Below are 48,131 nucleotides of genomic sequence, written 5' to 3'. Positions count from 1 at the left end.
AATCCTGTGTATCCTTCCTAAACCTGAAAATACTTGGGCTAAGGATTCTATGTATAGATTCAGATAATCAATTCCTATACCTGTTTTTAGAGTGGGGTTTAAACCAAACCCCTTCCCAAAAGTCTTAAATTTTGTAACTTGTAAGCTTCAAGAGCAATCATCATCACATGAAAGAACTGCAGGATATCGTACGGGCGTATGAAGTGGCGCAGGTAGAGGGGAAGCAGGCAGCACTGGCGACGGTGGTGCAGGTGCAGGGTTCTTCGTACCGGAGGCCCGGTGCGCGTATGCTGGTGACGGAGGACGGGCAGCTGACCGGCGCGATCAGCGGGGGCTGCCTCGAGGGGGATGCCCTGCGCAAGGCCCGTCTGGTGATGCACGAGCAGAAGTCCTTGCTGGTGACCTATGATACCACCGATGAAGACGATGCGCAGCTGGGCGTAGGCCTGGGCTGCAATGGCATCATTCAGATCCTCATTGAACCCATTAATCCCGAAGATCCGGCAAATCCAATCGCATTCTTTCAAGCATTTCTGAGTAACCGGCAGTCGGCGGTGGTTGTGACGCTTTTTTCTTTGGAAAGCCGCACCGACTTGCAGCCGGGTACCTGCCTGTTTATACCTGAGAAAGGAAATTTTTCTGGAACATGCACTGATCCCATGCTGCATCGAGCTTTGCTCACCGATGCACAACAGGTGCTGGAACAGCGGGCATCGCTTACCAAAACCTACGTGACAGACGAAGGTGCACTCACCGGCTTTGTGGAGTTGCTGCAGCCTGCTGTGTCGCTGGTGGTGGTCGGAGCTGGTAATGATGCTATACCACTTGTGAACATGGCCGCTATACTGGGCTGGCAGGTAACGGTGGTTGACGGTCGTGCGAATCACGCCAAAGCGAGCCGGTTTACGATGGCGCAACAGGTGCTCGTGGTGAAGCCGGAACAGGTTTTGACGCAACTTATACCTGATGAGCAGACTGTCTTTGTGCTGATGACGCACAATTACAATTATGATATGGCCATGCTACGTCAGCTTTTGCCGCTGCCTATACCTTACATTGGCTCTCTGGGGCCTAAAAGGAAACTGGAGCGTATGCTAAACGAGCTGCAGGTCGAAGGGATGAAAATCACCGAAGACATGCGGCAGCGGGTATACGGTCCGACCGGGCTGGAGATTGGAGCAGAGACTTCCGAGGAAATCGCCCTGTCCATTCTGGCTGAGATAAAGGCAGTGCTGGCGAACAAGCCTGGCGGACTTTTGCGCGATAAGCCGGGTGCTATACATGATCGCGGAGAAGAGAACCTGGAATTGGGCAAACAGACGACCGTGTCCGGATGTTTTCTGTAAGCGGACTGGTTATACTGGCGGCAGGGGCTTCCACCCGTTTAGGTCAGCCGAAACAATTGTTGCGTTACCAGGGCAATAGCTTGCTGCAACGTGCAGCTCAGGTGGCTCTGGAAGCAGGTTTCTCGCCTGTTGTCGTGGTGCTTGGGGCGCATGCAGAGAAGCTTATACCTGAACTCAACGGCCTGCCTGTCACACAGGTGCAGAACCCGGACTGGCAGGAGGGGATGGCATCTTCTATCCGCACAGGGCTACAAGAACTTTTAAGGTTGAAGCCCGATCTGGCGGATGCGACCTTTATGGTCTGCGATCAGCCTTATGTGGATGCAAAAGTGTTACAGCGTCTGGTGCAGGCAAAACAGGACGGCCGAAGCGGTATTGTAGCCAGCGCCTACCAGGGAACACTGGGTACACCGGTGCTTTTCGACATGGTCTACTTTCCGGAGCTGCTGGCGCTGCAGGGGCAGGAGGGAGCCAAGAAGATCATCATGCAACACAGGTCTGCGGTTAGCTCCCTGCGTTTTGAGGCTGGCGCCACCGACATTGACACAGCGGCAGATTATGCAGCGCTTGTGCAGACAGATTTGCCGGATTAAATAAGACATAAAGCGGGGCTGCTTATTCCCCGCTCCATATATTTTTCTAACTTAGAGTTTAAAATTTTAAAAAGAACGATGGCAACATACAAGCTGCAAATCAACGGCCGAAGCTATGAGGTCGATGTAGAGCCGGATACCCCGCTGCTTTGGGTACTGCGCGACAACCTGGGACTGGTAGGCACCAAGTATGGCTGCGGCATCGCGCAGTGCGGTGCCTGTACGGTGCATGTAAACGGCAACGCCATGCGCTCCTGTGTATACCCGGTTTCGGCCGCTGCCGCAGCCAAGATTACCACAATCGAGGGACTGTCAGAAGCGGGTGACCATCCGGTGCAGCTGGCCTGGGACGAAGTGGATGTGGCGCAGTGCGGCTACTGCCAGGCCGGTCAGATCATGACGGCCACAGCGCTGCTCAACAAGAACCAGAAGCCTACTGCCGAAGAAATCGATAATGCCATGAACGTTAACATCTGCCGCTGCGGTACTTACCACCGCATTCGGGAAGCTGTTGCATTAGCCGCCACTAAACTCAAATAAGCCATGTCAGACGTAACACAGGAAAGCAGACGCAATTTCATGAAGCTGTTCGCCGTGGCGGGCGGCGGTCTTGTACTGGGTTTCAACTCGACCAGCTCAATTGCCTCGGGTCTGGGCCTGATTGACGGATCCAACCTGCCGGCAGCTGCCATCGATTTTAACAGCTACCTTTCTATTTCGCCGGATAACATCATTACCATCCTTTCGCCGAACCCTGAACTGGGACAGAACATCAAAACCTCTTTCCCGATGATCGTGGCTGAGGAACTGGATGCCGACTGGACCAAAGTGAAAGTGGTGCAGGCTCCGCTGGATACTAACAAATTCGAGCGCCAGGTAACAGGAGGCAGTGGTGCCGTGCCGCACTCCTGGGAGCGCCTGCGCAAGGCTGGAGCCACAGCCCGCCAGATGCTGATGGAGGCCGGGGCCAGGCGCTGGAACGTAGCGGCCAACTCGATCACCACAGAAAACGGCATGGTAGTGCACGCTGCCAGCGGCCGCAAGCTGAGCTATGGCGAACTGGCAACCGAGGCTTCCAAGCTGCCGGTGCCGACTGATGTGAAGCTGAAGGATAACAAGGACTTCAGGCTGATCGGCACGGCTGTTCGCAATGTCGACAACCATGAGATGATCACCGGCAAGCCGCTGTATGGGCTGGATGTGTACAAAGAGGGAATGCTCTTCGCCATGATCCAGCGTCCGGAAGCTTTTGGCATGAAATTGAAGTCAGTAGACGCCGCCAAAGCCAAGGCGATGCCGGGGATTGTAGATGTGGTAACCTTCAATAACAATGTGGCCGTGGTGGGTAAATCGACCTGGCAGGTAATGAAGGCCCGCAAAGAGCTGAAAATAGCCTATGAACCGGATGGCGCGCTGGAAAGCTCTGCTGACCACGACCGCCTGTTCAAGGAATTGCTCAACAGTCCAGAAGCTACCGTGCGGCGCAAAGACGGTGATGTGGAGGCGGCTTTTAAGAACGCAGCCAAAGTAATTAAGAGCGAATACCAGTGCCCGTTCCTGTCGCACAGTCCGATGGAGCCAATGAACTTCTTCGCGCATGTGCGTCCGGATGGCGTAGAGCTGGCTGGTCCAACTCAGACACCGCAGCGTGCCCGCGACATGGTGGCGAAGCTTTTAGATATAGCTCCTGAGAAAATCACGCTGGAGCTGACGCGACTGGGCGGTGGTTTCGGTCGCCGCCTCAGTGCCGACTATGTGCTGGAGGCCGCCGAACTTTCAAACATCATCAAGGCACCTGTGAAGGTGATCTGGAGCCGGGAAGATGATATGTCCGGCGGTACCTATCGTCCGGCCGTTCGCTACCGTTTCGAAGCAGCCCTGGATGCCAAAGGCAACATGATCGGCTATAGGCTGCGAGGCGTTGGCATCAACTCCGGCAATCCTACCCGTGAAGACAACTTTCCATCCGGTGCCGTAGCGAACCTGTTGATCGATTCGGTTGAGCACAAATCGCCGATCACAACCGGTCCGTGGCGTGCGCCGATCACGAACTTCCTGGCATTTGCAGAGCAGGCCTTCCTGGATGAGGTGGCGCAGGCCGCGAAAAAAGATCCGGTACAGTTCCGTCTGGAGTTGCTGGACAAGGCCAAAAAAGCACCGGTAGGGGAGATCAAATATGATATCGACCGCATGCGTGGCGTGATCGAACTCGCCGCTGAGAAATCAAACTGGGGCAAGAAAAAAGGCGTGCACCAGGGCTTTAGTGTTTACTTCTCGCACCGTTCCTATGTGGCGCAGGTGGCAGAGGTGAAGCTGGTGAAATCGGTGCCGGTAGTCGAGAAGGTATACGCTGCCGCTGACTGTGGCATTGTGGTGAACCTGAGCGGTGCCTACCAGCAGGTGCGCGGCGGTATCGTGGATGGTCTGGGACATGCCATGTACAGCAAACTCTCTTTCAAAGACGGAGCGGTAGAGCAGAAGAACTTCAACAACTACCGACTGATCCGCCTGAAGGAAGTGCCGGAGATTGACGTGCATTTTGTGAACAATGGCATTGACCCGACAGGCCTTGGCGAACCCGCGCTCCCACCAACCGGAGGCGCCGTAGCCAACGCCATTTTCAAGGCCACAGGCAAACGCCTCCGCAACCAGCCTTTTATGGAGCAGGTGGAGTTTAAGAGTGCGTAGCTAAGTTAGGTTTTTGATTGGCAGGGGGATGACAAGCACTTGCGATTAGCTACTGCAGTTGATCAGGCAAAGTGCTGACGAACCACCCCTGCCCCTCCTTAACCAAGGAGGGGAGCTTTTCCTACTACATCAATTTGGATGTATATAGTGAAGGAATTTAGTTAATGAAGAGTAACAGTAGCTATTATACTACTACAGACCAAACAGTAATATCAGGCTCCCCTCCTTGGTTAAGGAGGGGTTAGGGGTGGTTTGACCCGGTATTACAATCAAAACACCCGCAGCAGTTAACGAGTACAGATTAAACATGTTGGTAGACAGACACGGAAGGAAGATCAACTATTTGAGACTGGCGGTGACCGACAGGTGTAATCTGCGTTGCTTTTACTGCATGCCGGAGCAGGGGCTGGACTGGCTGTCGAGGAGCGAGCTAATGACCTACGAGGAAATGCTGCACATCAGTCAGGTGATGCTGCGCATGGGGGTAGACAAGATCCGGATCACGGGCGGCGAACCTTTCGTGCGCAAAGATTTCATGTCCTTCCTGACAAGCCTTTCCCAGCTGCAGGGGCTGCAGCAGCTAACCCTCACCACCAACGGTGTACTCACCGCTCCCTTCGTGCCGGAGCTCAAGAAGATAGGGATTCATTCCGTCAACCTGAGCCTCGATACCCTTGACCCGAATCGTTTTTTCACTATTACCCGACGCGATGTGCTTTCGGCCGTGCTGGAGACACTGGAGGCTTTGCTGCAGCACGGGATCGAAGTGAAGATCAATGCCGTAGTGATGGAAGGGAAAAATATTGAGGACATCCAATCGCTGGTGGCGCTGACGAGAGACAGTCCGGTGAGTGTACGCTTTATTGAAGAGATGCCTTTCAATGGTGGAGAGAGCCACTACACCACCCTTCACTGGGACCATTGGCGCATCCTGGAGAAGATCAAGGAGCAGTACCCGGACATCCGGAAATCCATCGATCCGCCGCACTCTACTTCTTATAACTACCAGATACCGGGGCACAAGGGCAGTGTCGGCATTATTGCCGCCTATACCCGCTCGTTTTGCGGCACCTGCAACCGCATCCGACTCACCCCGCAGGGTGAGCTCAAGACCTGTCTCTACGGTGACAGCGTGTTAAACGTAAAAGATATGATGCGCAGCGGTGCATCGGAACAGCAACTACAGGAAGCCCTCAGCCAAGCCATCAGCCAGAAGGAAAAAGATGGTTGGGAAGCAGAGAAAAACAGTCAGTCCCTGCACGCCTCCATGGCCCGGATCGGCGGCTAATACAACACAGAAACATGATACCAGTTCAGGAAGCGGAAGCCATCATACAGGCACAGGTAAGGGATTTTGGCACCGGGCAGCTGCCTTTTGAGCAGGCCCTGGGCCGGGTGCTGGCCGAGGACCTACGCACCGATCGCGACCTGCCACCCTTCAATCGGGTAGCCATGGACGGCATTGCCATCCGTTACGAAGCTTTTGCCGCAGGCACACGCACCTTCCGCATCAGAGGCACGCAGGCAGCAGGCGATCAGCCGATTGAGATTTCCTCTTCAGATGAATGCGTCGAGATCATGACCGGAGCGGCACTGCCTGCCTCTGTTGACACTGTGATCCGCTACGAAGACCTGGAGCTGCAGGACGGACAGGCAACGGTGAAAGTTGATGTGCTGCAGCAAGGGCAAAGTATCCATGACCAAGGGAAAGACCGAAAACAAGGTGAGATAGTAGCCACAGCTAATCAGGTAGTTACGGCTGCCTTAGTAGGTATGGCCGCAGCGGTGGGGGCGACGCAACTCACTGTCAAGAAACTACCCCGCACGGTCGTAATCTCCACCGGCGATGAACTGGTTGACGTAGAGGATACGCCTTTGCCTTTCCAGATCAGACGCTCGAACAGCTACATGGTAAAAGCAGCTTTAGAAAAGTACGGTCTTATACCTGATCTCCTGCACATACCTGATAACCAGACCGCAATACAGGCACAGCTGCAGGACTGTCTGCAGCGCTACGACGTGCTGATCCTGAGTGGTGGCATCTCCATGGGTAGGTTCGACTACGTGCCGCAGGTGCTGGAAGAGCTGGCGGTGGAGAAGCTGTTCCATAAAGTGCGGCAGCGACCAGGCAAACCATTCTGGTTCGGAGCACATGCCCGAGGTGCTGTAGTGTTTGCCTTGCCTGGTAATCCGGGCTCTACCTTCATGTGTTTGCACCGCTATTTTATACCTTGGTTGCAGGCTTGTTTAGGTATAGCCAAACCGGCAGGTATGCATGCGGTGTTGGCTACCGACTTTTCTTTTCACCCACCGCTTCAGTATTTCCTGCAGGTAAAGCTAAACATCAGCGAGCAAGGTCAACTATTGGCTACGCCTCTGGAAGGCAACGGCTCCGGTGACTTTTCAAATCTGGTAGAGGCGGACGCTTTTCTGGAGCTACCGGCGGAGCAGAGCGTGTTTGGAAAAGGGGAGGTTTTTAGGGTGTGGCCGTTTAGGGAGCCGTTTGTATAAGTAATAACGTTGCCCTCGCTTGCCTCTGGCGGGTGTGAGCTATCCCGTGGCGTCCCGCCACGTGTGCCGACAGGCATGAAAAAAGCACCTGGAGTCCGCATTATAACTCACACTCGCGGGATGCAAGCGATAGGAGACTTACTAACTACACAGTTTAAAGAAGCATGACCGATTTTTCACACTTAAACGATAAAGGCCAGGCGACCATGGTAGACGTGGGCGGCAAGCAGGCGACACACCGGACCGCTACGGCACGCAGCATTGTGTCGCTGCCGCCGGAGGTGCTGGAGAAGTTTGCGTCCGAAGACATTCAGACTAAAAAAGGATCGGTGTTTCAAACAGCGATCATTGCCGGTATCATGGCGGCCAAGAAGACGGGGGAGCTGATTCCGCTTTGTCACCCGATAGGGATGGACAACTGCCATATCACCATCCAGCTCAACGAACAGCAGGAAGTGGTGATTGACTGCACGGCCAGTATCACGGCCAAGACAGGTATAGAAATGGAGGCGCTGGTGGGGGCCTCGGTGGCAGCGCTCACCGTGTACGACATGTGCAAGGCGCTGAGTCACGACATCGTAATCAAGGAAACGAAGCTGATCGAAAAAACAGGAGGGAAGCGTGACTTCAAAAGAGCATAGTAAACACAGCAAAATTGCCCGTCCGGCTTATGGCAACTTCGGGCGCAACGAGTGGGCTATTGTGGGCGCACCTTGCGGCAAGATAAAAGCACTGGCGGATGATCTGATCAAAGGCTTATCGGCAGACTATAAATGCGCCTATGTGGATGCACAACATGCGAAGGCTGATGAAGAAGCGACCCTCCCAGGGCGTTTGGCTTCGGGCGCTGTGGCAGAGTATACCGACCAGATACACTACCACCAGCTTGACATGAAGCGGGAGCTGAACCAATTCAGTTTCCGACAGCTGTTTCAGGACACGGACCTGGTGCTGGTGAACGGCAATCACCAGCAGGCGAAGGCACAGGTGGTGATCATCGATGAAGCCAAAAGAGCATCGCTACAAAAAAGGCTACCGCAACTGACCAACGTGGTGCTGTTCCTTCTGGTTGAAGGTATGGAGGAGGTATACGATTTCCTGCAGGAGGCTATATCGGATTGGCAGGCTATACCTGTGCTGAAGCTGAGCGAAACTGATAAGATTGCCGCCTTCTTCCAGGAGCAGATGCGACAGGCCCGGCCGAAGCTGAAGGGACTTGTATTAGCAGGTGGACAAAGCCTGCGCATGGGACAGGACAAAGGCGCGATAGCCTGGCACGGAAAAGAGCAACGTTACCACATGGCGGATATGCTGCGCGAGCTTTGCCAGGAGGTGTACATTTCCTGTCGGCCGGAACAGCAGACGGAACTGGATGCCAACTACAACTCCCTGCCCGACACTTTCACCGGACTAGGACCTTACGGCGCCATCCTCTCTGCCTTCCGCGAAGATCCGGATGCGGCCTGGCTGGTTGTGGCCTGTGATCTGCCCTTGCTTGATGGAACTACACTGCAGCACTTGCTGGAGAACAGAAACACTTCTGCCATCGCGACTGCCTACGCTAATGCGCAGGATGGATTTCCGGAACCGCTGATCGCCATTTGGGAACCGAAGAGTTATCCGGTGCTTCTCTCGTTCCTGGCGCAGGGCTATACCTGTCCACGCAAAGTATTACGTAACAGCGAGATTCACCTGATCACCGCGCCCGATGCCGATGCGCTCCGCAATGTGAACACGCCGGAGGAACTGGAACAAGTGCAGGCTCTCCTCCAACAGAAAACTACTACCTGATGCAAGCTTCCGACTTATTGCGCTACAGTTGTCAGATCACCTTACCGGGTTTTGGCGAGGCGAGTCAGGAGCGCCTGCAGCAGGCGCGTGTGCTCGTGGTGGGCGCAGGCGGACTAGGCTGTCCCGCGGCGCAATACCTGGCGGCTGCAGGTATAGGCACACTAGGTATAGCCGACTTCGATACGGTGTCACTGGGCAACCTGCACCGGCAGGTGCTCTTCACGCCAGCCGAGGTGGGACAGAATAAAGCCCGCGTAGCTAGCGAAAAGCTGCAGCAGCAGAACCCAGGTATACAATTGGTGGCGCACGAAATGAAAGTAACCGCCGCCAATGTGTTGGACTTGCTGCAGCATTACGATATCGTGCTGGACGGCACGGATAATTTCGACACGAAGTACCTGCTCAATGATGCATGCGTACTAGCCGGAAAGCCGCTCGTGTATGGAGCTATCTACCAGTTCGAAGGGCAGGTGGCGGTGTGGAATGTGCCGGGCGAGGACGGTGCTCGTAGCCCGAACTATCGCGATGTTTTCCCGGAGGTAGATGCCTCGCAGGTTCCGGATTGTGCTGAGGGCGGCGTGATTCCGACACTGGCTGGTATGATCGGCTGCATGCAGGCCAACGAGGTGCTCAAGCTGATCACCGGTATCGGAGAGCCCTTGATAGGGAAATTACTTTTACTTGATGCCCTGTCGATGCAAAGCCGTATCATCAAGGTCGGTAAGGTCTCAAAGGTGACAATAGACAGGCTGCCGGAAACAGAGGAGGTACCGCTTATTTTGGTCGCAGAACTGAAACAAGGTATAGCCAACGGCCTTTACGAACTGGTGGATGTAAGGCGCTTCGAGGAACGGGAAGCCTTTCACATTGGCGGCAAGCATGTGCCACTCGACAGGCTGGGGGAGGAGATGGCCCGGCTGCAGACAAACAAGCCGCTGGTATTTTATTGTGCTTCAGGCAAGCGGAGCGGAGAGGCTGTAAAGACTATTCGGAAGCAACACCCGGACCTGCAGGTATATTCCCTTGAAGGGGGCATGAAAGCCTGGAAAGAACAGCAATAGCTAAGGGTGGGCCGCCACCCATACCTCTCCGTCCCCGAAAATTTCTTTCTTCCAGATCGGCACAGTTTCTTTCAGCGTGTCGATGATGTAGCGGCAGGCATCGAATGCGGCGGCACGGTGGGCAGCGGCTACGGCAATGATCACCGGCACTTCGCCTACCTGTAGCACGCCAGTGCGGTGGTGGAGCAGTATCTTCTCGATGGGCCACTGCGCCTGCGCCTGTTCCGCAATCTTTCGCATTTCTTTCAGTGCCATCTTGCCATATGCCTCAAACTCCAGCCGCAGCACCGCTTTGCCTTTGGTGGCATTGCGCACTGTGCCAATAAACACGTCAATGCCCCCGCAAGACGTCGACATTACCCAGTCGATGCAGGCCTGAATATCGAGCGGCTCCTCTGTTAGTTTTATGTCGATCATGTCCTTTGTGCTTAACCGCCGCTCACCGGTGGAATAATGGCCACTTCATCTTCCTGTACCAGTTCCTGACCGGCCTCGGCGTACTCGTCGTTCACAGCGATCATAAAGGAGGACAGCTGTTTCAGGCGGGGGTAAGCTGTTTCGAGTGCCGTCCGCAGCGCCTCTACGGTTGCTTCTCCTGAGAGCGCTACTTCTGTGGACGATTCTCCAAATATGTCTTTGGCGATCCCGAATGCCAGGACTTTTATTTTCATACCGATGAGACAATATAATGTTAGACAAAGGATAAGAGACTGTTTCTCAGGAGCTAATCGAGCGCTTCTATACCCTGTCTCTCAATTAAACAAAGGCAAATGCTTGTAGAGCACTTCTATACCTGCTACAAATATCAGCACGGCTGTCAGGCGGCGGATCACCAGTGGGTTGAACCTGGCGATGGCGATGCGCGAGCCCAGTTGTCCGCCAGCCAGCACGGCTATACCTAGCCAGAGTATACGGCTAAAATCAATAGTGGCCGGGAGTTGTGTCAGTTGCCCCGCTATACCTGAAACAGAATTCACGAGGATAAACAAACTGGCTGTGGCAGCAATACGCTTCGTACTATCCCACTTCATCAGGTTAAGCAGGGGAGCCAGAAAGATGCCGCCGCCAATGCCGACCATACCAGAGAGCAACCCCAGGCTGCCGCCCAATAGGCCGTCGCGGGTATAGCGAGGAGGTGTAGCAAGTGTTTCTTCTCCCTTTCCGGCCATGCGGTTCTGCATCCAAAGCAGTACCGCTGCCGCCAGCAGACTGCAGCCCAGCAACACGAAAAACGTGTCCTGTTGCAGCCGAAGACTCGCTCCGAGAAAGGCCATCGGAACGCTGACCAGCACAAGCGGGATGATCTTCTTCCAGTTGACCTGTCCGTGCCGGATGAAGAGTACTGTGCCACCCGTCACCACAACCACATTGCAGAGCAGGGCGATCAGGCGAATCTCCTGGAAAGCCAGCGGGTACAGCGCCAGCACGGCCAGGTAACTTGAACCTCCACCAAAGCCTACCGAGGCATACACAAAGGCAATCACAAAAAAGAAGAACAGTAATTCCCAGTGTTGCATGCTTTGCTGCGGGCTTATTTTTTACGCTCCGCTTTTACCTGGGCAGGTGTAACAGGCTTTGCTTTGTTGCCCCAGTTGTTCTGTATGTAGTTGAGTACATCGGCTACTTCCTGATCGGATAGGTAGTCGTAGGCCGGCATAGCCATGTTGTAAGTGTCACCGTTAACCGTAATTTCGCCGCTCAAGCCGTGCAGCACCGTACGGATCGCGCGCTTCTGGTCTTTCATCAGGTAATCGGACTTGGCCAGTGGCGGGAAAGTGGAGGGTATACCTTCACCTTCGGCCATGTGGCAACTTTCGCAATTCGCGGCATATACCTTCTGGCCTCGTGTCAGGCTCTCTTTCAGGGTGTCATTTGGTTTGACAGTGACTGGTGCGTTGCCGGATGAATCAACAGACAACATACCGGTAGTCAGCAAAAGTGCTGTCAGTAAGCTTTTGATCATGTTTTTCTGGTTAGAGGGACTAATATAAGCATTATTCGCTTGTTGTGCATTAACTGTAGCAGGCTGTGCTAGGCATACAGCGAACTTACCAGGTCCTGATACCTTTCAAGAATGACCCGGCGCTTGAGTTTGAGGGTTGGGGTGAGCTCCCCGTTTTCGATGGACCACTCACCAGGTATAAGTGCGAATTTTTTGACCTGCTCCACCGGATTGAACTCCAGGTTGTACTGGTTCACGGCTTGTTTGATCAGCGTCCATACCTCCTTGTCCTCCAGCACTGCCTGATTGCCCGGATATGATTTGCCCTGGGTGTCGTACCACTCCCGCAGCTTGTTGAAGGCTGGCACGATCAGAGCACCCACGAACTTCTGCATTTCGCCGACTACCATGATCTGCTCAATCCAGCCGCTTTCCACCATCTTGTTTTCGATCGGCTGCGGGGCCACGTACTTGCCGCCGCTGGTCTTGAATAGCTCTTTCTTGCGATCGGTTATCTTCAGGAATTTGCCATCGATCATGGTGCCGATGTCACCGGTATGCAGCCATCCCTCGTCATCGATCACCTCCGCAGTCAGGTCCGGCCGTTTGTAATAGCCCATCATTACGTTCGGACCTTTGCAGAGAATCTCTCCGTCCTGTGCGATCTTCACTTCCACATTTTTGAGCAGCGGCCCTACCGTACCGAACATGCGGTTTTCTTCGGAGTAACGATTGCCACTAATGATCGGGGAGGCCTCGGTGAGACCGTAACCTTCCTGTATAACAATGCCGGCGGCTGTGAAAATACGGAGCAGGCGTATCTGGCAGGCGGCAGCACCTGTTATGATTGACTTCACTTCGCCGCCCAGTGCCTGTCGCCATTTGCTGAACACCAGCCGGTCGGCAATAGCCAGCTGCAGCCGGTAAGTCAGGGGCATCGGCTTGTTGATCTCAAAACGCTCGGCCAGCTCCAGTGCCCAGAAAAAGATCTTTTTCTTGTTGCCTGTCAGCTCAGAGCCCTTGGCCACAATGCCTTCGTATACCTTCTCCAGCAAACGGGGCACGGTGGTGAAAATAGTAGGCTTCACTTCACGCAGGTTGCCGGCGATGGTCTCCATCCCTTCGGCATAGTAAATGGATACGCCGCAGTAAAAGTAGCAGTAAGTGGCCATGCGCTCAAAAGCATGGTTGAGCGGCAGAAAGCTAATGGCCTTCTCGCGGAACACGCCCACTTCTTCGATGATCAGGGCGCTGTCGAACACATTGCTCAGGATACTGAAGTGGGAGAGCATTACCCCCTTGGGAGTACCCGTAGTGCCGGAGGTATACAGGATGGTGGCCAGTTCGTGTTCGTCTATGGCATCGCGCAGCACCTCCAGCTGTTGCAGGGTATAGGCAGATGGCTCGGTTAGCAGCTCTTTCCATGAGGGAGCATTTCCTACTGGTTTGAAGGTATAGATCGCCTGCAGTTCAGGCAGCGCGTCCTGCATTCCTAAGACTTTCCGGTAAAGCACTTCATTTCCGACAAAGATCATTTTGACGGCGGCATCACGCAGTATAAACTCCAGCTCACTGTTGCTGATGGTGGGGTAGATGGGAACCGAAATAGCACCAATCTGCTGAATACCCATGTCCACCAGCATCCACTCCGGGCAGTTCGGACTGATAATGGCCACCTTGTCACGACCTTCCGGGGTGCCGTCGTTTCTGCTGATGCCCGCGCTGAGCAGGGATGCACTGATGCGGTTGACAAGGTCTTTTACCTCGCGGGTGCTGTAGGTGCGCCACTGGCCGTCTTCTTTTGAGGCCAGCATATCGTCCAGCGGAAACTGCTGCAATTGCCAGTCGATGCAGTCAAAAAGGCGTGAGGGCCTGACCTGCTGTGTGTTATTCGTGCTGTTTTTCAAAACGTGTTGCTTGTGTAGATGCCTATTAGCAATACTGCGAACAGGCTTTCAGTGTTGCTCATCTGAGTCGGCAAGGTTCTATTCCCACCAATTGCTGCGGGGGGCTTTCCGGCCCAGTATGATCGGCTGCCCGATGCGCGGAGTGGTCATCGCTATACCTTGTGCCCTGGCTGCTCTGGTCACACGCTCAATGGGGTCCGTCCAGGAATGCAGGGCCAGTGCGAAGGCGCCCCAGTGGATGGGCATCATCAGTTTGCCTTTGAGATCCAGGTGTGCCTGCACGGTTTGCTCCGGCATCATGTGGATGCTGGACCAGAGCTCGTTGTACTGTCCGCACTCCAGCAGCGTAATATCGAAGGGACCATACTTTTCGCCGATCTCCTTAAACCCGTCGAAGTAACCCGTATCACCGCTGAAGAAGATGCGGTCGTCTTTCCCAACGATCACCCAGGAGGCCCAGAGGGTTTTCATGCGGTCAGAGAAACCACGACCGGAAAAGTGCCGGGCCGGGGTGGCGACAAATCTTATACCTGCCATTTCGGCCTCGTCCCACCAGTCCAACTCGGTGATTTTTTCGGCGGGCACACCCCAGCGCTCCAGGTGGGCTCCCACGCCAAGTGTCACATAAAAGTGCCCGGTCTTATCGGCCAGCTGTTTAATAGAGCCGTAGTCCAGGTGGTCATAATGGTCGTGCGAGATCAGGATGGCATCGATATAGGGCAGGTCTTCGACAGGTATAGGCAGCTCCTCATTGAAGCGCTTTGGCCCCATAAAACTGACTGGGGAAGCCCGCTCACCCAGCATTGGATCGACGAGCAGCCGCTTGCCATCAAGCTCGATCAGAAAAGCGGAGTGTCCGAACCAGGTGATGACAGTGGCCGTGTCCTGCACCTTTTCCAGGCGCTCGGGCGCTATCTTGTCAACGGGCAGGTACCAGTCCGGCTCCTGGTTTTCTACCTCGTCAAAAAAACGTGAGCGGATCATCTTCACATAGCCTTTGAAGCCGATGTCCATGTTGGTTTCAACAGGATTATGGAAAACACCATCGCGGTAGTGAGGAGAGGCCTGCATGGTCTGTAATCGCTTGCCTTTGGCCTCAGCACCAAACTGGGGAGAGAGCTGCATGAAGCTACAACTGGCAACGCCGACAAGCAGCAAAAGAAAAAGGAAGGTATAGCTGATGATCCGTTTTAGCGTCATGGGTCAAAATTACGAATTCTTCTGATGCAGCAGGGGGATTGGACAGCAAAAAGCCCTGCTTGCGTCTGACCATTCAGGCTTAGCAAGCAGGGCTTTCATATGTATCCGGTAAAATCCGGTATGCTGTTGTCCTAGTTAAAGGAAAGCTGCGTCACGCCCAGGTGGCCCAGGTGCGTGGCCAGGGCCATGAAGATAGAAGAGATCACCACCCCCAGGCTGATCGCCATGAATGCTTTCTTGCGCTCGATCTTGAAAATGTTGGCCGCGATGGTACCCATGTAAGCCCCGGTGCCAGGAAGCGGGATCATCACAAAAACCATCAGTCCCCAGAAACCATGTTTTTTCACATTGTCGCCAGCGATCTTCTTAGCCCGCTTCGACAGAAATATCACGCCTTTCTTATAGGCTTTGAATGGCCAGAACTTCTGACTAAACGTATCGATCAGCCACATGAACAGTGGAAACACCAGGGTATTGGCCACCGTGCCGATCAGAAAGGCTAGTATAAAGTGAACGTTGTTCAGAATGGCGTAAGGTATGCCTGCCCGCGCTTCACCGAAAGGGGAGATACTCAAAAGAAAGGTATAAAGAAGCGTTTCAAACATAGTGTTCTTAAAAAATAAGCTAAGCTACTATTTTAAAGTCTGCAAATATAACGTCAAAATCGGTGGTTATACATCAGAACCTGCTGCTGTAACTGAAAATAATTTATCCGCCTCTTTTTCAGGCGTTTCAGTTGACCAGCCGGTGCACCTGTAACAGCATCACTTTCAATATAATTCAACGTGTTTTAGTAGTTTTTTGATATAGTGATTTACTAATTATAAATATAATATCAGATATATTTCACAGCCGGTCTAACTAAATTTACCTATATAGGCTCTTAGGTAATGTTTTAAACAAAATTTAGCTGGACAGGCCAGGAGCTGTGTTAAGCCTTAATGCCTGTTTAAGTTGAACTATTCTAATTTGCGGCATTTGGGCAAACCAAGTGTCTTCAATATAAAAACAAAAACAGGTGCAAAAGTTCTGACCTTTGCACCTGTTTTTGAAGCTTTTATGTACAGCCTATATCTGACGTAGGCTGGAAATCGCCGTTTATACCGGTCGATGTGGCGGAAGCGGGTTTGCGTTTACTTCTTCCACTATCTCCACGACCTCTACCATCTCTGGTCTGGTATTCTCCTGCCTGTAATCGCTATTCCCGTTGTTTGTACGTTTTTTGCCCATCAGAGCCAGGGCGGCGGCACCTGCTGCGGCCACTACAGCGCCTGCCACCACCGGGTTTGTGAGCGCACGGGTATAGAGGCTGGTTGGCATGGTATCTTTGATGCGGCCATGTATGCGACCACCCTCGCCTGGTCTGTACAAAGCGCCATCGTGGTGCTGTGCCGGTTCATCGAGTAGCTGCATGTCGGTCATAAGAAGTTCGTTCGAAGTATCCATCAGCCCCGGTGCGATCTTGTTGGTAAGGCTCATGAGCTTGCCGCCTCCGCCTACCATCATGTCGCGTTTCTGGTGAGTAGCAGCATAAAGTATGGCATTGGCCACTTCTTCCGGCTCGTATACCGGTGGCGGCAGGGTCAGCTTGTGGTCGGTGTAGTTCTTGGCATGATCCGGGTAAGGCGTGTTGATAGCGGCTGGCTTGATCAGCGTAACCGATACGGGAGCCCCTTCCTCTTCCAGCTCTATGCGCAGGGAATCAGTAAAGCCCTTCACAGCGTGCTTGGTGGCACTATACATACCCTGCATCGGTATACCCATGTCGGATAGCACACTGCCAATGTTGATGATGGCCCCACCCCGGTTGCGCAGGTGCATGGCGGCCATTTGAGAGCCATACACTACTCCCCAGAAGTTGGTATCGAAGAGGCGGCGGTTGTCTTCGTCGCTCACCTCCAGCAGGCGTCCGTAAATAGAAACGCCGGCATTGTTCACCCAGGTATCAAAGCCACCAAAATGCGACATGGCCATATCGGCGATGCGCTGCACATCTTGCTGACGGGCAACGTCTGCCCCAATCGCAATGGCCTCGCCGCCCTTGTCATTTATTTCCTGTGCTATATCATACAGCACTTGCTCGTTGCGGGCCGCCAGCACCAGGCGTGCTCCTTTTTCGGCTGCGGCAAAGGCTGTGCAAAGCCCGATACCGCTCGATGCCCCTGTAATCACGATTACCTGGTCTTTCAATGGTTTAAGTTTGATCTTCATAGTTCATCAGTTGTTTTGTCGGAAAATAGATTATACCTTAATAAGGTACGCACATCTGGACTTGCAGTTAGGGAATAGCTGCTTCAGGCATAAGGCTTTCACGAAGTTTTATACCTGATTCGGTTAGAAGGCTATAAAAGAAGGGTTAAGCAGATTGGGCTTGTTGTATTGCAACTCCGATTGCAGGCTTATTCCGTAGATGCCCCGGTTCAGAGCCCGCAGAATGGCGTGGGCGGCGGCAGTGTCCCACTCAGCAGTAGGAGCGAAGCGGGGGTAGAGGTCGGCCTTGTTTTCGGCCAGCAGCATAAACTTGAGCGAACTGCCCATAGTGGTGAGCTGCGGGCTGCTGAAACGGCTTATGAACTCCTCCGTCTCGGTTGTCATGTGAGTTCTGGAAGCAATGAGGGTAATCTCCGGTTGCGCGAGCAACTCTTCCAGGCTTTTTCGTTCTGCCAGGGCCTTTAGCTCTGATGTTCCTTCAGTGCCCTCCTTGAAGACACCTGTTTCCTGAGAGCCATAGTACAATGTTTTTAGCACCGGAGCCAGCACCACGCCCGCTACAGGTATAGACTGGTGCATCAGGGCAATGTTCACCGTGAACTCCCCGTTCCTTTTCAGAAACTCCTTTGTGCCGTCAAGCGGGTCCACGAGCCAGTACCAGGTCCATTCCCTGCGCTTTTCGTAGTCATCGTGCCTGCCTTCTTCTGAAAGGATGGGCAGCTTTGTGGAGCTGAGGTGGCGGAAGATGATCTGGTGCGCAGCCTGGTCGGCAAGGGTGAGGGGAGAGGCATCTACCTTGGCTGTTGCTCCGAAGTTGCCCGAGGTATAGATCTGCATGATGGCCGGTCCTGCCTCCAGGGCTGCAGCCCTGGCTACTTCCAGCAGGTTCTCAATTGGTGTTAGTGCGTCGGGTATGTTTTTCTCCATAGCCATTCCTTACAAAGCAGTTGCAACCGCCCTGGGATCAGCCTTCAGCTCCAGCAGTGGCTCCACGTGCAGTATCAGTTGGTGCAGCGATTCGTCTATGGATTCCTGGTCGGTGCGGAGCTCTACATCCGGTGCTGCAGGTACTTCATAGGGAGCGCTTATACCTGTGAAATTCCGGATCACACCGCTTCTGGCTTTCCGGTACAGGCCTTTGGTGTCCCGCTCCTCACAAACCTGCAGCGAGCAGTTGACATATACCTCTGTGAAGCGCTCAGGACCTACTTTCTGTTTTACGAAGCTCCTTTCCCCGGCATAGGGCGAGATGAAGGCACAGACCACAACCAGTCCTGCATCCAGCATGATATTGGCTACTTCGCCCACTCGCCGGATGTTCTCCTTCCGGTCGCATTCTGAAAAACCGAGATCGCTGTTGAGGCCGTGGCGCACGTTGTCGCCGTCGAGCAGGTATACCTTGTAGCCCTGGTGAAAGAGGTAGCTCTCGAGACGGAGGGCCAGGGTGCTTTTGCCGGAGCCGGAGAGGCCGGTGAACCAGATCAGGCGCGGCTCCTGCGCCATCAGCTCCTTGCGCTGTGCCTGGCTGATCCTGGACTGAAAAGGGTAAATGTGCTGCATGTGTTTCGGTATGAGTATCAGGCAGCTCCAGGCTGCTACTGATGCTCTTTTACCACAAAAGTGCGGAATGAGTTATCCTGCCATCATTAGCACCTGTTTCGGTACCTGCACGTATAGGGACCCAAACACAAAACAACCTGCCATACCTATGAAAATACTGCAAGGCGGTGCACCCAAGTGCGGCAACTTCTGGCTCTACCAGATCCTGCAGCAGCTACTCCAAAAAGCCGGCACCGACACGACCAGCTTCATCCAGACTCAGCCTGTTTACGAACTGGCCAAAACGTGGGACCTGAACTACCCCAGCCAGGCCAGCATCGACGTGCTGGATGTGACGGACCTGCAGTACAGCTACCGCATCAGCAGCATTTTCCGGATGCCGGTGGAGGATATCGAAAGGTATGTGGCGCAGACCAACCACGTCTGGACGCACTCGCCCATCTGCAAGCGCAGTGACGAACTACTTAGTCTCTTCGATAAGAAGGTATACATCCTGCGCGACCCCCGCGATCGGTCCATTTCTGCTGCCAAATACTATACCTCCGATTACATGCTCAAGTACTACCCGCAGGAGGAAAAGGATCCGAAACGCTATCTGGCAAAACACTTCGATGCACTGATGCTGGAGTGGGTGTGGCATGTATATGACCACCTTCGCCTGAGCCGGCAGCACCACATTCACATCGCCTTTTACGAGGGCTTTTTGCTGGATTTTCAGCAGGAACTGGGCCGCCTGCTCGACTACCTGGGTATAGGCTTAAGCCAACAGGAGCGGGAGGAGCTGCAAGAGGCCATGAGTTTTTCTACGCTGAAGAAGATCAACCCGAAGCACCTCAAAAAAGGACAGTCCGGCTACTGGATGGACCAACTGACAGTGGAGCAGGTAGAGCGGGCAGGAGTCATTGCCGGTCCGCTGATCCGCTTCCTGGGCTACCCCAGCAGCACAGGTGAAACGATGTCTTACTGCACGGAGCCGCCCCACCAGGACTTTGAACTGCTGAAGGAGGAGATCATCGCATCGCAGCAGGCCCTCTATCAGCTATAGCGGCTTACCAGACGCCCAGCTGCCGCCCGATGGTCTTGAGTTGGCCGATGTGGTAGCCGGTGTGGTGCAGTGCCGTCATGGCGGCCCAGGCAAGGGTTTTGCCGTTTGGCTGCACCTGGTACAGCTCTTTTTCCAGATCCTGCACCAAAGAGATCATCTCCTCCAGGTCACGTTCATAGGCGTCGATGGCACTGTTCCACTCCGTTTCGCTTTGCGGTACGTGGTTCTCCGGCCAGTGGGCTTCCGGCCACACGTCAATGGCTAGATCGGTTGGATTTTTCATGAAGCTGAGCAGGATGTTGTGGCGTGCCTGGATATGCCCCAGCAGGATCCAGGCAGAGAAATGCAACCCGTCGAGGATGATACCGGCCTTGTCGAAGTGAAACTCCCGCAGCAGGATGACATTGGGTGCGAATCCGCCTCTAAGCAATTCGGTCAAATGTTCCCTGATCGTGCTGTCTGTCTGCTGGTCAGTAAAGGTTGCCATACCTGGTTCTGTTTTGGTTTTCTGGGAGGAGAAACGGCAGTGGCGGGTTTTGGTTGACAAGGCAGGTTTGAAATTAAATGGCTACTATTGTGGTTATACAGCAGGACCATACCTGTGAGATAAAAAAATGACTGAAGAAGAGTTCGACGCCACGTTCACCTATACCTTAGACATGCTGCTGGCTGCCATGGCTGAGGAGTCCGAGATTGATCCTGAAAAATTTTTCAGCATGGCCTGTGTACTGGAAAACCTGCGTTTTTTCAGCCCTGTGCTGTATGGGGCGATCCGGAAAAAGCCGGAGTAAGGAACAGTCTTGTTTTGAATGTTGCAACGCCAGGCCGCAACATAGCGTATGCGGAATATAAATTAACACTCGCCTATGTTTTTGTCTTATGTGTTCCAGGACTGGAACGTCAACAAAGGAAACCTGAAAGGGCGCCTGGTGATGGTACTTTTCCGACTGGCCCGCCCTGCTTCTATCAACACTTTTTTCCGCATTATCTGGCTACCCTACCTGGCCTTCTACAAGTTTTTTGTCGAATGGGTACTAGGTATAGAACTACCGCACTGGACCACTGTGGGTAAGAATTTTTTCCTGGGCCACGGACAGGCCCTGGTGGTGAACGGCTGTTCTGTGATCGGTGAGAACTGCTTTTTCCGCCATTCCACTACCTTGGGAAATATACGCCGCGAAGACGGCAGTTATACCGGTTCTCCTATTATCGGTAACAACGTGGAGCTAGGCGCAAACGTGTGCATTATTGGGGAGGTGCGTGTCGGGAACAATGTGCGCATTGGTGCGGGTTCTGTCGTAGTAAAAGACATACCTGATAACTGCGTAGCAGTAGGTAATCCGGCCCGCGTCATCAGGCGTCTTGACCAGCCCGCCATGCCCAATGAAGTAAATAGTAACCTGCAGCCGCAGGAGGCATAGCCCGGTCTTTCTTACCCCTTCGATAGACCCTGATTAATTTTTTTTCATATATTGGCTAAACACCAGCAGTTTTACCCAAAAAGGCTGAAGACTCTCATACCTACTCACCTTACCTAAGCAGCTTTTTTAGATGGACATAAACTTAAAACCAGTTACTGCTCCCACAGCAGGTATAGACACCAGCGGCGAGGAGCAGTACCGGATTCTGATTGACAGCATTACAGACTATGCCATTTTTCTGCTCAACCCGGAAGGCTATATCATCACCTGGAATAGCGGGGCGAAGCAGATAAAAGGCTATGATGCTGAAGAAATCATCGGGAAGCATTTTTCGATCTTTTACACACAAAAGGATATTGCCGAAAACCACCCGGCACATGAGCTGAGCAAAGCCATTGCGAATGGCAAGTACGCAGAGGAAGGCTGGCGCGTAAAAAAGGACGGTTCCGCCTTCTGGGCGAATGTGGTCATCACTCCTGTGTATGACAAAAACCAGCAGCTGATCGCCTTCTCTAAGATCACCCGCGACCTGTCAGAGCGCAAGAAGGCCGAAGATGATCTGTACCGCGCCTTTGAGGAGCTGAAGGAGAGCGAAGAACGCTTTCGTTTGCTCATAGAAGGGGTAACAGACTATGCCATCTTCATGCTGGACCCGGGGGGCAACGTAGCTACCTGGAATCATGGTGCCCGCCGCATGAATGGCTATGAAGCGCACGAGATCATCGGAAAGTACTTTTCCAGGTTCTATAGCCAGGAGCAGGTAGAGGAAGGGTTTCCGGATTATGAACTCAGGCAGGCAAAAGAGCACGGCAGATTTGAGGACAACGGCTGGCGCTACAGGAAAGACGGTACTACCTTTTGGGCAAACACGGTGATCACCGCCATTTTCAATGAAAAGAAAGATCTGATCGGCTTTTCAAAAATAACCCGCGACCTCACCGAAAAACTGAAAATGGAGCAACAGCTTTTCCGTGTGAATGAAGAGCTGCGGGAGAGTGAAGAAAAAAGCCGTCTGCTGATTGATGGTGTAAAAGACTATGCCATTCTGATGCTGAACCCGGAAGGGATTGTGATGAGTTGGAATGAAGGAGCCGAGCGCATCAAGGGCTACCAGGCAAAAGAGATCATCGGCCGACATTTCTCCACTTTTTACGATCGGGAGTCTATCTCAAAAGGCTTTCCGCAGTACGAGCTCAGGAAAGCGCAGGAGATGGGTCGCTTTGAAGACGAGGGCTGGCGCATTCGCAAGGATGGCACCGCTTTTTGGGCGAATGTGGTGATCACCCCAATTTACAACAGCAAAAAGCGCCTGCTGGGGTATTCCAAAGTAACCCGTGACCTGACTGAGCGCCGCCGCAACGAAGAGCTGATGCACAAGAATAGTGAGCTGATCAAGATCAACAACGAGCTTGATAATTTTGTTTACGCGGCCTCCCACGACCTGAAAGCACCGATCACCAACCTCGAAGGCCTGCTGCAGGCGCTGGAGGAAGACCTGGGGGAGGACTTTCAAAAACACGAGGTACTGTTAAAACACATGAGTGGCGCACTCGGCACACTCAAAAACGTGATCGCAGACTTGTCTGACGTCACGAAACTGAAGCACGAGCAGGAGGCGCCGGAAGACGTGCAGATCCGGGATATGCTGGAAGACATCAAGATCAGTCTGCAGCCTTACATCGAACACACCGGAGCAGTTGTGCAGTGTACGAACATGGCCTTTGACACCTTGCGCTACTCCCGCAAAAACCTTCGGAGCATCCTGTTCAACCTGGTTTCCAATGCCATCAAGTACTCGGACCCTGATCGAAAACCGGTTGTCAAAATCAGTACAGCCATAACCGAAAACGGGGTATACGAACTTTCGGTACAGGATAATGGCCTGGGACTGGCCCCAAGTCAGGTTGGTAAGATTTTCTCCTTGTTTAAGCGCGCACATGACCATGTGGAGGGCTCAGGTATAGGGCTATACCTGGTGAAGCGCATCCTCGACAACTCCGGCGACAGCATTGCAGTGGAAAGTGAGGAAGGAGTAGGTTCCAGGTTTATGGTCCGCTTCCATAAGGCAAAAGAATGATGGCCGTACCTCAAATTTCTCACCTTACAAAAGCAGGCAGGGTAGCATGTTATAGCGTAGCGCCTGGAACTGTGTGTACTATTATTTCATAACATAGTCTATACACATGCGTAATCAGTGTTAATTTTAAAAAAAGTACCGCATGCAGAATAGCATAGTTTCCGCTCAGGAGTTCCAGCCTGGTCACACCATCCCGTATCAGCAATTACTGGAAGCTCAGAGTGGGTTGATCCTGCTCATATCTCCTGCCCTGACGGTGATGGGCGCCTCGGAAGCATACTTGCAGGAAGCTTTTGTGGTCCGTGAGCACATCATGGGCAAGCATATCTTTGAGGTTTTCCCTGACAACCCGAATACTCCTGCAGTCTCTCCCTCGACTACGCTACAGGAATCTATTGAAAGGGCGATTGCAACCCGCAAGGCCGATAAAATAGAAGTCATCCAGTACGATATCCAAAATCCGCACAAGCCTGGCGAGTTTATAGAACGCTTCTGGAGCGCTTCCAATACTCCCATTTACAACAACCAGAACGAACTGGTGTGTATCCTGCATGAGACGAAAAACATCTCAGACGAGTTAAGAACAAAGGCGCAGCTGCAGGAGAGCCGTGAAAAAGAACAGCATGCATTGGCGCAGGCTGAGCAGCAGCGCCTGCGCATGGAGCGCTTTTTTGATCAGGCACCAGCGGCCTGCGCCATGCTAGAAGGGCCAACGTTTATCTATCGGGTGATCAATACGGCCTATCAACAGCTTTTCCCCGGTCGCCAGATGCTGAACCTGCCGCTGTTTGATGCCTTGCCGGAACTCAGAGACCAGGCAGTATATGATATCATTCATGAGGTATACAGAAGCGGAGTGACCTATGAGGGAAAAGAATTACTGATCCCGGTGGCCCGCTACGCCGGACAGCCAGCCGAGGACATCTACTGGAACTTCATTTACCAGGCCCTACTGGATGCAGAGGGTAATGTGAACGGTATTCTGATTTTTGCATTGGATGTAACAGATTTTGTGGTTGCGCGTCAGCAGGTGGAGTCGAGTGCCGCGTCGTTGCATACCATGAACCTCGGGCTGGAGGAGGTGATAAAACGCCGCACCTTTGAGCTGGAACAAGCACAGGCGGAGGCGGAGCGGCAGAGCAAGCGACTGAGGAGTCTGTTCATGGAGGCGCCAGCCCCTATCTGCATTTTGAACGGCCCTGATCTGGTGTATGAGCTGGTGAATCCGGCTTATGCTGCCTTATTCCCTGATCGGGAGCTGTACGGTAAGCCTATCCTGGAAGCCCTGCCTGAGATTGAAAACAATCCGGTGTACAAATCTTTTCGATATGTCTATGAAACGGGTCGCAGTCATGAAGAGAAAGAAATGTATATTCCGTTTTTGCTACCGGACGGCATGATGGAAGACCGCTATTTCCGCTACATCCAACAGGCCCGCTACAACGAACAAAACCAGATTGACGGTGTGGTGGTATTTGCACTGGAGGTGACGGAGCAGGTGCAGGCGCGCAAGACTGTGGAGGCAAGCGAGCAGCGGCTGCAAATGGCTAATAAGGAGTTTGACATCGCCAATCAGCAATTGGTCTACATCAACAAAGACCTCGATAATTTTATCTACACGGCCTCGCATGATTTGAAGGCACCTATTTCCAACATCGAGATGCTGATGAACGAGCTGTTGATCGAACTTCCGCAGGACAGCCTCAGCAGGCAGGAGGTCAAAGGAATACTCGACATGATGCAAGGCTCCGTGTCCCGTTTCAAGAAAACAATTGCCAGTCTCACAGATATCTCCAAGCTGCAGAAAGAGGACCTGAACAAACAAGAGCATGTGCTGGTAGCGGATGTCGTGCGGGAGGTGACACTCGATCTGGCGAACATGATCAACAGTTACGGGGCCAGCATTGAAACAGCTGTAGATGGTTGTTCGACCATGGCCTTTTCAGAGAAGAACCTGCGCAGCATCCTCTACAACCTGCTATCGAACAGTATAAAATACAGTGATCCGGGTCGGAAACCGCATATTAAGGTGAGTTGCGGCTACGAGGACGAATTTCAGGTGCTACACGTGCAGGATAATGGCCTGGGCTTACGGCCTTCGCAGCAAGACAAGCTCTATACCATGTTCAAGCGCTTCCACGACCATGTAGAAGGCTCAGGTGTGGGCTTATACATGGTGAAGAGGATAGTGGAAAATGCCGGCGGCAGAATAGAAGTAAAAAGTGAGGTAGGCGTAGGCACAACTTTCAGCGTATACTTCAGTAAGTAGGTGTGGCAGCGGCCTGGGCATGGCCATCGGGAAGAGGCGAGCGTTTCATACCAGGTATAGGATTATATTAAATGCACACGAATGCTGGATCTTGTCATTGAAGCCCGCAAAGCTTCGCTCGCTCCCGGAATGGACGTGCGACGCATTCTGCCGTTTCGGCTGCGCCGCATGGTCGGCCCCTTTATCTTCATGGATCATGCCGGGCCCGTAGACCTGCAGCCACCCCTTAGCCACGACATGGATGTGCTGCCACACCCGCACATTGGCCTGTCTACTGTCAGCTATTTGTTCGGCGGACAGGTCACCCACCGCGATAGCCTGGGCGTGGAGCAGGTCATCAGGCCGGGGGAGGTGAACTGGATGACAGCCGGCAGCGGTATTGCGCACTCCGAACGCTTCGAAGACCCTGCCACCCTGGCAGGCGGGGAGCTGGAAATGATACAGACCTGGGTAGCGCTGCCTGAGAAGGATGAGGAGTCCGCCCCTTCGTTTGAGAACTACAAACCCGAACAACTTCCCATTTTTACAGAAACCGGCGTGTGGATGCGCCTGATCGCCGGCGATGCTTACGGGCTGCGCAACGGCGTGAAAACCCATTCGCCACTGTTTTATCTGCATGTCGTGCTGGAAAAAGGCGCACGCTTTGGTTTGCCAAAAGAGCACTCGGAACGGGGTGTTTATGTGGCCAAAGGCAGTATAGAAGTCGCGCACAGAACCTATACCGTAGGGCAGATGCTGGTTTTTAACAAAGGGGCTGATCCTATGATCGTGGCAAAAGAACCCACTACATTGATGCTGCTTGGCGGAGAGCCGGTGGGCGAACGCTATATCTGGTGGAATTTTGTGTCGTCGCGCAAGGAACGGATAGAGCAGGCGAAAGCCGACTGGAAAGAAGGGCGCATCCTGCTGCCACCCACTGATAACCTGGAGTACGTTCCACTTCCTGCCGACCGGTCCAAACCTGTCGGTGGACCCTCGCCGCAGGCGCTGTCTTAAGGTATAGCTCTTACTTATTCGAAGCCCTGAATTGCTCGGGGGTGCAGCCTACGTGCTTTTTGAAAAATCGGAAGAAATAGGTATTATCAAAATACCCAAGCTCCGCAGCGATTTGAGAACTCGTCAGGTCAGCGTGCACCAGGAGCCGCTGCGCTTCCAGCAACGTTCTGTCCTGTATCAGTTCTTTTGTGGTTTTGTTCAGGGCATTCCGGCAAACGTCGTTCAGGTGCTTGGGCGTCACATGCAGGCGTTCTGCATAAAAAGACACAGGCTGGTGCTCCTTATAGTGCAGGTCGATCAGCCGCTCCAGCTGCTGCAGCAGGGCGAGGTCTTTTGCAAAAGCCCCTTTCACAGCCTCACCCGGTCTGAAAATCCGGGTCAGCTCGATCAGCAGTATGTCCAGATACCTGCTCAGGGCTACATCACGCATCATTCCGTTTTGCCTGTACTCCTGTTGTAGCAGTTGCAGGATGGGCATCAGGGTGTTTTCATGAGTCTGGCTAATCTGGAGCACTGGGTTGTAGAGCAAGGCATTGAAAAACGGAAATTCGAACGGCATCCTGTGCGGGTACTCCTTGGCATAAAATTCCTGCGAAAAGAAGATGATCAGGCCATCGGCATCACTCGAGAGCTCCCAACTGTGCACTTGTCCGGGCGTCAGAAAGAACACGTTGCCGGGCTGCACGTCATAGGTCTTAAAGTCGATGGTATGTATACCCTGGCCCTGCGTGATAAACAGGATGATGTAGAAGTCGTGCTTGTGAGGTTTGCGGATGAACAGGTGCTCCTGCAGGTGGGCGGAAAAAGAACTGATGTAGAAGTACCTGTCTTTGCGGGACTGGGCTTCAAAATCCTGTATCTGGTAAATGGGAAGATGTTCTTTTGCCATGGCAGTTTTCGTTCTATGCCCTCGGATGATTCTCTTGATTGAGTGCTGAATGCTCAGCATAAAAGTACAGCATTTCGTCGTTTTTGTGCCGATTCATCAACAGGCTGATGAGCTAAATTTGCTTGGTCATTAGGATACACAACGTCATGAGCGAGAAAAAGTCATTTTTATACAGTGTCGCTACCGCAAAATGCCCGCGCTGCCGGCAGGGGAACATGTTTCCGGAAGGAACCCTGTATAGTCCCAGGTTTGCAGACATGCATGAGAACTGCCCCAGCTGCGGTCAGGTTTTTGAGCCGGAGCCGGGCTATTACTATGGGGCGATGTATGTGAGCTTCGCATTCAATGTGGCTATTTTTCTGGTGTTTCTTTTTGTGATGTACCAGGCAGGAGTGGAGGTAACCATCCCGATGATGATGGCAATGGTCGGAATAACCGTGGTGGGCCTGCTGCCGATTATCTTCCGACTGTCCCGCTCGCTTTGGATCCATATCTTTATCAGGTATGAGGGGCCCAGCACCCAAATCCCAAAAAAGTTGCACACTCACTGATCCGGGAGCAGGAAGCATTCAGCGGAACCGGGGATGATAATACGCCGGACAAGGAACTTGTCTGGCTGAAACGAGACTATACGCTGCACTGGCCCCGATGATGGGCTTTGTAGCCTGCATATAGTAGGTTTAGTTTGATCAGACCGCTCCAGGTATACCTGGTGCGGTCATTTGCTTTAAGGGGGTAGGTATAGAGATGTCGTTCAGTGATAGACGTAAAAAAAAATGGTCTGGGAAAATTAGATAAATGTTTAACTTTCTTTTACCTTTGGACCGAAAAACGATTTTGGTCTAACGTGTATGAATGAGAAGGATGAGCTTGTAAGAAAGGAGATTCTGGACGAGGCCCAAAAACTGTTCAGGCACTTTGGCTGGGCCAAGACCACTATGGAGGACATAGCCAAAGCCGCCGGAAAAGGGAAGAGTACACTTTATTATTACTACAAAAGTAAGGACGAAATCTTTGATGCGGTCCTGACACGCGAAATGGACGAGGTTTTCCGGACGCTGCAGGAGGAAGTGAACAAAGCCCAGACAGCGGAAGACAAACTGAGGACCCTATGTCTTACCCGGTTCAACATCCTCAAAAAGAAAGCGAACCTTTACACTGTAATAAAAGGAGACATAGAGGCGAATATTCCGCGCCTGAGGGATCTGCACAGACGATATGAACTGAGAGAAATAAGTCTGGTCCGGAATATACTCCGGTTTGGCCTCCAGCGGAAAGAGTTTGCCCAGTATGCGGCAGATGATATAGATGCCATCGCATTCGCCATGGTATGCGCTTTTCGGGGACTGGAAGTCGGCTTGCTGGTCGAAAATAACTTTGCCGCTCTGGAAGGCAGGATGGATATCATCAATAATATTTTAATGCGTGGATTGAAAACGTGAATTTTCGATCTGAATAGAGCATTGTCCAAAAATAATCCATAAAATTTAAGGAATTATTGATAATAAATAGTAGTATTAGTAGGTATAAGTAGTTCTATAATTTATGAACCAAGAGAACTGTGTGGTGTGGAATACGCAGTTTAAACCGGCTGAAAACGTGCTGGAGTTCGTGCCAGTTAAATAAATGCAATTAACAATTAACGTGTTGTAGATGGGCAATATACTTCGTGAGAAAATCCTCGCCCGTGAGAAGAGCGCTGCGCACCTTGCAGCTGAAAGGGCGATGGCGCAGGGAGCCTATCCTTATTTCAGATCAATAGAGTCTGCTCAGGATACGGAAGTTATCATAAATGGCCAGAAGGTGCTGATGTTTGGGTCGAACGCTTATTTGGGGCTTACAAACCATCCGAAGGTAAAGGAAGCGGCCATTAGGGCAATTGAGCAGTACGGCAGTGGCTGTGCAGGTTCCCGTTTTCTGAACGGTACCCTGGACATTCACCAGGAACTGGAACGCAGGCTGGCCGAATATGTCGGCAAGGACGCTGCATTGGTATTCAGCACCGGCTTTCAGGTAAACCTGGGCGTGATCTCCAGCCTCACCGGCCGCAACGACTACATTATACTCGATGAGTACAACCATGCCTCCATCATCGATGGAAGCAGGCTTTCTTTCTCCAGGGTAATCAAGTACAGGCACAATGACATGCTTGACCTCGAGAGCAAGTTAAGCCGCCTGCCTGCAGATGCTATCAAACTGATCGTGGTGGACGGGGTTTTCAGCATGGAAGGTGATATTGTGAAACTGCCGGAGCTGGTAGCCCTGGCTGAGCGCTACGGCGGCAGCATTATGGTAGACGATGCCCACGGGCTGGGTGTGATCGGGGAGCAGGGGGCTGGCACGGCCTCGCACTTCGGACTTACCGACCAGGTGGACCTGATCATGGGCACCTTCAGCAAATCACTAGCCTCGCTGGGTGGTTTCATTGCGAGCGATTACGATACCATCCAGTACCTGAAGCACCATGCGCGCTCGCTCATTTTCAGTGCCAGCATGTCGCCAGCCTCCGTGGCCAGCACCCTCGCCGCGCTGGACATTATTCAGTCGGAGCCGGAGCGCCGTGAGCAGCTTTGGCGTAACACCAATTATGCGATAGAACTCCTGACAGCCGCCGGCCTGGAACTGGGCCCGACGGAAACGCCGATCATTCCGGTTTATGTGCGGGACAACTACCAGACCTTTATGGTGACGAAAGTGCTGCAGGACAACGGTATTTTCGTGAACCCGGTGGTAGCGCCAGCAGTTCCTGCCGATTCTACTTTGCTGCGCCTCTCTATCATGGCAACGCATACCTTCGACCAGATCGAAGAAGCGGTTACTAAAATTGCTGATGCATTCAAACTGCTCGGCATCAACTCCCGAAACACATCCTATGAAGAGAGTACTGCCTGTTGAAACCAAGCAGCAGTTGAAAGCCTTCATTGACTTTCCGCATGCCCTGTATAAAGACGATCCGCATTACGTGCCGGAGCTTTATATCGCGCAGAAGGATCTGTTGACGCCAGGCAAGCATCCGTTCCACGACCACTCCGAAGTGCAGCTATACCTGGCCTACGACGGTGACAAGCTCGTCGGGCGGATCGCGGCTATACTCAACAACAATCACAACGCCTTCAACAATAGCCGGGACGGTTTTTTCGGCTTTTTCGACTGCGTAAATGACGGAGAGGTAGCCAGTATGCTCATTCAGAAGGCACAGCAATGGCTGCTGGCAAAGCAGGTGACCACCATGATCGGTCCGGTGAACTTCTCTACGAACGAAACCTGCGGTATGCTGGTAGAGGGCTTCGACAGTTCGCCGCTGGCTATGATGCCTTACAACTACAGCTACTACATGGCTTTGCTGGAAAAGCTGGGCTTCCGGAAGAAGGTGGATTTGCTGGCTTACCAGTTCCTGTCGGATGGCTACAACGACAAAGCTGCCCGCATGGCAACGGCTCTTCGTGAGCGCCTGGAGCAGAAAGGCATCATCATTCGCCCAATCAACCTGAAAAACTACAAGCAGGAAGCAGAGAGCCTGCGCGAGATCTACAACTCAGCCTGGGACAAAAACCTGGGCTTCGTGCCGATGACACCAAAGGAGTTCGACTACATGGCCAAAGACCTGAAACTGATCGTGGACCCGGATTTCTGTCTGATCGCTGAGCACAAGGGGAAAGTGATAGGCTTTTCGCTGGCTATACCTGACATCAACCAGATCCTGAAGAAGATTAAAAGAGGACGTTTGCTGCCAACCGGTATCTTCAAGTTGCTGCTGCTGCGCAAGAAGATAACGGCTGTGCGGATCATCGCACTGGGCGTAGTGGAAGGGTATCGTAAAATGGGAATAGAAGCCTGTTTCTATGGTGCTGCCATGCAGAAGCACCGGGAAAAGAAAATGCATTCAGCTGAGGCCTCCTGGATACTGGAGAACAACGTGCTGATGAACCAGGGGCTGCTGAAAATGGGTGCCACTCCTTATAAAAAATACAGGATCTACGAGAAGGCGATATGAAGGAACGTGTACTGATAACGGGAGCAAGCGGGTTTGTGGGCCACCACTTAGTCGAAGCGGCTGTGCAGGCAAGGCTGGAGGTATACGCAGCCGTACGCCCTTCCAGCGAGGTAGCGCACCTGCAGGCTTTTGACATCCACTACACTTCCCTAAACTTCAACGACTCCGTAGCACTGGTAAAGGAGCTGGAAGAGAAGCAGTACCACTACATCATTCATGCGGCGGGCATCACTAAGGCCAAAAGCGAGCATGAGTACAATAGCGTAAACGCCGGTTATACCCAAAAGCTGGCTTTGGCAGCTATGGAGGCCGATATTCCGCTGAAGAAATTTGTCTTCATCAGCAGTCTGGCGGCGCTGGGGCCGGTGGTGTACAGCGACATTACGCCTATACATGAGCAGAGCAAGGCACAGCCGGTAACAGCCTATGGCAAAAGCAAGCTTCTGGCCGAGCAGTACCTGGCGGAGCTAAAGGAGCTGCCCCTGGTCGTGCTGCGCCCGACGGCGGTGTATGGTCCGCGGGAGAAAGATATTTTCATCGTTCTAAAGACTCTGAATCTCGGACTTGAGCCCTACATCAGCAACAAGCCGCAGTGGCTGAGCTTTGTGTATGTAAAAGACCTGGCAAGGGCGGTGATACAGGCACTGGGCGCAGAAATACACCATGCCTGCTACAATGTGTCCGACGGCAACAGCTACGACCGTTACGCCCTGGCTACTATTACCAAGCGCATCCTGGGCAGGAAGGCCATACGCTTTCACGTGCCGATGGGGGTGGTGAATGTGATGGCCCGGCTACTGGAGGCGGCCTACGCGAACAGCAGCAAAATGCCGGCCCTGAACAAAGAGAAGCTCAACGAACTGGCCGCCGAGAACTGGAACTGCAGCATCGACCGGATCCGGCAGGACCTGGGCTTTGTACCGGAGTACGACCTGGAGAAAGGGCTGGCGCACACACTGAAATGGTATAAAGAAAACAATTGGCTATAAGTATCTATTTAAAACAGTTTTAGACTTTAAGTGAATAAAATGGAATATCAAGTAAAACCAGCCGAAGGGCGCTTGGGTATCCTGCTTCCGGGACTGGGAGCAGTTGCCACCACATTTATTGCAGGGGTAGAGGCGATCAGAAAAGGTTTCTCGCAGCCTGTAGGTTCACTTTCTCAGATGGGCAACATCCGCCTGGGTAAGCGTACAGATAACCGCAACCCACTGATCAAGGATTTTGTGCCACTGGCAAACCTGAACGATATCGTTTTTGGTGGCTGGGACGTGTACGAAGACAACGTGTTTGAGGCGGCCGTAAACGCGAAAGTGCTGGAGCCAATGCTGCTGCACTCGATCAAGCCGGAGCTGGAGGCTATTAAGCCAATGAAAGCGGTGTTTGATAAAGCCTATGCTAAAAACCTGGATGGCACCAACGTAAAAGAAGCTGCTACCAAATACGAACTGGCCGAGGCGCTGATGGACGACATGCGTACCTTCAAAGAGGAAAACGGCTGTGACCGCCTGGTGATCGTGTGGTGTGGCTCTACGGAGGTTTACACAGAAATAAGCGACGTGCACGAAACAGTAGCAGCTTTTGAGGAAGGCCTGCGCAACAACGACCCGCGCATTGCGCCAAGCATGATTTACGCTTATGCTGCGATTAAAATGGGCGTGCCTTATGCAAACGGTGCCCCTAACCTGACAGTAGACATTCCTGCGCTGGTGGAGCTGGCAAAAGAAAAAGGAGTAGCCATTTCCGGCAAAGACTTCAAGACAGGTCAGACGCTGATGAAAACCATCGTAGCGCCAGGTCTGCAGGCCAGAGCGCTGGGCATCAACGGCTGGTTCTCTTCCAACATCCTGGGTAACCGCGACGGCCTGGTGCTGGACGATCCGGACAACTTCAAAACAAAAGAAGTATCGAAGCTGGGCGTGCTGGAAGACATTCTGCACCCGGAGGATAACCCGGAGCTGTACGGCGACCTGTACCACAAAGTGCGCATCAACTATTATCCTCCTCACGGCGACAACAAAGAGAGCTGGGATAACATCGACATCTTTGGTTGGCTGGGTTACAAGATGCAGATCAAGATCAACTTCCTGTGCCGCGACTCGATTCTGGCTGCACCGATCGTGCTGGACCTGGCCCTGTTCACTGACCTGGCGCAGCGCTCAGGTATGAGCGGCATACAGGAGTGGCTGTCGTTCTACTACAAGTCGCCTCAGACAGCGGAAGGCCTGCGTCCGGAGCATGACATCTTCAAGCAACTGATCAAGCTGCAGAATACCCTGCGCCACATCATGGGCGAAGACCTGATCACGCACCTGGGCCTGGACTACTACGAAGACATGGTAGAAGAGTCGCTGTAAGCTGAATATATGCTGAAATTACACAAATTGGTTTCCACCAGCCTGGGCATCGGCTACATAGGCAAGGGGGGCGGCACAGTAGCTGCTGTGGCGGTATGCCTGTGCCTGTATGCGCTGCCGCAGGCAGGTGGAAGCCAGCTTGTTATCTGGCTTCCTGTCATCACCCTGCTGCTCACGGTGCTGGGCGTGTGGTCGGCCAACGAAGTGGAGCCGCACTGGGGAAAAGATGATAAGAAAGTAGTGATAGACGAAGTGGCGGGCATGCTGATCACCATGCTGTTTATACCTGTGTCGCTCAGCACCCTGCTGGCTGGACTGGTGCTGTTTCGCTTCTTCGATATTGTGAAGCCGCTTTATATCCGAAAGCTGGAGAAAGTGAGGGGAGGATTAGGCGTAATGCTGGACGACGTAGTAGCGGGTGTTTACGCAAATATTGTTTTACAAATATTGCTATACCTGAAGCTATTCTAAATGTTTACCTTTCTGAAGGCGCAGGCTGCTTCTCTGGTAGCTTCCGCTGTCGACTTTCTGGTCACAGTGCTGGTGGTGGAACTGCTCGGCATTTGGTATGTGGCAGGCACCGTAATTGGCACTATTTCAGGGGGCATCACACACTTTGCACTCGGCCGGAACTGGGTGTTTCAGGCTGCACATAAAACTGTGCCGACGCAGGCAGTTAAATATCTGATCATCTGGAAGGGAAGCCTGGTGCTGAATGCATCAGGGGTATATGTGATTACACACTATGGTGGTCTGCCTTACCTCTACTCCAAAATTATCACTTCGCTGCTTGTCGGCTTTTTCTACAATTACATTTTTCAAAAACGATATGTATTCAAATAAGAATATGTATAGCGTATACCTATACCGGCTGATTTGCTTCATGCTGCTCATGGCGGCTGGAGTACAGGCCACTCCAGTGATGGCCCAGGGCCTCACCACAATTAAAGGCACCGTAAAAGACGCTGCCACCAACGAGGCGCTCATTGGCGTTTCTGTTTTTATACCTGGCACCAGCACGGGTACCAGCACCGACTACGAAGGAAACTTCCAGATCCGGACAAACCAGATCGTCAATAAAATACAATTCTCATACCTGGGCTACCAGACCGCCACCATGGCCGTGACGCCGGGGCAGGAGCAGACGCTGCACGTGAAGCTGCAAACCGATGCCAAAGTGCTGAACGAAGTAGTGGTGGTAGGTAAAAAGCGTAAGGTAAAGTACAGCAACAAGGATAATCCGGCGGTTGACCTGATCCGGCTGATTGTGGACAACAAAGCTAAGAACAGGCCGGAAAGCTATGACTATGTGCAGTACGAGCAGTACGAAAAAACACAGATGTCGCTGGTGAACACACCGGAAAAACTGAAGCGTAATCTGCTGCTACGCAAGTACGACTTCATTACCAACAACATCGACACCACCGTGCTCGCGGGCAGGGCGGTGCTGCCTTTCTTCATACAGGAGGAGCTCACGGAGCAGTATTACCGAAAGTCGCCGCAGACACGCAAGACTGTGGTCAAGGCCGAGAAGAAAGTAGACTTCGGGGAGTTTGTCGATAACCAGGGCATCATGGCCTACATGCAGCACATGTACCAGGACGTGGACATCTACGACAACAACATCACCATCCTGACAAACCAGTTCCTGAGCCCGATCGCCGACATGGCGCCTACCTTCTACAAGTTTTACCTGAAAGACACGGTAACAGCCGAGGGTGGTCAGCAACTGGCCAGACTGCAGTTTGAGCCGCGTAACCCATCAGCCTTTATGTTTACCGGCAGTATGTATGTGACGCTTGACGGCACCTACGCCGTGCAGAGCGTGGACATGGAGGTGAGCAAAGGGGTGAGCATCAACTGGGTGCGCGATCTGAAGATCAAACTGGACTTTGAGAAGAACCCGGATGGCCGCTACCACCTGAGCAGAAGCGGTCTCAAAGCCGATTTCGGCCTGACGCAGAATAGCGACATTGGCTTTTATGGGGAGCGGGTGGTTTCCTTCAGGGACTACAAGATAAATGAAGCACAACCAGCCTCACGCTACGAAGGTGAGGCCGTGGTACGGCTGCAGCACACGGCAGGGCTGGGCGAGGCTTTCTGGCAAGCCAGCCGACACGACTCGCTCTCGGCCGTTGAGGTGAACACTTATACCAATATCGACAGCCTGGTAAACATGAAATCGTTCAGGCGCACCATGGATTGGGGCACTGCCCTAATCGCAGGGTATAAGCGGGCTGGGTCCAGGATCGAAATAGGCCCGATCAACACATTCTACAGCTTCAATCCGGTGGAGGGCTTCCGGCTGCGCTTTGGCGGACGTACGACAAACAACTTCAGTAAAAAAGTGATGCTGGAGACTTACACGGCTTATGGTTTCAAGGACGAACAGTGGAAGTACTACCTTGGCGGCACCTACTCGCTCACCGATCGCTCCATCTGGGAGTTTCCGGTGCGGGCTATCCGGGTGAGTTATCAGAAGGACACCAACATACCTGGTCAGGAGTTGCAGTTTGTGCAGGAAGACAACTTCCTGCTTTCCTTTAAGCGCGGTGAGAATGACAAGTGGCTCTACAACGAAACCTATAACATTGATTACCTGCGGGAGTTTGAGAACCACATGTCCTACCGCATCGGCTTCCGGAACTGGAAACAGGCTCCTGCCGGTTCGCTGCAATACATACCGGTAGGCGATGCCACCGGTGAGATCGAATCGCTGCCACTCCAGCACCTCACCACAACAGAGGCTTCGCTTGAACTGCGCTGGGCTCCGAACGAGCAGTTTTTGCAGGGTAAGATCTACCGCACACCGGTCGCTAACCGGCATCCAGTGTTCACACTGCGCGCAGCTGCTGGAATAAAAGGCACCTTCGGGGGGCAGTTTGAGTACCAGAAGGTAGCTCTGAATGTGAGCAAGCGCTTTTACCTGTCGCAGCTGGGCTATTCGGACGTGGTAACGGAAGGCGGCTACATTTTCGGGCAGGTGCCGTTCCCACTGCTGGCGATCCACCGTGCTAACCAGAGCTATTCTTACCAGCTGCAGTCTTACAACCTGATGAACTTTCTGGAGTTTGTGAGCGACCAGTATGCCAGCGTGCACATCGACCACGGTTTCAACGGCTTTATCTTCAACAAGCTTCCTTTGATCAAGAAAACGAAGCTGCGGGAGTTTGTCACTTTCAAGGCGCTGTATGGCAAAGTGCGCGAAGAAAACATGCCTCACGAAAACCCGGATCTGCTGCGCTTCCCAACAGATGCCAATGGTTTGCCACTCACGTATACTCTTGAAAACAAGCCTTATATGGAGGCGAGCGTAGGTATAGGTAACATTTTTAACTTCTTCAGAATTGACGTAGTGAAGCGTCTGACCTACCTGGACCATCCAAATGTGTCCGATATAGGTATAAGGGGCAGGTTTAAGTTTGATTTTTAATACTTACAACATAGAAGTATGGACATGAAATCATTACGCGACGCGTTGCAGCAGGGAATTTACACGGTAATCAACCCCTTTGTGCGACTTCTGATCAGGCTGGGGTTCACACCCAATGCGGTTACCACCACCGGGCTGATCCTGAACATCGGGGTTGCGGCCATTTTTATCTGGGGAGGGGAAACCAGCAACCGGGGCGAGCTCGAGTATGTGGGCTGGGCCGGAGCGTTGGTGCTGTTTGCCGGTGTGTTCGACATGCTCGACGGGCAAGTGGCGCGACTAGGCAATATGAAGTCCACTTTCGGGGCCATGTACGATTCGGTGCTCGACCGCTACAGCGAAATGATCATGTTCATGGGCATCTGCTATTACCTGATTTCGCACCACTACCTGCTCAGTTCGCTCTTTGCCTTCATCGCCCTGATCGGCTCGATGATGGTGAGCTATACCCGGGCACGCGCCGAGGGATTGGGCGTAGAGTGCAAGGGGGGCCTGATGCAGCGTCCGGAGCGGGTCGTGCTGATCGGGGTGTCGGCTATTGCCTGTGGTATTACCTACTATTTTGTGGGGGCAGATTACAAGGTATACGTGCCGGGCATCCCATTCCATGTGTTTGAGACCATGTCGGTGTTCACGCTGCCTATCACCGTGATGGCGGTGATGACGAACATAACGGCTTATAACAGGCTGATGGACTCCAAAAAGGCCATGGAGCAGAAGGAGATGGCAACACGCTAAGAAGAAGCTAACCAACGTGAGAAAAATATTTTACCTGGCACTCCTGCTGCTTTACACAGGTATAGGAAGTGCCAGCGGCCACAGTCCGTCAGGTATAGCCGAAGCAAAAGCCGACACACTGCCGGTGCCGAAGGGCATCAAAGAGCTGCTGTTTTATGTGCAGCGCGACCCAAATGCCAACACGGTGGTATACGAACTGAACCGGACGGCGCAAGGAGTGTTGAACGAAGCGGAGCCGATTCACCCGTTCTGGATCCGGTATGCTGATGGGGGAGAGCAGAAAGAGCTGAACTACATTCAGCGCAAGTTTGCCTACGGTCTGAACACCAAAAAACTGGGCAAAGACCACTATGAGGTCAAGTTTGTGAGCTATGGCAAGCTGGCGCTATACCTGCGCAAAGCGGCCGATGGCAAGTACCGTGTCTATACCACGATAAACAAAAAAGAAGCTATACTGGACCGCGTGTTTGTGCGGATCGAAGGCGGTACATTTTGGGTGCCCAATGTGCTGTATGTTGAGTTGAGCGGCCACGATGCCGCTACCGGAAAGGCAGTAACAGGACGTTTTAAACCTTAGTTTACAGATGAAAAAGAATTTCGTGTCTAACTCGCAGGAGTCTGTCAGGATGTTCAGGTATGACTGGATGGAGGCGCTGTCCAAAGTGCACTGGACGGTGCCGCTTTACATTTACGTGCCGGTTATCCTCGTGCTGAGCTGGCTGGCGCTACATGTGGAGCAACTGTCTGTGCTTGCCTTTATAGGCTACGCCGCACTTGGCCTGTTCGTCTGGACGTTGACGGAGTATGTGTTGCACCGCTTCGTTTTTCATTATGTGCCGAAGGCAGATTGGGCACTGCGCCTGCACTTTATCTTCCACGGCGTGCACCACGACTACCCGAACGATGCCAAACGGCTGGTGATGCCGCCATCTGCCAGCATCCCCATGGCCACGGCGCTGTATTTTCTATTTGCACTGGTGTTGTCAGGCGGAGAGCTGTACGCTTTTTTTGCAGCCTTTCTGCTGGGCTACCTCTTTTATGATATTTCGCATTACGCCCTGCACCACTTCAACTTTAAAGGCGAGTTCTGGAAGAAACTGAAAAAGCACCACATGCTGCATCACTACTCCGATGCTACAAAAGGCTATGGAGTGAGTTCTTCTCTCTGGGACAAGATTTTCGGTTCTGATTTTGACAAAAAATAAAATGAGTTTAACAACTACGGCAACTGAGGGGAAGGCGAAAGTAACACTGAAAAATGCCCTTGTTGTAGCTGCCCTTTCTATTGGCTATCTGCTGCTGTCGTACCTGCTGGTGGGCTTCAAATCTGATCAGCTGGTGCTGGTGGGGCTGGCGAACGCCCTGTATTTTGCGACGCCCATCACCCGTAAGTTTATCACCGGCTTCTCGATCTTTATCGTGTTCTGGGTGCTGTACGATTACATGAAGGCCTTCCCGAACTACTGGTTCAACGCCGTGCACATCGAAGACCTGTATAATGCCGAGAAAGCAGTGTTCGGCATCCGGAATGGCGAAGGTATACTGAGCCCAAATGAGTTCTGGCAGCTCCACAGCAATGCCTTTCTGGATGTCATGAGCGGTATCTTCTACCTCAGTTGGATACCGGTGCCGCTGGCCTTTGCCGGCTTTCTGTTTTTCTGGAACCGGCAGCAGTTTGTGTACTTCTCGCTCACGTTTCTGCTCGTCAACCTGCTGGGCTTTGTGGTCTATTATCTATACCCGGCTGCACCGCCCTGGTATGTGCAGCTGCATGGTTTTGAGTTCATTGCCAAAACACCCGGCAACACGGCAGGCTTGGTGCGCTTTGATGAGTTTTTCGGTATAACGGTATTCCATTCGCTTTATGCCAAGGGCTCCAATGTGTTTGCCGCCATGCCTTCGCTGCACTCTGCTTACCCACTTATCGTACTCTACTATGCCTTGAAGAACAGGTTGGGACTTATTGCCAAAGTGTTTTTCACCATTATTACAGTAGGTATCTGGTTTGCGGCGGTCTATACCTCGCACCACTACGTGCTGGATGTGCTGGCAGGTATAGTGTGCGCCTCCTGTGGCATCCTTTTGTTCAACTGGCTGGTGGCCAGAGAAGGTGCTGTGAGCAGAGCCATCGGGCAATTTGTAGCTGCCATTCGCTAACAAAGCCTGCAACCAGGCAAAAATCAATTTCCACAACATGACAGAAGATAACTTCGCCATACAAAACAAGCGGCTCTATGAGCAGCTACTCAAGCTAACAGCAGGAGACTATCAGGCCTTTCTGTACGACTGCGACGGTACGCTGGCTGATAACATGCAGGCGCACAAAGATACTTATGTAAAGGTAGCCGCTGGCCAGGGCGTCACGATCGACCCTGCCATTGTAGACGAGTTTGCCGGACTGCCTATACCTGCTGTGGTTGTCGAAATCAACAAGCGATACGGGAGCAGCTTTGATCCGCTGGCATTTGAAAGATCTAAATCGGAGCTGTTTTACCACGAGTTCATCGCCGGGACAAAGCCCGTGCAGTTTGTGGTAGACCATCTGGTAGCCCATGCCGGCAAGGTAAAGATCGGCGTGGTGTCAGGAGGTACAAGAAAGATGATACAGAAAACACTGGAGGTGCTTCAGATCGATCACCTGGTAGAAGTGCTGGTATGTGCCGGCGACACAGCAGAGGGTAAACCCTATCCCGACCCGTTTTTGCTGGCGGCAGAAAAGCTGGGCGTAGCACCCGAACATTGCCTGGTGTTTGAAGACGGAGTGCCCGGCGTGCAGGCTGCTGAAGCCGCCGGTATGCAGTGGGTCAGGGTAGACCAGGTATAGGTAACAGGTCTCCCTCTTAGGCCTTGAGTGAAATCAGATACAGAGTTAATTTTTTAGACCAAAGTAAAACCGCTCCTGCATGGCCTGAGCGGTTTTTTTATGCCGACGGAGATTGATACTTCAAGTGGAAAGCGGCTAGCTGAACTGTAAGAGCAGGTTACAATAGCTCCTGCTTTATAGCGCAAAACCATAACAACCTTCTGTTTATCACATCTTTTCGGAGTTTCATCACTTTTAGTTGAAGTCCTGTTTGCTGTTTTCTAATCTTACTCCTGTTAAAGGCCTGGTAATCAGCTGGGCGGGTGCAAGAGGAACAAGACTAGACAAAAGAAACGATGGAATTAACGATCCGAAACATCTCCAAAACTTATCCGAATGGGGTGCAGGCCCTGCACAACGCCAGTCTGACAATTCCAGCAGGTATGTATGGATTGCTGGGACCGAATGGTGCCGGAAAATCGACATTGATGCGCATACTGGCTACGCTGCAGGAGCCGGACGAAGGGCAGATCTTGTTCGGAGACATAGACGTGGTGCGGCAAAAAGAGCAAGTGCGCGAAACGCTAGGCTATCTGCCGCAGGAGTTTGGCGTGTACCGCAACGTGTCGGCCGAGCAACTGCTCACTCATTTTGCTATTCTGAAAGGAATCACGAGCCGTGCCGACCGCACCGATGTGGTACAGCAACTGCTGCGGCAAACAAACCTCTGGGAAGTGCGCAAACAGAAGCTGGGCGGCTATTCAGGCGGCATGCGGCAGCGCTTTGGGGTGGCAGTAGCCTTGCTCGGTAATCCGAAACTGCTGATCGTGGATGAGCCTACCGCCGGGCTGGACCCTTCGGAGCGTGTACGGTTTCTGAACCTCCTCTGTGAACTGGGTGAGAACAGCATCGTGATCCTTTCAACGCACATCGTAGATGATGTATCAGAGCTGTGCACGCACATGGCCATCATCAACAAAGGGGAAATACTCCTGGAAGCAGAGCCGCTGCAGGCAATAGACGCCATGCAGGGGCAGGTATGGCGCAGGGTGATCCGGAAAGAGGAACTCCCTAGAATAGAACGTGCGCATGTTGTGATCTCTACCAGATTACAGGCCGGGAAGTTTGTGGTGCGCGTCTGCAGCAGCAGTTTGCCAGGCAGTGGGTTTGAGCCTGTAGAAGCAACGCTGGAGGATGTTTATTTCAGCACTATGGCCGGGCTTAGCGGCAAACGGAAAGTGCAGGCCGGAAAGGAGGTGGTGCTATGATGTTCTGGGCGATGTTCCGCTTTGAGCTGCGCTACCTGCTGCGCCGCATTTCCACCTGGATCTACTTCGGTATTTTCCTGCTGCTGACCCTTGCGATGGTGCTGAGCTTTACCGACAATGTGTACAGCGGAGATTATTTCCTGAATGCCCCGGTTGTGATCGCGGCCATTTCAGCAATCGCCAGTTTGCTGGCACTGCTGGTGATAGCAGCCGTGGCCGGCGAAGCAGCGACCCACGACTTAAGGACCAGGATTGATCCACTCCTGTATACGACGCCTGTCAGTAAGTTTGCTTACCTGGGCGGTAAACTGATGGGTGCCTTTGCTGTGATCGCACTGGTCTTGCTGGCGCTGCCACTGGGTCTGTTGCTGGCGCTGGTGGTGCCAGGTATAGACACGGCGCTTTTTGGTCCTTTTCAGTTCTCGCCCTACCTGAGTTCCTACCTGATGATAGCACTTCCTGCTGCCTTTGTGGCGACGGTTATCCTGTTTTCGCTGGCCTTGCTGAGTCGCCATGCCATGCTGAGCTTCCTGGGTGGCGGACTGCTGTTTATGGTGGCGCTGGTGAGTAAGGAGATGCTTGCAGACCATCTGGGGCTTTGGCAATTGGCCAAGCAGCTGGATTTCTCCGGCTTTACGATCGTAAGTGAGTTCCGGAAAACACAGACTCCCCTCCACATCAATACACAATTAGTTCCACTGGACGGCTGGCTGCTCTGGAACCGAATGCTTTGGCTGCTAATTGCGTTTGGCTTCATGGCCATCGCCTTTGGGCGCTTTCGATTTGCACACCATGCCAGTTCAGGTTGGTGGAGCCGGATCATGAAGCGCAAATCCGTGGAGGCACCGATTATAGATGCAGTCCCCATTGCCGTTCCACAGGTACAAAAGAACTTCCGGCTGAACTCCCGCCTGCATCAGACGGCTGCCATCGCTTTGCAGACCTATCGGGAGAACATGACAAGCTGGGGCTGGATTGCCTTGTCAGGTATAGCAGGATTGCTACTGGTGCTTTTACCCGAGTGGCTGGAGGGCTCACTCGGAGTACCGACGCTTCCCACGACTGCCCGCATGACAGCCATTTACAACCTGTTCATGTTACGAATGATCGTAGTAGCGGTCATGGTCGTATATGCCGGGCAACTCGTCTGGCGTGAACGGGACGCCCGCATCAGCGATATAGCAGACACAGCCCCTGTGCCCGACTGGGTTTTGCTGCTCAGCAAGCTGAGTAGTCTGGTGCTGATGCTGCTCACCCTGCAAATTGTTTTTCTGCTGGCAGGTATAGCCACGCAGCTATCGCAGGGGTATGAAACGCTGGAGATCGGCTTATACCTGCGTATACTCTTCGGTCTGCAGTTGGTTGACTATCTGTTGCTGGCGGTGCTGGCGATAACCGTGCATGTGCTGGTGAATCATAAATACCTGGCGCACATCATCACATTTGTCGCCTTTCTTTTCGGCGTATTTGCCCAGGAACTGGGCGTGGGTAACAGGCTATGGGTTTACGGTGCAGACTTAGGCTGGTCTTACTCGGATATGCGTGGTTTCGGGTCGCAGTTAGCACCCTGGTTTTGGGTTAAACTATATTGGGCAGCCTGGGCACTACTGCTGGCGCTGCTTGCTTTCAGGTTTTGGGTGAGAGGCCGGGAAACAGGTATAAGGCGAAGGATGCGCCGTGCGCTGCTGCACCCATCAAAACCACTGGTGCTGGTGGCCGCTGGCGGATTTTTGGGGATCTTGACATTGGGTGCTTTTGTGTTCTACCAGACGGATGTGCTGAATGAGAAGCTGTCGAAAGAAGAGCTGATAGAGCGTCGTGCCACCTACGAGCACCTCTATGGAAAGTATAAGGACATGCCCCAGCCCACACTTACAGCCACCAGTCTGCACGTAGAGTTTTACCCGGATCAGGGGGAAGCCTGGGTGAGCGGGGTGTATACCCTTCATAACAGAAGTCAGGTAGCCATTGACACGATACACATCGCCACAGCTTTTGGTGTAGCTACCAGGGATATGGAGTTGAGCCAGGCAGCCAAAACTGTGCTCGATGATCGGCAACATCATCATTCCATTTTCACTCTTGAAAAGGCCCTGCAACCAGGTGACTCGCTGGAGCTGAGCTTTGACTTACAATACAAGCCCAAAGGCTTTGCCAGAGAAGGTTCAGACCATGCAGTGACAGCGAATGGCAGCTACTTTCTAAACCATGCCTGGCTGCCTGCCATTGGCTACCAGGCAAACCGGGAATTGCACCTTGCACGCGACCGGCAGGCGCATCAGCTTCCTCCAAAACCGGCTGTTCAGCCACTGCAGGAAGGAAGGTTGCAGCAGCAGAACGCAGATCAGGCGCGAATCCGCTTTGAGGCGGTGGTCGGCACTTCTGCAGACCAGACAGCCGTGACAAGCGGCTCCCTGCAATATACCTGGACAGAGAAGGGGAGACGCTACTTTTACTACGTGGCTGACGCGCCCATACGCAACCTTTATACTTTCTATTCTGCTGCTTATGACCTGCGCGAAACCGAGTGGCAGGACATCCTGATCCAGGTGCTTTACCACCCGGCGCATGCCCATCAGGCGGATCGGCTGCTCAAAAGTGCGGAAGCGTCTCTGGAATATTATACCCGTCACTTTGGGCCTTACCCGCACCGCCAACTCCGGCTGGTGGAGTATCCCGGGGCCGGAAGCGGGGCATCGGCCTATCCGGGTACCATTGCCCTGACAGAGAATTTCTCTATGTTGAACCCTGCCGAAGATTGGCGGGATATAGATCTCGTTTTCGCAGTTGGGGCACATGAAATAGCACACCAATGGTGGGCGCATCAGCTGGTGCCGGCTGACATGGAAGGAGCGGCCCTGCTTACCGAGAGTCTGGCCTGGTATAGCGCCCTGGGAGTAGTAGAGGCCACTTACGGTACCGGGCATCTGGAGAGGCTCCTGTGGGTGATGCGTCAGTCCTACCTGACGCCCCGCTCCAAGGCCGATGTGCCACTGCTGAGAGCCACCGATCCCTTCCTGCGATACAGAAAAGGCCCTTTTGCCATGTACACCATAAAAGAGTACCTCGGAGAAGAACAGGTGAACCAGGCATTGCGCAAACTGCTGCAAAAGTTCGGTTCAGGGGAATCCCCGCTGCCCACTTCCCTGCATCTGTACCGCGAATTGAAGGCTGTCACCCCGGATTCATTGCAGTACCTGCTGGTCGACCTGTTCGAGAAAAACACTTACTGGAATCTGGAGGCAAAGCAGGCCGTAGCTGTTCCGACAGCGGATGGGCAATGGCAAGTGACCCTGGATGTTCGGGCGCAGAAGTCGGTGGTGGACACTGTAGGCAGGGAAACAGCTATACCTGTACATGATCTGGTAGAAGTAGGAGTGTATGCTGCTGGTCAGGAAGGTCAGCTGGGAGAGTTGCTATACCTGGAGATGCACAGGCTGAACGCCGGCGAGCAGCAAATCCAGTTCACCGTTCCCTCCAAACCCGCCCACGCAGGTATAGATCCGCGCAACCTGCTGATCGATCTGGATATGATGGACAATGTCAGAAAGGTGACAATTCAGAAACCGGCTGCTCCCGCACAAGCCATGTATGTACGGCAGTCGGCGCAACTGATCAATTTCATGCTGGATACCATGTTTTAACACTATCCGTCACAAAATCAGCCGCATTCATCACATTTTTTGTTTATACTCAACGCTTTAATTTATCATTGTTTTATGAATGATATGACACTGGATAACCACATCGCAAAGCCACTCCAGACGGCAAAAATAGAGTTCTGGGTTGCTACTGCTATTTTTGTTTTTTCGATTTTCGCTCTCTCTACATCTTACGAACCTAATCAATGGTTCTTTGAAAGGGCAGGGATTGAATATCACTTCTACAAGCATTATTTCTGGCCGCAGCTGATCCGCTACACCTTGCTATACCTGGCTTTTCTGTTCCTCAATTTCAGGATCATACCCAAGTTCATGCAGAAGGAGCGTGTGCCGCTTTATGCCTTGCTACTGCTGGTGCTATACCTGACTTACGCCTTCGTGGCAGGCGTGCTTGACACCTATACCAAAAGCTATCTGTTAACCTGGCATTACGGCGGTGAGCCTGATTACGACCTGATTTTTCAGGACAGTTTCCGGCATGCGCTGTTCCTGTTGCTACTGGTCGGGATCTATACCTTCATTAAATACAGCGGCCTCTACCTGCTGTCTAATTCAGCTGCCATCGAAGCCCGCTACCGGGTTATCAACCGGGACACGCTAACAGCCTTCATCATCTGGATGGTCAGTGTGTTCTTGCTGATGGTCTTCAACCTGGGCCCTGAGATTACCTTGACCTGGACTGTCGTTTCGTTCAGCGCTCTGCTTGTATATTGCGGTGCTTACTATTACGTGATACCTAGAGCGTTTAAGGCAAAGAAACCTTTCCGTAGCTACCTCCTCGTAATGACCTTAATAGTAGTACTGGGTTATCTGCCTGTTGCCATTTTGATTTTGATGTTTTTGCATCAAGAAGACACTGCCTTCGGCCTGAGCTTTTTCAACTCTTTGTTCCAACTGGTCGTGACAGCGCCTGTTGTCTGGTATTTGTTCAAGCGCCAGATGAAGGGGAAAGAAGAGGTTTTTGTGCTGAAGAAAGAGCTGGGGACAACGAGCGCCAACCTGGATTTTCTCCGTTCACAGATCAATCCCCATTTTCTCTTCAACGCTTTGAACACCCTGTATGGTACAGCCCTGCAGGAGAACAGCGAGCGCACCGCACAAGGTATACAGATGCTGGGTGACATGATGCGCTTCATGCTGCATGAAAACCACCAGCAAAAGATCCTGCTCTCCCGTGAGATAGAGTACATGCGCAACTACATTGACCTGCAACTGCTGCGTACCTCGAGCTCTCCAAACATCTCCATCGAGACGAAGATAGAGGAGGTGCTGGGCGAAAAGTACATCGCGCCTATGCTGCTTATTCCTTTCATTGAGAATGCTTTTAAACACGGCATCAGCCTGAAGCACAAATCCTGGATCAGGATAACCTTGCATACGGATCAGGATAAGTTGTATTTTGACGTATACAACAGCAAGCAAAAGAAGTCGGAGCAGGATCCTGAAAAAGACAAATCAGGTATAGGGCTGAAAAATGTGAAGCAGCGCCTAGAGCTTTTATATTCAGAGAAGCACGAACTGATCATTCGTGATACGCCGGAAGAATTCTTTGTGCACCTCACACTCCAATTGTAAGTATATTTGATTTCTGAACAGGTATAGAGCAGCAAGCATGAAAGCAATAGCAATAGACGATGAACCAATGGCGCTGGAAGTGGTACGGGCACATGCTGCCAAGGTGCCTTACCTGGAGCTTGTGGGTTGTTTTACGGATGCCTTCCAGGCGCTTGAATTCCTGCAAAACGAACCGATCGACCTGCTGTTTCTGGATATCAAAATGCCGGACATCTCCGGACTGGAGTTTGTGACAAGCCTGCAGAAAAAACCGATGGTGATCTTTACAACGGCTTATTCTGAACACGCTGTCACAAGCTTTGAGTTGGATGCGGTGGACTACCTGCTGAAACCTTTCTCGCTGCCCCGGTTTATCAAGGCCTGCAACAAGGCACAGGAGCTGCTGCAACTGCGTGGTACGACGGCTCCAGTAAAAGATTACCTGTTCCTAAAAACCGGTTACGAGCAGGTTAAGGTACACTACGACGAAATCCTATACCTGGAGGCGGCTGGCAATTACGTCACTTTCGTGCTGGCAGATGGAAAGAAGTTGCTTTCGCGCATGACCATACAGGAGTTGAGCGAGCAGCTGCCTGCCGATAGTTTTGTGCGGGTGCACCGCTCTTATATCGTTTCCAAAAAGCAGATCGATAAAATTGAGCGCCATCAGGTATGCATCAAAGGAAACGAAGTGCCGGTCGGGGCTTCCTATATGCAGCAGCTGCACAGTATCTGATGGCACAACATGATTAATCGAATTGCATAAACATAAAAAAGGCGCTCCGAAATTTACCGGAGCGCCTTTTTTATTTTTG

45 protein-coding genes are annotated in these 48,131 nt (G+C 52.6%); 33 read left to right on the top strand and 12 right to left on the bottom strand.

Annotation, left to right across the window (positions count from 1 at the left end):
- Nucleotides 1-167 precede the first annotated feature (167 nt).
- From AC5FXQ_RS21130 to moeB, 9 genes are all read left to right on the top strand, one after another.
- The gene (locus AC5FXQ_RS21130; protein WP_493604399.1) at nt 168-1,346 is read left to right on the top strand and encodes an XdhC family protein; all 1,179 of its coding nucleotides are present in this window, start codon (nt 168-170) and stop codon (nt 1,344-1,346) included.
- The gene (locus tag AC5FXQ_RS21125; RefSeq protein WP_493604398.1) at nt 1,334-1,939 is read left to right on the top strand and encodes a nucleotidyltransferase family protein; all 606 of its coding nucleotides are present in this window, start codon (nt 1,334-1,336) and stop codon (nt 1,937-1,939) included. The genes AC5FXQ_RS21130 and AC5FXQ_RS21125 overlap by 13 nt, the downstream gene beginning before the upstream one ends.
- 78 nt (nt 1,940-2,017) lie before the next feature.
- Nucleotides 2,018-2,479, top strand: coding sequence for a (2Fe-2S)-binding protein (locus AC5FXQ_RS21120; RefSeq protein WP_493604397.1), 462 nt, complete (start codon nt 2,018-2,020; stop codon nt 2,477-2,479).
- Nucleotides 2,480-2,482: 3 nt separating this feature from the next.
- Nucleotides 2,483-4,627 (top strand): xanthine dehydrogenase family protein molybdopterin-binding subunit, encoded by a 2,145-nt coding sequence (locus tag AC5FXQ_RS21115; RefSeq protein WP_493604396.1) that lies wholly within the window; start codon nt 2,483-2,485, stop codon nt 4,625-4,627.
- Nucleotides 4,628-4,934: 307 nt separating this feature from the next.
- Nucleotides 4,935-5,915 (top strand): GTP 3',8-cyclase MoaA, encoded by a 981-nt coding sequence (gene moaA, locus AC5FXQ_RS21110; RefSeq protein WP_493604395.1) that lies wholly within the window; start codon nt 4,935-4,937, stop codon nt 5,913-5,915.
- A gap of 14 nt (nt 5,916-5,929) precedes the next feature.
- Complete coding sequence (locus AC5FXQ_RS21105) at nt 5,930-7,138, top strand: molybdopterin molybdotransferase MoeA (RefSeq protein WP_493604394.1); 1,209 nt, start codon at nt 5,930-5,932, stop codon at nt 7,136-7,138.
- Between the two features lie 164 nt (nt 7,139-7,302).
- Nucleotides 7,303-7,779, top strand: coding sequence for a cyclic pyranopterin monophosphate synthase MoaC (gene moaC / locus AC5FXQ_RS21100; protein WP_493604393.1), 477 nt, complete (start codon nt 7,303-7,305; stop codon nt 7,777-7,779).
- A complete protein-coding gene (locus AC5FXQ_RS21095; protein WP_493604392.1) occupies nt 7,760-8,929 on the top strand; it encodes an NTP transferase domain-containing protein in 1,170 nt (389 codons plus the stop codon). The genes moaC and AC5FXQ_RS21095 overlap by 20 nt, the downstream gene beginning before the upstream one ends.
- Complete coding sequence (gene moeB / locus AC5FXQ_RS21090) at nt 8,929-9,990, top strand: molybdopterin-synthase adenylyltransferase MoeB (protein WP_493604391.1); 1,062 nt, start codon at nt 8,929-8,931, stop codon at nt 9,988-9,990. The genes AC5FXQ_RS21095 and moeB overlap by 1 nt, the downstream gene beginning before the upstream one ends.
- Here moeB and AC5FXQ_RS21085 read toward each other — a convergent pair whose 3' ends face one another.
- The 10 genes from AC5FXQ_RS21085 to cysC form a co-directional block, all read right to left on the bottom strand.
- On the bottom strand, nt 9,991-10,407 hold the full coding sequence (locus AC5FXQ_RS21085; RefSeq protein ID WP_493604390.1) for a molybdenum cofactor biosynthesis protein MoaE: 417 nt from the start codon (nt 10,405-10,407) through the stop codon (nt 9,991-9,993).
- 11 nt (nt 10,408-10,418) lie between these two features.
- The gene (locus AC5FXQ_RS21080) at nt 10,419-10,661 is read right to left on the bottom strand and encodes a MoaD/ThiS family protein (RefSeq protein WP_493604389.1); all 243 of its coding nucleotides are present in this window, start codon (nt 10,659-10,661) and stop codon (nt 10,419-10,421) included.
- Nucleotides 10,662-10,742: 81 nt separating this feature from the next.
- Nucleotides 10,743-11,507: a sulfite exporter TauE/SafE family protein gene (locus AC5FXQ_RS21075; RefSeq protein ID WP_493604388.1), complete on the bottom strand. Its 765-nt coding sequence runs from the start codon at nt 11,505-11,507 to the stop codon at nt 10,743-10,745.
- A 14-nt stretch (nt 11,508-11,521) separates the two neighbouring features.
- Nucleotides 11,522-11,953 (bottom strand): c-type cytochrome, encoded by a 432-nt coding sequence (locus AC5FXQ_RS21070; protein ID WP_493604387.1) that lies wholly within the window; start codon nt 11,951-11,953, stop codon nt 11,522-11,524.
- A gap of 68 nt (nt 11,954-12,021) precedes the next feature.
- Nucleotides 12,022-13,839, bottom strand: a complete 1,818-nt coding sequence (locus AC5FXQ_RS21065) for an AMP-dependent synthetase/ligase (RefSeq protein ID WP_493604386.1) — start codon at nt 13,837-13,839, stop codon at nt 12,022-12,024.
- 78 nt (nt 13,840-13,917) lie between these two features.
- A complete protein-coding gene (locus AC5FXQ_RS21060; RefSeq protein WP_493604385.1) occupies nt 13,918-15,039 on the bottom strand; it encodes an MBL fold metallo-hydrolase in 1,122 nt (373 codons plus the stop codon).
- 131 nt (nt 15,040-15,170) lie between these two features.
- The gene (locus tag AC5FXQ_RS21055) at nt 15,171-15,644 is read right to left on the bottom strand and encodes a COG2426 family protein (protein WP_076421573.1); all 474 of its coding nucleotides are present in this window, start codon (nt 15,642-15,644) and stop codon (nt 15,171-15,173) included.
- Between the two features lie 493 nt (nt 15,645-16,137).
- Nucleotides 16,138-17,250 (bottom strand): SDR family oxidoreductase, encoded by a 1,113-nt coding sequence (locus AC5FXQ_RS21050; protein ID WP_493604384.1) that lies wholly within the window; start codon nt 17,248-17,250, stop codon nt 16,138-16,140.
- Between the two features lie 123 nt (nt 17,251-17,373).
- Nucleotides 17,374-18,177 carry a 3'(2'),5'-bisphosphate nucleotidase CysQ gene (gene cysQ, locus AC5FXQ_RS21045; protein WP_493604383.1) on the bottom strand — a complete coding sequence of 268 codons (804 nt, stop codon included), beginning with the start codon at nt 18,175-18,177 and terminating at the stop codon, nt 17,374-17,376.
- A gap of 9 nt (nt 18,178-18,186) precedes the next feature.
- A complete protein-coding gene (cysC, locus tag AC5FXQ_RS21040) occupies nt 18,187-18,810 on the bottom strand; it encodes an adenylyl-sulfate kinase (RefSeq protein WP_493604382.1) in 624 nt (207 codons plus the stop codon).
- 148 nt (nt 18,811-18,958) lie between these two features.
- On the opposite strand from cysC, the gene AC5FXQ_RS21035 reads away from it, so the two are divergent.
- Nucleotides 18,959-19,855 carry a sulfotransferase domain-containing protein gene (locus tag AC5FXQ_RS21035; protein WP_493604381.1) on the top strand — a complete coding sequence of 299 codons (897 nt, stop codon included), beginning with the start codon at nt 18,959-18,961 and terminating at the stop codon, nt 19,853-19,855.
- A 4-nt stretch (nt 19,856-19,859) separates the two neighbouring features.
- Here AC5FXQ_RS21035 and AC5FXQ_RS21030 read toward each other — a convergent pair whose 3' ends face one another.
- The gene (locus tag AC5FXQ_RS21030; protein WP_493604380.1) at nt 19,860-20,402 is read right to left on the bottom strand and encodes a hypothetical protein; all 543 of its coding nucleotides are present in this window, start codon (nt 20,400-20,402) and stop codon (nt 19,860-19,862) included.
- A 67-nt stretch (nt 20,403-20,469) separates the two neighbouring features.
- On the opposite strand from AC5FXQ_RS21030, the gene AC5FXQ_RS21025 reads away from it, so the two are divergent.
- The 5 genes from AC5FXQ_RS21025 to AC5FXQ_RS21005 all read left to right on the top strand — a co-directional run bounded on the left by AC5FXQ_RS21025 (nt 20,470) and on the right by AC5FXQ_RS21005 (nt 26,618).
- On the top strand, nt 20,470-20,646 hold the full coding sequence (locus AC5FXQ_RS21025; RefSeq protein WP_493604379.1) for a hypothetical protein: 177 nt from the start codon (nt 20,470-20,472) through the stop codon (nt 20,644-20,646).
- A 75-nt stretch (nt 20,647-20,721) separates the two neighbouring features.
- Nucleotides 20,722-21,276, top strand: a complete 555-nt coding sequence (locus tag AC5FXQ_RS21020) for a serine acetyltransferase (RefSeq protein WP_493604378.1) — start codon at nt 20,722-20,724, stop codon at nt 21,274-21,276.
- 130 nt (nt 21,277-21,406) lie between these two features.
- The gene (locus AC5FXQ_RS21015) at nt 21,407-23,353 is read left to right on the top strand and encodes a PAS domain-containing sensor histidine kinase (protein ID WP_493604377.1); all 1,947 of its coding nucleotides are present in this window, start codon (nt 21,407-21,409) and stop codon (nt 23,351-23,353) included.
- 142 nt (nt 23,354-23,495) lie between these two features.
- Nucleotides 23,496-25,622 carry a PAS domain-containing sensor histidine kinase gene (locus AC5FXQ_RS21010; protein WP_493604376.1) on the top strand — a complete coding sequence of 709 codons (2,127 nt, stop codon included), beginning with the start codon at nt 23,496-23,498 and terminating at the stop codon, nt 25,620-25,622.
- An 81-nt stretch (nt 25,623-25,703) separates the two neighbouring features.
- Nucleotides 25,704-26,618, top strand: coding sequence for a pirin family protein (locus AC5FXQ_RS21005; protein ID WP_493604375.1), 915 nt, complete (start codon nt 25,704-25,706; stop codon nt 26,616-26,618).
- Between the two features lie 10 nt (nt 26,619-26,628).
- On the opposite strand, the gene AC5FXQ_RS21000 is transcribed toward AC5FXQ_RS21005, so the two are convergent.
- Nucleotides 26,629-27,507: an AraC family transcriptional regulator gene (locus AC5FXQ_RS21000; protein ID WP_493604374.1), complete on the bottom strand. Its 879-nt coding sequence runs from the start codon at nt 27,505-27,507 to the stop codon at nt 26,629-26,631.
- Between the two features lie 257 nt (nt 27,508-27,764).
- Between AC5FXQ_RS21000 and AC5FXQ_RS20995 the strand changes: the two genes are divergently transcribed.
- The 18 genes from AC5FXQ_RS20995 (at nt 27,765) to AC5FXQ_RS20910 (ending at nt 48,052) form a co-directional block, all read left to right on the top strand.
- Complete coding sequence (locus AC5FXQ_RS20995; RefSeq protein WP_493604373.1) at nt 27,765-28,058, top strand: DUF983 domain-containing protein; 294 nt, start codon at nt 27,765-27,767, stop codon at nt 28,056-28,058.
- Between the two features lie 300 nt (nt 28,059-28,358).
- Nucleotides 28,359-28,949, top strand: a complete 591-nt coding sequence (locus tag AC5FXQ_RS20990; protein ID WP_493604372.1) for a TetR/AcrR family transcriptional regulator — start codon at nt 28,359-28,361, stop codon at nt 28,947-28,949.
- 211 nt (nt 28,950-29,160) lie between these two features.
- Complete coding sequence (spt, locus tag AC5FXQ_RS20985; RefSeq protein ID WP_493604371.1) at nt 29,161-30,402, top strand: serine palmitoyltransferase; 1,242 nt, start codon at nt 29,161-29,163, stop codon at nt 30,400-30,402.
- Complete coding sequence (locus tag AC5FXQ_RS20980) at nt 30,380-31,501, top strand: GNAT family N-acetyltransferase (protein ID WP_493604370.1); 1,122 nt, start codon at nt 30,380-30,382, stop codon at nt 31,499-31,501. The genes spt and AC5FXQ_RS20980 overlap by 23 nt, the downstream gene beginning before the upstream one ends.
- Complete coding sequence (locus AC5FXQ_RS20975) at nt 31,498-32,490, top strand: NAD-dependent epimerase/dehydratase family protein (protein ID WP_493604369.1); 993 nt, start codon at nt 31,498-31,500, stop codon at nt 32,488-32,490. The genes AC5FXQ_RS20980 and AC5FXQ_RS20975 overlap by 4 nt, the downstream gene beginning before the upstream one ends.
- A gap of 39 nt (nt 32,491-32,529) precedes the next feature.
- Nucleotides 32,530-33,858: an inositol-3-phosphate synthase gene (locus tag AC5FXQ_RS20970; protein ID WP_493604368.1), complete on the top strand. Its 1,329-nt coding sequence runs from the start codon at nt 32,530-32,532 to the stop codon at nt 33,856-33,858.
- A 9-nt stretch (nt 33,859-33,867) separates the two neighbouring features.
- Nucleotides 33,868-34,329, top strand: a complete 462-nt coding sequence (locus AC5FXQ_RS20965) for a phosphatidylglycerophosphatase A family protein (RefSeq protein WP_007657790.1) — start codon at nt 33,868-33,870, stop codon at nt 34,327-34,329.
- Nucleotides 34,330-34,701, top strand: a complete 372-nt coding sequence (locus AC5FXQ_RS20960; RefSeq protein WP_493604367.1) for a GtrA family protein — start codon at nt 34,330-34,332, stop codon at nt 34,699-34,701.
- Entirely contained in the window at nt 34,688-37,291 is a 2,604-nt protein-coding gene (locus AC5FXQ_RS20955) for a DUF5686 and carboxypeptidase-like regulatory domain-containing protein (protein WP_493604366.1), read from the top strand. Before AC5FXQ_RS20960 ends, AC5FXQ_RS20955 begins: the two co-directional genes overlap by 14 nt.
- A gap of 24 nt (nt 37,292-37,315) precedes the next feature.
- A complete protein-coding gene (locus AC5FXQ_RS20950; protein ID WP_493604365.1) occupies nt 37,316-38,029 on the top strand; it encodes a CDP-alcohol phosphatidyltransferase family protein in 714 nt (237 codons plus the stop codon).
- A 16-nt stretch (nt 38,030-38,045) separates the two neighbouring features.
- Nucleotides 38,046-38,606 (top strand): DUF4833 domain-containing protein, encoded by a 561-nt coding sequence (locus AC5FXQ_RS20945; RefSeq protein ID WP_493604364.1) that lies wholly within the window; start codon nt 38,046-38,048, stop codon nt 38,604-38,606.
- Nucleotides 38,607-38,613: 7 nt separating this feature from the next.
- Nucleotides 38,614-39,234 (top strand): sterol desaturase family protein, encoded by a 621-nt coding sequence (locus tag AC5FXQ_RS20940; RefSeq protein WP_493604363.1) that lies wholly within the window; start codon nt 38,614-38,616, stop codon nt 39,232-39,234.
- A gap of 1 nt (nt 39,235) precedes the next feature.
- Nucleotides 39,236-40,186 carry a phosphatase PAP2 family protein gene (locus tag AC5FXQ_RS20935; RefSeq protein ID WP_493604362.1) on the top strand — a complete coding sequence of 317 codons (951 nt, stop codon included), beginning with the start codon at nt 39,236-39,238 and terminating at the stop codon, nt 40,184-40,186.
- Between the two features lie 37 nt (nt 40,187-40,223).
- Nucleotides 40,224-40,853, top strand: a complete 630-nt coding sequence (locus AC5FXQ_RS20930; RefSeq protein ID WP_493604361.1) for an HAD family hydrolase — start codon at nt 40,224-40,226, stop codon at nt 40,851-40,853.
- Between the two features lie 335 nt (nt 40,854-41,188).
- On the top strand, nt 41,189-42,100 hold the full coding sequence (locus AC5FXQ_RS20925) for an ABC transporter ATP-binding protein (protein ID WP_493604360.1): 912 nt from the start codon (nt 41,189-41,191) through the stop codon (nt 42,098-42,100).
- A complete protein-coding gene (locus tag AC5FXQ_RS20920; protein ID WP_493604359.1) occupies nt 42,097-45,744 on the top strand; it encodes an ABC transporter permease/M1 family aminopeptidase in 3,648 nt (1,215 codons plus the stop codon). The genes AC5FXQ_RS20925 and AC5FXQ_RS20920 overlap by 4 nt, the downstream gene beginning before the upstream one ends.
- Before the next feature lie 75 nt (nt 45,745-45,819).
- On the top strand, nt 45,820-47,337 hold the full coding sequence (locus AC5FXQ_RS20915; RefSeq protein WP_493604358.1) for a sensor histidine kinase: 1,518 nt from the start codon (nt 45,820-45,822) through the stop codon (nt 47,335-47,337).
- Between the two features lie 37 nt (nt 47,338-47,374).
- Nucleotides 47,375-48,052 carry a LytR/AlgR family response regulator transcription factor gene (locus AC5FXQ_RS20910; protein ID WP_076421588.1) on the top strand — a complete coding sequence of 226 codons (678 nt, stop codon included), beginning with the start codon at nt 47,375-47,377 and terminating at the stop codon, nt 48,050-48,052.
- The last annotated feature ends 79 nt before the right edge of the window (nt 48,053-48,131 follow it).

It is taken from the genome of Pontibacter sp. LHS1, from assembly GCF_058932855.1.
This window is presented reverse-complemented; position numbering and strand designations above follow the sequence as displayed.

What these genes read in the sequence shown, in the direction of transcription:
- AC5FXQ_RS20975 (WP_493604369.1), top strand. Translation starts at nt 31,498, where the DNA reads ATGAAGGAACGTGTACTGATAACGGGAGCAAGCGGGTTTGTGGGCCAC.
- AC5FXQ_RS21085 (WP_493604390.1), bottom strand. Translation starts at nt 10,407, where the DNA reads ATGATCGACATAAAACTAACAGAGGAGCCGCTCGATATTCAGGCCTGC.
- AC5FXQ_RS21005 (WP_493604375.1), top strand. Translation starts at nt 25,704, where the DNA reads ATGCTGGATCTTGTCATTGAAGCCCGCAAAGCTTCGCTCGCTCCCGGA.
- AC5FXQ_RS21010 (WP_493604376.1), top strand. Translation starts at nt 23,496, where the DNA reads ATGCAGAATAGCATAGTTTCCGCTCAGGAGTTCCAGCCTGGTCACACC.
- AC5FXQ_RS21125 (WP_493604398.1), top strand. Translation starts at nt 1,334, where the DNA reads ATGTTTTCTGTAAGCGGACTGGTTATACTGGCGGCAGGGGCTTCCACC.
- AC5FXQ_RS20965 (WP_007657790.1), top strand. Translation starts at nt 33,868, where the DNA reads ATGCTGAAATTACACAAATTGGTTTCCACCAGCCTGGGCATCGGCTAC.
- AC5FXQ_RS21075 (WP_493604388.1), bottom strand. Translation starts at nt 11,507, where the DNA reads ATGCAACACTGGGAATTACTGTTCTTCTTTTTTGTGATTGCCTTTGTG.
- AC5FXQ_RS20955 (WP_493604366.1), top strand. Translation starts at nt 34,688, where the DNA reads ATGTATTCAAATAAGAATATGTATAGCGTATACCTATACCGGCTGATT.
- AC5FXQ_RS20970 (WP_493604368.1), top strand. Translation starts at nt 32,530, where the DNA reads ATGGAATATCAAGTAAAACCAGCCGAAGGGCGCTTGGGTATCCTGCTT.
- AC5FXQ_RS20960 (WP_493604367.1), top strand. Translation starts at nt 34,330, where the DNA reads ATGTTTACCTTTCTGAAGGCGCAGGCTGCTTCTCTGGTAGCTTCCGCT.
- AC5FXQ_RS20990 (WP_493604372.1), top strand. Translation starts at nt 28,359, where the DNA reads ATGAATGAGAAGGATGAGCTTGTAAGAAAGGAGATTCTGGACGAGGCC.
- moaA (WP_493604395.1), top strand. Translation starts at nt 4,935, where the DNA reads ATGTTGGTAGACAGACACGGAAGGAAGATCAACTATTTGAGACTGGCG.
- moeB (WP_493604391.1), top strand. Translation starts at nt 8,929, where the DNA reads ATGCAAGCTTCCGACTTATTGCGCTACAGTTGTCAGATCACCTTACCG.
- moaC (WP_493604393.1), top strand. Translation starts at nt 7,303, where the DNA reads ATGACCGATTTTTCACACTTAAACGATAAAGGCCAGGCGACCATGGTA.
- AC5FXQ_RS21105 (WP_493604394.1), top strand. Translation starts at nt 5,930, where the DNA reads ATGATACCAGTTCAGGAAGCGGAAGCCATCATACAGGCACAGGTAAGG.
- AC5FXQ_RS20910 (WP_076421588.1), top strand. Translation starts at nt 47,375, where the DNA reads ATGAAAGCAATAGCAATAGACGATGAACCAATGGCGCTGGAAGTGGTA.
- AC5FXQ_RS20980 (WP_493604370.1), top strand. Translation starts at nt 30,380, where the DNA reads ATGAAGAGAGTACTGCCTGTTGAAACCAAGCAGCAGTTGAAAGCCTTC.
- AC5FXQ_RS21050 (WP_493604384.1), bottom strand. Translation starts at nt 17,250, where the DNA reads ATGAAGATCAAACTTAAACCATTGAAAGACCAGGTAATCGTGATTACA.
- AC5FXQ_RS21070 (WP_493604387.1), bottom strand. Translation starts at nt 11,953, where the DNA reads ATGATCAAAAGCTTACTGACAGCACTTTTGCTGACTACCGGTATGTTG.
- AC5FXQ_RS21060 (WP_493604385.1), bottom strand. Translation starts at nt 15,039, where the DNA reads ATGACGCTAAAACGGATCATCAGCTATACCTTCCTTTTTCTTTTGCTG.
- AC5FXQ_RS21130 (WP_493604399.1), top strand. Translation starts at nt 168, where the DNA reads ATGAAAGAACTGCAGGATATCGTACGGGCGTATGAAGTGGCGCAGGTA.
- cysQ (WP_493604383.1), bottom strand. Translation starts at nt 18,177, where the DNA reads ATGGAGAAAAACATACCCGACGCACTAACACCAATTGAGAACCTGCTG.
- AC5FXQ_RS20995 (WP_493604373.1), top strand. Translation starts at nt 27,765, where the DNA reads ATGCATGAGAACTGCCCCAGCTGCGGTCAGGTTTTTGAGCCGGAGCCG.
- AC5FXQ_RS21055 (WP_076421573.1), bottom strand. Translation starts at nt 15,644, where the DNA reads ATGTTTGAAACGCTTCTTTATACCTTTCTTTTGAGTATCTCCCCTTTC.
- AC5FXQ_RS20940 (WP_493604363.1), top strand. Translation starts at nt 38,614, where the DNA reads ATGAAAAAGAATTTCGTGTCTAACTCGCAGGAGTCTGTCAGGATGTTC.
- AC5FXQ_RS21120 (WP_493604397.1), top strand. Translation starts at nt 2,018, where the DNA reads ATGGCAACATACAAGCTGCAAATCAACGGCCGAAGCTATGAGGTCGAT.
- AC5FXQ_RS21000 (WP_493604374.1), bottom strand. Translation starts at nt 27,507, where the DNA reads ATGGCAAAAGAACATCTTCCCATTTACCAGATACAGGATTTTGAAGCC.
- spt (WP_493604371.1), top strand. Translation starts at nt 29,161, where the DNA reads ATGGGCAATATACTTCGTGAGAAAATCCTCGCCCGTGAGAAGAGCGCT.
- AC5FXQ_RS20950 (WP_493604365.1), top strand. Translation starts at nt 37,316, where the DNA reads ATGAAATCATTACGCGACGCGTTGCAGCAGGGAATTTACACGGTAATC.
- cysC (WP_493604382.1), bottom strand. Translation starts at nt 18,810, where the DNA reads ATGCAGCACATTTACCCTTTTCAGTCCAGGATCAGCCAGGCACAGCGC.
- AC5FXQ_RS21015 (WP_493604377.1), top strand. Translation starts at nt 21,407, where the DNA reads ATGGACATAAACTTAAAACCAGTTACTGCTCCCACAGCAGGTATAGAC.
- AC5FXQ_RS21115 (WP_493604396.1), top strand. Translation starts at nt 2,483, where the DNA reads ATGTCAGACGTAACACAGGAAAGCAGACGCAATTTCATGAAGCTGTTC.
- AC5FXQ_RS21035 (WP_493604381.1), top strand. Translation starts at nt 18,959, where the DNA reads ATGAAAATACTGCAAGGCGGTGCACCCAAGTGCGGCAACTTCTGGCTC.
- AC5FXQ_RS20915 (WP_493604358.1), top strand. Translation starts at nt 45,820, where the DNA reads ATGAATGATATGACACTGGATAACCACATCGCAAAGCCACTCCAGACG.
- AC5FXQ_RS21020 (WP_493604378.1), top strand. Translation starts at nt 20,722, where the DNA reads ATGTTTTTGTCTTATGTGTTCCAGGACTGGAACGTCAACAAAGGAAAC.
- AC5FXQ_RS20935 (WP_493604362.1), top strand. Translation starts at nt 39,236, where the DNA reads ATGAGTTTAACAACTACGGCAACTGAGGGGAAGGCGAAAGTAACACTG.
- AC5FXQ_RS20925 (WP_493604360.1), top strand. Translation starts at nt 41,189, where the DNA reads ATGGAATTAACGATCCGAAACATCTCCAAAACTTATCCGAATGGGGTG.
- AC5FXQ_RS20930 (WP_493604361.1), top strand. Translation starts at nt 40,224, where the DNA reads ATGACAGAAGATAACTTCGCCATACAAAACAAGCGGCTCTATGAGCAG.
- AC5FXQ_RS21080 (WP_493604389.1), bottom strand. Translation starts at nt 10,661, where the DNA reads ATGAAAATAAAAGTCCTGGCATTCGGGATCGCCAAAGACATATTTGGA.
- AC5FXQ_RS21025 (WP_493604379.1), top strand. Translation starts at nt 20,470, where the DNA reads ATGACTGAAGAAGAGTTCGACGCCACGTTCACCTATACCTTAGACATG.
- AC5FXQ_RS20920 (WP_493604359.1), top strand. Translation starts at nt 42,097, where the DNA reads ATGATGTTCTGGGCGATGTTCCGCTTTGAGCTGCGCTACCTGCTGCGC.